This window comes from Stenotrophomonas sp. YJH_SMC_110, assembly GCF_059369255.1.
The window spans coordinates 57,312-104,993 of sequence record NZ_JCAFSM010000011.1 but is presented as its reverse complement, the minus strand read 5'-3'; the positions used below and the strand labels follow the sequence as shown (position 1 = coordinate 104,993).

At 67.2% G+C, this 47,682-nt stretch carries 40 protein-coding genes, 1 pseudogene and 1 riboswitch (1 of these 42 cut by a window edge); of the genes and pseudogenes, 21 read left to right on the top strand and 20 right to left on the bottom strand.

Annotation, left to right across the window (positions count from 1 at the left end):
* Positions 1–194: 194 nt before the first annotated feature.
* The 3 genes and pseudogenes from AC5P6H_RS18005 to bioA all read right to left on the bottom strand — a co-directional run.
* Positions 195–308 (bottom strand): annotated as a pseudogene (locus AC5P6H_RS18005) (16S rRNA (uracil(1498)-N(3))-methyltransferase); the annotation flags it as partial.
* A gap of 157 nt (positions 309–465) precedes the next feature.
* On the bottom strand, positions 466–1,203 hold the full coding sequence (locus tag AC5P6H_RS18000; RefSeq protein WP_014648088.1) for a 16S rRNA (uracil(1498)-N(3))-methyltransferase: 738 nt from the start codon (positions 1,201–1,203) through the stop codon (positions 466–468).
* Entirely contained in the window at positions 1,194–2,585 is a 1,392-nt protein-coding gene (gene bioA, locus AC5P6H_RS17995; RefSeq protein ID WP_049441317.1) for an adenosylmethionine--8-amino-7-oxononanoate transaminase, read from the bottom strand. The genes AC5P6H_RS18000 and bioA overlap by 10 nt, the downstream gene beginning before the upstream one ends.
* Positions 2,586–2,662: 77 nt before the next feature.
* Here bioA and nudE point away from each other — a divergent pair, with 77 nt between their 5' ends.
* The 8 genes from nudE (at position 2,663) to AC5P6H_RS17955 (ending at position 8,755) form a co-directional block, all read left to right on the top strand.
* Positions 2,663–3,226, top strand: a complete 564-nt coding sequence (gene nudE / locus AC5P6H_RS17990) for an ADP compounds hydrolase NudE (protein ID WP_005418435.1) — start codon at positions 2,663–2,665, stop codon at positions 3,224–3,226.
* A complete protein-coding gene (cysQ, locus tag AC5P6H_RS17985; protein ID WP_014038179.1) occupies positions 3,223–4,026 on the top strand; it encodes a 3'(2'),5'-bisphosphate nucleotidase CysQ in 804 nt (267 codons plus the stop codon). The genes nudE and cysQ overlap by 4 nt, the downstream gene beginning before the upstream one ends.
* Positions 4,027–4,039: 13 nt before the next feature.
* Complete coding sequence (gene mazG, locus AC5P6H_RS17980) at positions 4,040–4,879, top strand: nucleoside triphosphate pyrophosphohydrolase (RefSeq protein ID WP_495202941.1); 840 nt, start codon at positions 4,040–4,042, stop codon at positions 4,877–4,879.
* A complete protein-coding gene (locus tag AC5P6H_RS17975) occupies positions 4,876–5,205 on the top strand; it encodes a YnfA family protein (protein ID WP_014648085.1) in 330 nt (109 codons plus the stop codon). Before mazG ends, AC5P6H_RS17975 begins: the two co-directional genes overlap by 4 nt.
* A 218-nt stretch (positions 5,206–5,423) precedes the next feature.
* Complete coding sequence (locus AC5P6H_RS17970) at positions 5,424–5,726, top strand: Mpo1-like protein (protein ID WP_164077967.1); 303 nt, start codon at positions 5,424–5,426, stop codon at positions 5,724–5,726.
* A gap of 157 nt (positions 5,727–5,883) precedes the next feature.
* The gene (gcvT, locus tag AC5P6H_RS17965; protein ID WP_014648083.1) at positions 5,884–6,996 is read left to right on the top strand and encodes a glycine cleavage system aminomethyltransferase GcvT; all 1,113 of its coding nucleotides are present in this window, start codon (positions 5,884–5,886) and stop codon (positions 6,994–6,996) included.
* A gap of 93 nt (positions 6,997–7,089) precedes the next feature.
* Positions 7,090–7,485, top strand: a complete 396-nt coding sequence (gene gcvH / locus AC5P6H_RS17960) for a glycine cleavage system protein GcvH (protein ID WP_014648082.1) — start codon at positions 7,090–7,092, stop codon at positions 7,483–7,485.
* A 775-nt stretch (positions 7,486–8,260) separates the two neighbouring features.
* Positions 8,261–8,755 (top strand): hypothetical protein, encoded by a 495-nt coding sequence (locus AC5P6H_RS17955; RefSeq protein ID WP_014648081.1) that lies wholly within the window; start codon positions 8,261–8,263, stop codon positions 8,753–8,755.
* Positions 8,756–8,879: 124 nt separating this feature from the next.
* On the opposite strand, the gene AC5P6H_RS17950 is transcribed toward AC5P6H_RS17955, so the two are convergent.
* Positions 8,880–9,773, bottom strand: coding sequence for a LysR family transcriptional regulator (locus AC5P6H_RS17950; protein WP_495202940.1), 894 nt, complete (start codon positions 9,771–9,773; stop codon positions 8,880–8,882).
* Positions 9,774–9,887: 114 nt separating this feature from the next.
* Between AC5P6H_RS17950 and AC5P6H_RS17945 the strand changes: the two genes are divergently transcribed.
* Entirely contained in the window at positions 9,888–10,646 is a 759-nt protein-coding gene (locus AC5P6H_RS17945; protein WP_032960847.1) for an SDR family NAD(P)-dependent oxidoreductase, read from the top strand.
* 102 nt (positions 10,647–10,748) lie between these two features.
* Here the strand turns inward: AC5P6H_RS17945 and AC5P6H_RS17940 are convergent, their stop codons facing one another.
* On the bottom strand, positions 10,749–12,149 hold the full coding sequence (locus AC5P6H_RS17940; protein ID WP_032960851.1) for a serine hydrolase domain-containing protein: 1,401 nt from the start codon (positions 12,147–12,149) through the stop codon (positions 10,749–10,751).
* Between the two features lie 284 nt (positions 12,150–12,433).
* Here AC5P6H_RS17940 and AC5P6H_RS17935 point away from each other — a divergent pair, with 284 nt between their 5' ends.
* Together AC5P6H_RS17935 and AC5P6H_RS17930 are read left to right on the top strand one after the other, a co-directional pair.
* The gene (locus tag AC5P6H_RS17935) at positions 12,434–13,762 is read left to right on the top strand and encodes an NTP/NDP exchange transporter (RefSeq protein WP_014648077.1); all 1,329 of its coding nucleotides are present in this window, start codon (positions 12,434–12,436) and stop codon (positions 13,760–13,762) included.
* A gap of 76 nt (positions 13,763–13,838) precedes the next feature.
* Positions 13,839–14,189: a DUF1304 domain-containing protein gene (locus AC5P6H_RS17930; protein WP_032960857.1), complete on the top strand. Its 351-nt coding sequence runs from the start codon at positions 13,839–13,841 to the stop codon at positions 14,187–14,189.
* Positions 14,190–14,662: 473 nt separating this feature from the next.
* Here the strand turns inward: AC5P6H_RS17930 and AC5P6H_RS17925 are convergent, their stop codons facing one another.
* The 3 genes from AC5P6H_RS17925 to AC5P6H_RS17915 form a co-directional block, all read right to left on the bottom strand.
* On the bottom strand, positions 14,663–15,130 hold the full coding sequence (locus AC5P6H_RS17925; RefSeq protein ID WP_014648075.1) for a hotdog fold domain-containing protein: 468 nt from the start codon (positions 15,128–15,130) through the stop codon (positions 14,663–14,665).
* 75 nt (positions 15,131–15,205) lie between these two features.
* Positions 15,206–17,683, bottom strand: coding sequence for an acyl-CoA dehydrogenase (locus AC5P6H_RS17920; protein ID WP_495202939.1), 2,478 nt, complete (start codon positions 17,681–17,683; stop codon positions 15,206–15,208).
* Positions 17,680–18,597, bottom strand: a complete 918-nt coding sequence (locus AC5P6H_RS17915) for an alpha/beta fold hydrolase (RefSeq protein WP_014648073.1) — start codon at positions 18,595–18,597, stop codon at positions 17,680–17,682. Before AC5P6H_RS17915 ends, AC5P6H_RS17920 begins: the two co-directional genes overlap by 4 nt.
* Positions 18,598–18,750: 153 nt before the next feature.
* On the opposite strand from AC5P6H_RS17915, the gene AC5P6H_RS17910 reads away from it, so the two are divergent.
* Complete coding sequence (locus tag AC5P6H_RS17910; protein ID WP_005418411.1) at positions 18,751–19,353, top strand: TetR/AcrR family transcriptional regulator; 603 nt, start codon at positions 18,751–18,753, stop codon at positions 19,351–19,353.
* Between the two features lie 141 nt (positions 19,354–19,494).
* On the opposite strand, the gene AC5P6H_RS17905 is transcribed toward AC5P6H_RS17910, so the two are convergent.
* The 3 genes from AC5P6H_RS17905 to hslO all read right to left on the bottom strand — a co-directional run bounded on the left by AC5P6H_RS17905 (position 19,495) and on the right by hslO (position 24,614).
* Positions 19,495–22,371, bottom strand: a complete 2,877-nt coding sequence (locus AC5P6H_RS17905; protein ID WP_014648072.1) for a TonB-dependent receptor plug domain-containing protein — start codon at positions 22,369–22,371, stop codon at positions 19,495–19,497.
* A 384-nt stretch (positions 22,372–22,755) separates the two neighbouring features.
* Positions 22,756–23,604, bottom strand: coding sequence for an XOO1806 family protein (locus tag AC5P6H_RS17900; protein ID WP_014648071.1), 849 nt, complete (start codon positions 23,602–23,604; stop codon positions 22,756–22,758).
* Positions 23,605–23,720: 116 nt separating this feature from the next.
* Entirely contained in the window at positions 23,721–24,614 is an 894-nt protein-coding gene (hslO, locus tag AC5P6H_RS17895) for an Hsp33 family molecular chaperone HslO (RefSeq protein ID WP_014648070.1), read from the bottom strand.
* A gap of 77 nt (positions 24,615–24,691) precedes the next feature.
* On the opposite strand from hslO, the gene mtgA reads away from it, so the two are divergent.
* From mtgA to AC5P6H_RS17880, 3 genes are all read left to right on the top strand, one after another.
* Complete coding sequence (mtgA, locus tag AC5P6H_RS17890; protein WP_495202938.1) at positions 24,692–25,441, top strand: monofunctional biosynthetic peptidoglycan transglycosylase; 750 nt, start codon at positions 24,692–24,694, stop codon at positions 25,439–25,441.
* Between the two features lie 64 nt (positions 25,442–25,505).
* A complete protein-coding gene (locus AC5P6H_RS17885; RefSeq protein ID WP_495202937.1) occupies positions 25,506–26,525 on the top strand; it encodes a glycosyltransferase family 2 protein in 1,020 nt (339 codons plus the stop codon).
* Complete coding sequence (locus AC5P6H_RS17880; protein WP_012511858.1) at positions 26,485–26,916, top strand: CBS domain-containing protein; 432 nt, start codon at positions 26,485–26,487, stop codon at positions 26,914–26,916. Before AC5P6H_RS17885 ends, AC5P6H_RS17880 begins: the two co-directional genes overlap by 41 nt.
* 552 nt (positions 26,917–27,468) lie before the next feature.
* On the opposite strand, the gene AC5P6H_RS17875 is transcribed toward AC5P6H_RS17880, so the two are convergent.
* From AC5P6H_RS17875 to AC5P6H_RS17860, 4 genes are all read right to left on the bottom strand, one after another.
* On the bottom strand, positions 27,469–29,442 hold the full coding sequence (locus AC5P6H_RS17875) for an AsmA family protein (protein ID WP_075077174.1): 1,974 nt from the start codon (positions 29,440–29,442) through the stop codon (positions 27,469–27,471).
* A gap of 82 nt (positions 29,443–29,524) precedes the next feature.
* Positions 29,525–30,163, bottom strand: coding sequence for a PAQR family membrane homeostasis protein TrhA (gene trhA / locus AC5P6H_RS17870; RefSeq protein ID WP_495202936.1), 639 nt, complete (start codon positions 30,161–30,163; stop codon positions 29,525–29,527).
* 160 nt (positions 30,164–30,323) lie between these two features.
* Positions 30,324–31,928, bottom strand: a complete 1,605-nt coding sequence (locus AC5P6H_RS17865) for a peptide chain release factor 3 (RefSeq protein WP_014648065.1) — start codon at positions 31,926–31,928, stop codon at positions 30,324–30,326.
* Between the two features lie 66 nt (positions 31,929–31,994).
* Positions 31,995–32,879 carry a M23 family metallopeptidase gene (locus AC5P6H_RS17860; protein ID WP_495202935.1) on the bottom strand — a complete coding sequence of 295 codons (885 nt, stop codon included), beginning with the start codon at positions 32,877–32,879 and terminating at the stop codon, positions 31,995–31,997.
* A gap of 148 nt (positions 32,880–33,027) precedes the next feature.
* A riboswitch (SAM riboswitch) is annotated at positions 33,028–33,146 on the top strand.
* A 77-nt stretch (positions 33,147–33,223) separates the two neighbouring features.
* Here AC5P6H_RS17860 and metX point away from each other — a divergent pair.
* From metX to AC5P6H_RS17845, 3 genes are read left to right on the top strand one after another with little or no spacing between them, the layout of a single operon-like run.
* Positions 33,224–34,255 carry a homoserine O-succinyltransferase MetX gene (gene metX / locus AC5P6H_RS17855; protein ID WP_014648063.1) on the top strand — a complete coding sequence of 344 codons (1,032 nt, stop codon included), beginning with the start codon at positions 33,224–33,226 and terminating at the stop codon, positions 34,253–34,255.
* Positions 34,252–35,487 (top strand): O-succinylhomoserine (thiol)-lyase, encoded by a 1,236-nt coding sequence (locus AC5P6H_RS17850; RefSeq protein ID WP_046432019.1) that lies wholly within the window; start codon positions 34,252–34,254, stop codon positions 35,485–35,487. Before metX ends, AC5P6H_RS17850 begins: the two co-directional genes overlap by 4 nt.
* Complete coding sequence (locus AC5P6H_RS17845) at positions 35,484–36,551, top strand: homoserine dehydrogenase family protein (protein ID WP_495202934.1); 1,068 nt, start codon at positions 35,484–35,486, stop codon at positions 36,549–36,551. The genes AC5P6H_RS17850 and AC5P6H_RS17845 overlap by 4 nt, the downstream gene beginning before the upstream one ends.
* A 110-nt stretch (positions 36,552–36,661) precedes the next feature.
* Here AC5P6H_RS17845 and AC5P6H_RS17840 read toward each other — a convergent pair whose 3' ends face one another.
* Positions 36,662–37,657, bottom strand: coding sequence for an alpha/beta fold hydrolase (locus AC5P6H_RS17840; RefSeq protein WP_032957057.1), 996 nt, complete (start codon positions 37,655–37,657; stop codon positions 36,662–36,664).
* A gap of 203 nt (positions 37,658–37,860) precedes the next feature.
* Positions 37,861–39,243: an L-serine ammonia-lyase gene (locus AC5P6H_RS17835; RefSeq protein ID WP_006464040.1), complete on the bottom strand. Its 1,383-nt coding sequence runs from the start codon at positions 39,241–39,243 to the stop codon at positions 37,861–37,863.
* 99 nt (positions 39,244–39,342) lie between these two features.
* Here AC5P6H_RS17835 and AC5P6H_RS17830 point away from each other — a divergent pair, with 99 nt between their 5' ends.
* Positions 39,343–39,573, top strand: coding sequence for a glutaredoxin family protein (locus AC5P6H_RS17830; protein ID WP_014648059.1), 231 nt, complete (start codon positions 39,343–39,345; stop codon positions 39,571–39,573).
* A gap of 119 nt (positions 39,574–39,692) precedes the next feature.
* Here the strand turns inward: AC5P6H_RS17830 and AC5P6H_RS17825 are convergent, their stop codons facing one another.
* Genes AC5P6H_RS17825 through AC5P6H_RS17815 form a run of 3 tightly spaced genes read right to left on the bottom strand, consistent with a single transcriptional unit; the run spans position 39,693 to position 41,482 of the window.
* The gene (locus AC5P6H_RS17825; RefSeq protein WP_014648058.1) at positions 39,693–40,265 is read right to left on the bottom strand and encodes a YceI family protein; all 573 of its coding nucleotides are present in this window, start codon (positions 40,263–40,265) and stop codon (positions 39,693–39,695) included.
* Between the two features lie 3 nt (positions 40,266–40,268).
* A complete protein-coding gene (locus tag AC5P6H_RS17820) occupies positions 40,269–40,841 on the bottom strand; it encodes a cytochrome b (protein WP_134809180.1) in 573 nt (190 codons plus the stop codon).
* On the bottom strand, positions 40,838–41,482 hold the full coding sequence (locus tag AC5P6H_RS17815; protein WP_126411266.1) for a YceI family protein: 645 nt from the start codon (positions 41,480–41,482) through the stop codon (positions 40,838–40,840). The genes AC5P6H_RS17820 and AC5P6H_RS17815 overlap by 4 nt, the downstream gene beginning before the upstream one ends.
* Before the next feature lie 164 nt (positions 41,483–41,646).
* Between AC5P6H_RS17815 and AC5P6H_RS17810 the strand changes: the two genes are divergently transcribed.
* Both AC5P6H_RS17810 and AC5P6H_RS17805 read left to right on the top strand, forming a co-directional pair.
* Positions 41,647–45,189 (top strand): sensor histidine kinase, encoded by a 3,543-nt coding sequence (locus AC5P6H_RS17810; RefSeq protein WP_478425940.1) that lies wholly within the window; start codon positions 41,647–41,649, stop codon positions 45,187–45,189.
* 96 nt (positions 45,190–45,285) lie between these two features.
* Positions 45,286–47,682, top strand: partial view of a hybrid sensor histidine kinase/response regulator gene (locus AC5P6H_RS17805; protein WP_495202933.1) — the 5' portion only. 1,131 nt of this gene lie beyond the right edge of the window; 2,397 of the gene's 3,528 nt are visible here — the first part of the coding sequence; the start codon lies at positions 45,286–45,288; the stop codon falls past the right edge of the window.

Sequence of the window (47,682 nt, the reverse complement as noted above, 5' to 3'; positions counted from 1 at the left end):
GCCCCAGTTGCAGCCCCTGGAATCCCGCCGATTGCAATCACGATGCCGCCAGCGGGAGCGGCTTCCAGCGTCGACATCCGCTGGCGGCCTGATCGGCAATCCGCCGGTCGGGTTCCCGGTAGTGCCGGCCGCTGGCCGGCAACCCCATGATCCCGTGGATGCCGGCCAGCGGCCGGCACTGCCACGAATCAGCCTCACCCCAGATCGCCCAACTGCGCCTGCAACGCCGCGATCGCGGCCAGTCCGGCCGTTTCCGTGCGCAGGATCCGCAGCCCCAGTTGCAGCCCCTGGAATCCTGCCGCTTGCAATCACGATGCCGACAGCGGGAGCGGCTTCCAGCGTCGACATCCGCTGGCGGCCTGATCGGCAATCCGCCGGTCGGGTAGCTGGTAGTGCCGGCCGCTGGCCGGCAACCTCATGATCCCGTGGATGCCGGCCAGCGGCCGGCACTACCACGAATCAGCCTTACCCCAGATCGCCCAAGCGCGCTTGCAACGCCGCGATCGCGGCCAGTCCGGCCGTTTCCGTGCGCAGGATCCGCGGCCCCAGTTGCAGCCCCTGGAACCCTGCTGCGGCCAGTTGATCGCGGTCGCGTGGCGACCAGCCGCCTTCCGGGCCGATTGCAATCACGATGCCGCCAGCGGGAGCGGCTTCCAGCGTCGACAGGCGATGTGCTCCGTGCGGATCCAGGGTCAGCCGCAGCGAATCGGCTGGCAGCGCCGCCGCAGCCTGCGCCAGCGACAGCGGCGATCCTACCGGCGGAATGCGCGCGCGCCCGGACTGGCCGCAGGCCGAGGTCACCACGTTGTTCCAGTGCGCCACGCGCTTTTCCGCCCGTGCCGCGTCCAGCTTCACCTCGGTGCGCTCGGCGTTGACCGGAATGATCGCGACCACGCCCAGCTCGGTGGCCTTCTGCAGGATCAGGTCCATCTTCTCGCCACGGGCGATGCCCTGCAGCAGGGTGATCGCCAGCGGGGATTCATTGTCGATGGCCTGCACGGCGTCGATGCGGACCTGCACCTCGCGCTTGCCGGCCACGGTCAGCGTCGCGCTGTAGTCGTGGCCATCGCCGTTGAACAGCACGCAGGTATCGCCTTCGCGCAGGCGCATCACCCGCACCAGGTGATTGGCGGTCTCTTCCGGCAGGGTCACGGTCTGGCCGCTGTGCAGCGCCAGGTCGATGGGGCAGCGGGTCACGCGCATGCAATCGCCTCGTCGATGGCCGCCAGCGTGGTGTGCGCCAGCAGCTCCAGTTGTTCGTCGTCCACGCAGTAGGGTGGCATCCAGTACAGCACGTCGCCCAGCGGGCGCAGCACCACGCCGCGCTTGAGGGCGGCCTTGTAGGCCTGCAGGCCCAGCCGCAGGCCCGGGTCGAACGGCGTGCGCTTGTTGCCGTCGCGCGACAGCTCGAACGCCACCACCATGCCGGCCTGGCGCACGTCGGCCACGTGCGGGTGGTCGGCAAACGGTGCCGCCAGCGTGCCCATCACCGAGGCGATGCCCCGGTTGCGCGCGATCACATCGTCGTCGCGGAAGATGTCCAGCGTCGCCAGCGCCGCGGCGCAGGCCAGCGGGTTGCCGGTGTAACTGTGCGAATGCAGGAAGGCGCGCTCGCGCGAGTCGTCGAGGAAGGCGTCATACAGCGCCTGCGTCGCCAGTACGGCGGCCAGTGGCAGGAAGCCGCCGGTCAGGCCCTTGGACAGGCACATCAGGTCCGGCATCACCCCGGCCTGCTCGCAGGCGAACAGGGTGCCGGTGCGGCCGAAGCCGGTGGCGATCTCGTCGGCGATCATGAACGCGCCATGGGCATCGCACAGTTCGCGCACGCGCTGCAGGTAGACCGGGTCATGCATGCGCATGCCGCCGGCACACTGCAGGCGCGGTTCCAGGATCACCGCGCAGACCTCGCCCGGGTGCTGGTCGAACAGCGTGGCCAGGCCATCGGCCGCCTGCCGTGCGCGATCGGCCGCGCTCTGGCCCGGTTCGGCCAGGTAGGCATCGGGCGACGGCGCGAACAGGCCCTCGGCCAGCAGCGGCGCATAGACGCGGCGGTACAGCGGAATGTCACCCAGCGCCAGCGCGCCCAGGGTTTCGCCGTGGTAGCCGTTCTCGAGCGCGATGAAGCGCGTGCGCCGGGGCTCTCCGCGGTTCTGGAAGTACTGGAAGGCCATCTTCAGCGCCACTTCCACGCCGGCGGACCCGTTGTCGGCGTAGAACACCTTGGCCAGCGGTTCGCGGCCGGCCTGGCGTGGCGCCAGTGCCAGCAGGCGTTCGGCCAGGGTGATCGCCGGCTCGTGGCCGAAACCGGCGAGCATCACCTGTTCCAGCTGCCCGGCCTGGGCAGCGATGGCGCCCCCGATGCGCGGTTCGGCATGACCGAACAGATTGGTCCACCAGCTGCTGACCGCGTCCAGATAGCGGTTGCCGTCGTGGTCGATCAGCCATGCGCCTTCGCCACGGGAAATCGGTACCAGCGGCAGGGTGTCCGGATGCTCACGCATCTGCGTGCACGGGTGCCACAGCACCTGCAGGTCGCGCTGCCGCCAGTGGCGGGCCAGCGGGGAGGGGGTTGGGTCTGCTAGCATTTCGGGCTCATGAACATGTTGCTGCCTGCACATTCTATCGGCCCCGGCGCAGCCGCCGGTCGCCGCGGAGATTCCGCATGAACGATGACCGTGCCGGCCGTCGCTTGCCGATCATCCATCGGATCACCGATGAGGAGAACGGCCCCTTCCAGCGCCAGCACCTGGACCTGGAGTTCTCCAACGGCGAACGCCGCCGCTTCGAGCGCCTGGTCAGCCGTGGGCACGGTGCGGTGGTGGTGGTGCCGATGCTCGACGACGAAACCGTGCTGCTGGTACGTGAATACGCCGCTGGCATGCACCGTTACGAACTGGGGCTGGTGAAGGGCCGGATCGATGCCGGCGAGACGCCCGAGCAGGCGGCCGACCGCGAACTGAAGGAAGAGGCCGGTTATGGTGCGCGCCGGGTCGACGTGCTGCGCGCGATGACCCTGGCCCCGACCTACATGAGCCACCAGTCGTGGCTGGTGGTGGCGCGCGACCTGTACCCGGAAAAACTGGCCGGCGACGAGCCGGAGGAGCTGGAAGTGGTGCCGTGGAAGCTGGCCGAACTGGACCAGCTGATGCTGCGCGAGGACTTCTCAGAGGGACGCTCGCTGGCGGCGCTGTTCATTGCCCGCCAGTGGTTGCAGGGAACGCGATGATCAAGCTGACGACGGACCTGCGCGAGACCGCCATCGCCATCGCCCAGGAAGCCGGACAGGCCATCATGCAGGTGTATGCCGATGGCTTCGACGTGCAGATCAAGGACGACAACAGCCCGGTCACCGCAGCTGACCTGGCCGCCAACCAGGTCATTGAACTGGGCCTGCGCCAGCTGACCCCGGACCTGCCGATCCTGTCCGAGGAATCGGCGCAGGTGGGCTGGGAGCAGCGCCGCCACTGGGGCGCCTACTGGCTGGTGGACCCGCTCGACGGCACCCGCGAGTTCGTCAAGCGCAACGGTGAGTTCAGCGTCAACATTGCCTTGATCTACCAGGGCGCACCGGCATTCGGCGTGGTGCTGGCGCCGGTCACCGGTATTGTCTGGCATGCCATGCGCGGGGAATTGGCCTATCGGCGGCAGGGTCTGCACGACACCGTGCTGCGCACCCGCACGCCGGCCACTGCTCCGCTGCGCGTCGCCGCCAGCCGATCGCACCGTTCGCCGGAAACCGAGGCGCTGCTGGCGCGCATGGGCCGCATCGAGACCATCGCGCAGGGCTCGTCGCTGAAATTCTGCCGGATCGCCGAAGGCGGCCTGGATGTCTATCCGCGGCTCGGCCCGACCTCTGAATGGGATACCGCCGCCGGCCAGTGCGTGCTGCATGCGGCGGGTGGCGCGGTGCTGTCGGCCGCGACCGGCAAGCCGTTCCGTTACAACCGCCGCGAAACGCTGTTGAACGGCGATTTCATTGCCCTTGGTGATACCAGCCTGCCGTGGCGCGACTGGTTGTCCGACTGAACCTGGAGGCCGCATGAGCGCGCATGACACCCCTGCCACCGGCAGCGAGGCAAGCCATCAACTGGAACGCCTGCTGGTCATCATGGCGCGCCTGCGCGACCCGCAGGGAGGTTGCCCATGGGACCTGGAGCAGGACTTCTCGACCATTGCCCCGTACACCATCGAGGAAGCCTACGAGGTGGCCGATGCGATCGACCGCGGCGACCTCGACGATCTCTGCGACGAGCTCGGCGACCTGCTGCTGCAGGTGGTGTTCCACGCACGCATGGCCGAGGAGCAGGGGGCATTTGCCTTCGCCGATGTCGCACGTGCGATCAGCGACAAGATGCAGCGCCGTCACCCGCATGTGTTTGCCGATGTCAGCGTCGACGATGCCGACGGAGTGATGCGCAACTGGGACGCGATCAAGCGCGCCGAGCGTGCCGCCAAGGGCGAGCAGGACACCTCCGCACTGGCCGGTATCTCGCGTGGCCTGCCGGAATGGCAGCGCGCCGTGAAGCTCCAGTCGCGCGCGGCCAAGGTCGGTTTCGACTGGCCGGGCCCGCTGCCTGTGCTGGACAAGGCGACCGAGGAGCTGCAGGAGCTGCGAGAGGAATTCGAGCGCGGCGATATCGCGGGCAACAAGGCGCGCCTGCAGGAAGAACTGGGCGACCTGCTGTTCGTCTGCGCCAATCTGGCCCGGCACGCCGATATCGATCTGGGCGCCGCACTGCGCGGGGCCAACCACAAGTTCGAGCGGCGCTTCCGCGCGATGGAAGCGCAGGCCGAGGCGCAGGGGGAGGCGTTGGCGGCACTGGACCTGGATGCGCAGGAAGCGCTGTGGCAGCACGCCAAGGCAGCAGAAAAAGCGTGAAGACGCTTGGCCTGTTCCTGCTGACCGCGCTGGCCGAGATCGTCGGCTGTTACCTGCCATGGTTGTGGCTGCGCAAGGGAGGCAGCGTCTGGTTGCTGCTGCCGGCCGCGGCCAGCCTGGCCCTGTTCGCCTGGCTGCTGACTCTGCACCCGACTGCCAGTGGACGGGTCTATGCCGCCTACGGTGGCGTGTACATCGGCACCGCGCTGTTCTGGTTGTGGCTGGTCGACGGCATCCGCCCCAGCCGCTGGGACCTGTTCGGTGCAGCCCTGTGCCTGGCCGGCATGGCGGTGATCATGTTCGGTCCGCGCACGCCCCCGGTGTAGCGTCGAGCCAGGCTCGACCGCGCCCACCCTTTTGTAGAGCCGAGCCATGCTCGGCTGCTTCTCCGGGGAGCAGTCGAGCAAGCTTGGCGCTACAAAGGCCAAGGCAGCCGAGCATGGCTCGGCTCTACAACGGCCGCCGGGCCATGCCCCGCAAGCGCGCAGCGCTGCATCCCGGTAAGGCGCATGATGGCAGTGACCACGGCCCCCGGAGCACGCGCATGTCCCGCTTCGCCAGCTTCCGCGAGTTCTATCCGTTCTATCTCAGCGAGCACCGCCACCCGGTCTCGCGGCGCCTGCATTTCATCGGCAGCTGCGGGGTGCTGCTGCTGGCTGCGGCTGCCGTGTTGCGCGGCCAGCCGACGCTCCTGCTGGCCGCGTTGTTCTGCGGTTATGGATTCGCCTGGGTCGGCCACGTCTTCTTCGAGAAGAATCGCCCGGCCACCTTCCGGCATCCGCTGTATTCATTCATGGGTGACTGGGTGATGTTCGTCGACATCCTGCGTGGGCGGGTGCGCCTGTAACAGGCGGTTGCGGGGAGCGCAGCCATTGCCTTGCCCGAAAGGGAAAGGGCGCGGCGGGCCGCGCTTCCGCTTCCACGAACCGCTGCGCTGCGGCACGCCTGCGGGCGACCGATCTGGGATAATGGGAATTCCTGTTTCCTCTGCTGCCGGACCGGTCATGACCCAGAAGACGCTGCTCAACGATACCCACCGCGCCCTTGGCGCCAAGATGGTCGATTTCGGGGGTTGGGACATGCCCATCCACTACGGCTCGCAGCTGGACGAACACCACCTGGTGCGTCGCGAAGCCGGCGTGTTCGACGTCAGTCACATGACCGTGGTCGACCTGCGCGGTGACCAGGTCAAGCCGTTCCTGCGCCGCCTGCTGGCCAATTCGATCGACAAACTGAAGGTGACCGGCAAGGCCCTGTACTCGTGCATGCTGAATCCGCGCGGCGGCGTCATCGACGACCTGATCGTCTACTACCTGGGCGACGATTTCTTCCGCATGGTGGTCAATGCCTCCACCCGCGAAAAGGACCTGGCCTGGCTGCGTGAGCAGGCGGCACCGTTCGGTGTTTCCGTCGAGCAGCGCCCGGACCTGGCCATCCTCGCCGTGCAGGGCCCGCAGGCGCGCGACATCGTGATCGGCCTGGCCCGCGAAGCCGACCGTGCAGCACTGACCAAGCTGGGCCGCTTCGCCGCCCTGCAGGCGCAGTCCGACGACGGCGTCGAGTTGTTTGTCGCCCGCACCGGCTACACCGGTGAAGACGGTTTCGAGATCCTGCTGCCGCAGGATGCCGTGGTCGCCTTCTGGAACCGCCTGCTGGCGGCAGGCGTGAAGCCGGCCGGCCTCGGTGCGCGCGACACCCTGCGCCTGGAGGCCGGCATGAACCTGTACGGCCAGGACATGGACGAAGAGATCAGCCCGTATGAAGCGGCACTGGCCTGGACCGTGTCGCTGGACGAAGGCCGCGACTTCATCGGCCGCGACGTGCTGGAGGCGCAGAAGGCCGCCGGCACCGCGCGCCAGATGATCGGCCTGGTGATGGACGAGAAGGGCGTGCTGCGCCACGGCCAGGCGGTGACCACCGCTGGCGGCCAGGGCGAGATCCTGTCCGGCACCTTCTCGCCGACCCTGGCCAAGGGCATCGCCTTCGCCCGCGTGCCGGCCGGTGAACTCGGCGAGGTCACCGTCGACATCCGCGGCCGGCAGGTGCCGGTGCGCGTGGTCAAGTTCCCGTTCGTGCGCGAAGGCCAGGCCCAGCCCGGCGTGCTCGCCGACGCCTGATCCGAACGTGCCGGTCGTCACTGACAGCAGTGGCGGCCGGTTGGTTACACTAGCCCCGTTTTTTCCACCCCTGCATATCTCTGGAGCAGTCCCATGAGCGAGATCCCCGGCGACCTCAAGTTCCTCAAGTCCCATGAGTGGGCCCGTGTCGAAGGCAATGGCCGCGTCACCGTCGGTATTTCCGACCACGCCCAGGGCCTGCTGGGTGACCTGGTCTACGTCGAACTGCCGGAAGTCGGCGCCGACGCCAAGGCCGGCGAACAGATCGCCGTCGTCGAGTCGGTGAAGGCCGCCTCGGACGTCTACAGCCCGATCAGCGGCAAGGTCGTCGAGGTCAACTCGGCCCTGTCCGACAAGCCGGAAACCATCAACGAAGATGCCTACGGCGAAGGCTGGATGTTCGTGATCGAACTGACCAACGCCGAAGAGGTCAACGAGCTGCTGGACCCGGACGCGTACGCCGAAGCCCTGGAGAACGACGACCACTGAGTCGTCGTTTCCGGATTCTGGAACGGCCACCTTCGGGTGGCCGTTTTTGTTTTGGCGACCGCGTCGGACTCATGACGCGGGGTTCGCTGTGCACCCTCGGCGTGGCATCAGCCGACAGGCGAACGGTGCCGATGGGCGTGCGCAGTTTTGCGCAAATCCGCGTTTCAGCCCCGCGCCGAAGCGTTCGAATGTGAAAACTTTTCGCCCCCCGTTGCGGCGCCGTTGTGCTGGCGTTGGCGGCGGTGCCGGTGACCACCGACGATGCGCGTACGCCGTTGTGCCTTGCCTGCGCCTGTCTACGCGGAGTGCTTATTTCAAGTGTTTTTTGATCAACGCCTGCATTGGCATCGATGCAGGCAACGTGCGTGCGCGCCGCTTCCACCGTCGTTGCAGGCCGTGCAGAGTGGTGGCGCCGGCGTCGCCCGGGAAGGCGCGGATGTGAAAATTTTTCGCGGGGGTTGTTGACAGTAAAAAAAACCGTGATTAGGTTTCGCCTCAGCAGACCTTGCCTGCCCAACCGAGTGCGCAGAATCAATCGTCCGATGCGAAGCAGCCCCTTCAAGACCACCGCGACCCTGATGACGGTGGACATGGCCCCGCTTCCCCCGGAGAAATGCAAGGCAACTCCCGTTCCGATGCCCGCTCCGCCGATCGAGGCGGGCATTGCCGCATCCGTAACGGCGCGCCTGACGCGCCGGCGGTCCCCGCACGCAGCATCCGCGGGTTTGATCCAACTGGGCGTTTCAACTCCCTATCACTGACGAGGAGCCATCCCATGGCAACCAAGAAAGCTGCGAAGAAGAAGCCCGCCGCCAAGAAAGCGGTGAAGAAGGTCGCGAAGAAGGCCGCTGCCAAGAAGGCAGTGAAGAAGGTCGCGAAGAAGGCAACCGCCAAGAAGGCAGTGAAGAAGGCTGCGAAGAAGGTCGCCAAGAAGACCACTGCGAAGAAGGCAGTGAAGAAGGCGGCGAAGAAGGTAGCCAAGAAGTCCGCTGCCAAGAAGGCCACCAAGAAGGTAGCCAAGAAGGCCACCAAGAAGACTGCCAAGAAGGCGGCGGCGCGCAAGCCGGCCAAGAAGGTCGCGAAGAAGGCCACTGCCAAGAAGGCCGTCAAGAAGACCGCCAAGAAGGCAGTGAAGAAGACCGCGAAGAAGGCCACCAAGAAGGCTGCCCCGAAGAAGGCAGCGAAGAAGGTTGCCAAGCGCAAGCCGGCCGCCCGCAAGAAGAAGGCCGCTCCGGTCGCTCTGCCGGCAACCCCGGCGCCGCTGATCTAAGTACTTCCCGATAGCCGCATCCTGAAACCCCCTTCCCTGGCTGCCCAGCGGGGAGGGGGTTTTTTTATGGGCCACTTGTAGCGTCGAGTCGAGCCAGGCTCGACCGCTTTGCTGACGGTCGGCGCTAGCCGTGCGGCGCCGCTGGAAAGCGCTCCATCAGGAAGTCGAGGAAGCTGCGCAGGCGGGTGGAGTGGTATCGGTCGTGCGCATAGACCACGTGCATCGGCCGACCGGCCTGACCGTATTCCGGGAACAGCTGCACCAGACGCCCCGCCTCGACATCGGCGGCCAGCAGCAGCGTCGATTGCAGGACGATGCCGAGGCCGTGCAGCGCCGCCGAACGCAGCGCTTCGCCATTGTTGATCTGCAGTCGGCCGTCGGGCACGTGGTCGAGCTCGCCAGCGTCGTCCTGCAGCCACTGGGCAAGCGCACTCGGTTCGAACGACAGGCATTGATGGCCGGCAAGTGCGTGCACGCTGCGTGGCGTGCCGTGCCTGGCCAGATACGCCGGCGAGGCGCACATCATCAAGCGATAGGGGGCCAGTGCTCGTGCCACCAGCACGCTGCTGTCGGCCAGCGTGCCGATGCGCAGTGCCGCCTCGAAGCCCTCTTCGGCCAGGTCGACCACACGATCGGTCAGCGTGGCTTCGACCCGGACATCCGGATGACGGGCCATGTACTCGGCCAGCGCCGGTACCAGCGCGTGTGTACCGAAGATCACCGGTGCGCTGATGCGCAGCGTGCCCGCCGGTGAGAGCTGCTGGTGCTGCGCCTGCGCGTCGGTTTCCTCCACCAGGCGCAGGATCTCCTTGCAGCGCGCGTAGTAGTCCTCGCCGAACGGTGTCATGTGCTGGCGCCGGGTGGTACGGCTCAACAGCTGCATGCCCAGCCGGGCTTCCAATGCGCGCAGGTGCTTGCCGGCCATCGTTGCCGAGATATCCATCGCCGCGGCTGCCGCACTGAGGCTGCCCTGGTCCACGATCAGCACGTAGACCTGCATGCTCTCCAGCAGGTTCATCTGACACCCCGGGTGTTGAATGCTGAAACCTGCGTGGAGTTTATCAATCAGGGGTGATCAAACAGCATGTCGTGCACGGACCGGATTCGCCGGCCACGCTGACAGGAGAACACCATGGACTTGAATCTTGCTGGCCGTACCGCGTTGGTGACGGGCGCGGCCAGCGGCATCGGTGCCGCCGTCGCCAGGCAGCTGGCGGCCCAGGGCGTGCGCATTGCCATCACGTCGCGGCAGCGGGCACCGCTGCAGGCGCTGGCGGCGCGGATCGAAGCCGAAGGCGGCGCTGCACCGGTCATCGTGGCCGGCGATGTCACGGTTGCCGGCGACCTCCGGTACATCGCGGACGCATCCCGTGAGGCATTGCAGCGTGTCGACATCCTGGTCAATGCCGCAGGCGGTTCCCGGCCGACCACGGTCGATGCCGATGACGATATCTGGGAGGAAGCGATCGCCCTGAACTTCTCCGCCGCACGACGGCTGACCCAGGCGCTGTTGCCCGGCATGCAGGCGCAGGCATGGGGACGGGTGATCAATTTCAGCGGTTCGATGGAACCGCGCGCGGTGAACGCGGCCACCGCGGCGAAGGCGGCATTGCACCTGTGGAGCAAGGGCCTGTCGTCGGAGGTGGCGGGGCAGGGCATCACGGTGAACGCGATTGCACCGGGGCGCATCAACAGCGCGCAGATCCTGGACCGCCTGCACCCCACCGAGGAAAGCAGACGCGCGTTCATTGCCCGCAACATCCCGATCGGACGCTTTGGTGAACCGGAGGAAGTGGCGCCGCTGGTGGCGTTCCTGGCCTCGCCGCTGGCGGGTTACATCACCGGTGCGGTGATTCCAGTGGACGGCGGCATGCACTACTTCGCGCACTAGCGCTGCGGAACTGCAGAGCCGAGCATGGGCTCGACGCTGCAACGGCCAACAAAAAGGGCGACCGATGGGCCGCCCTTCGCACACACGGTCGAGCCCGCCTGGTCAGCGCGGCGAAGCCACCGCGCGGTTGCCCGAGGCGCCCTTGCCCTTGCGCTTGTCCTGCTGCGCCGGGCTTGCGCCCTCGGCCATCAGGTTGTCGCTGCCGAAGTCGGTGTCCACGTCCAGCCAGCGCTGCGCCGGCAGGCCGAGCGCCGAGTCGAGCACGGTCGGCAGCAGGCCGCTGGGCAGGCCGCTTTCGCCATTCCAGAGGATGGCGATGCCGAGGTCACGTTCCGGCACCAGCGCGACCAGGCCGCGATAGCCCTGCACGGCACCTGCATGGAACACCACGTCGTGGCCGGCGTAGTCGAAGGTACGCCAACCCAATGCGTAGCCCGCCGAGTGCAGGCGCTCACGGCGCCAGCCCGAACGCATCTCGCCCGGCGTGTTGATCAGGCTTGAATGCAGGGTGGCCAGCAGCGGTGCCGGCAGCACGTCGGGGCGATGGCCGGTGTGGGCCAGCAGCCACTGCGCCATGTCGCTGGCGCTGGCGTTGACGCCAGCCGCCGGAGCGACGCGGTAATAGGTGGGCTTGGGCGTCAGCGAGACCCAGCCGTTGCGGCTGCGCACGTGCGGACGCGCCCAGCGCGAGCTGGCCTGGATGCCGGCCAGACCGAGGCTGGCATCATTCATGCCCAGCGGCTTGAAGATGCGGCGCTCGACCGACTGCTCGTAGAAGCTGCCCGAGGCCGCATAGACAACGTCGCCGATCAGGCTGAAGGCCACATTCTGGTAGGCGTAGCAGTCGCCCGGCAGGCATTTCAGGCTGGTGTTGGCCAGCTTCTGGGTCAGCGCGTAGTACTCGGCGTTGCCTTCGATGTCGCGGTCGTAGGCGTTGTACGGCAGGCCGACGCGATGGCTGAGCACGTCGGCCACGGTCAGGCGGTCGGTGGCTTCGGGCGAATTGAGGCGGAAGCCCGGCACGTAGTCGGTGACCTTGCTGTCCCAGCGCAGCGTGCCGTCGTTGACCAGCAGGCCGGCCATGGTGCCGGCGAAGGCCTTGGACAGCGAGGCCAGGCGGAACACGGTGTGCGCATCGACCGGCAGCGGGTTGTTGACGTCGGTGACGCCATAGCCACGCGCGCTGAGAATGCGGCCGCCCTGCACGATCGCCACCGCCATGCCTGGCACGCGCTCGCCATAGGTCAGCTGCTGCGCCATCGATTCGATGTTGGCGACGTTGAAGCCAGCCGCCGGCGCCTGGACGCGCGGCACCAGACCGGTGCGGTAGGCCGCAGGCTGGGTGTGGGCGACGGTGGCAGCCGTCGCGGATTCGATGTTGGTCGGCATCGGCGGCAACGCCGGCGGTGTCTGCGCGGTGGTGGACAAGGCAACGGGCATCAACATGCCCAGCAAACCGGTGGCCGCCGAACGGATCGGACGACGCAGGCTGTTCTTTTTCATCGGTTGGACCCGTGCGCGACTGCTGATGGCGATTCTAGCGCCGCTTTTCCCCTGTGCACAAACAGAGCGAAGATGAATGCGCATCTTGTTGAAAAAGTTGGAATTTTGACGCCCCGAAAGTGTGTATCGGAACGTGTCGTCCAGGCCGGTCGTCGCGTCCGTCCGCAGGCGCGAGGGCGCGTCACGCTGGCGATGTTTCAGTGCATTGGCTAACGTACGCGCTTCACCGCCCCGGAGCCTGCCATGCTGCTGTCCAACCGCCGTCTGTGGGCGAGGGGCGCTGCATGAGCGCTGCATCGGGCAAGGGGCCGCTGCAGGGCCTGGCGGCGGCGCTGCGCGAGTCGCCGGCGCTGTGGTGGTCGTTCCTGTACTTCTTCTGCCTGCTCAGCGGCTACTACGTGCTGCGCCCGGTGCGTGAGGCCATGGCCGCCTCGGCGGACCTGGAAACGGTGTTCCCGCCCGTGCTGATCACCTGGTTCGCCAGCCATGGCATCGCGTTGAAGGACTTCGTCCTGCAGTTCCTGTTCTCCTGCGTGTTCGTGATCATGCTGGTGCTGCAGCCGGTGTACGGCTGGCTGGTCAGCCGCTTCCCGCGCCGTGTGTTCCTTCCCGTGGTGTACGGCTTCTTCATCGTCACCCTGCTGGGGTTCTACGCACTGTTCGACAGTCACGTGCCAGGGCGGGGCATGGCCTTCTTCCTCTGGGTGATGGTCTTCAACCTGTTCGCGGTGGCGGTGTTCTGGAGCTTCATGGCCGACGTGTTCTCCAACGCACAGGCGCGTGCCTACTACGGCTACATCGGTGCGGCCGGCACCGTTGGCGCGTTCCTCGGCCCGTTGATCACCAGCGCGCTGGCGCAGCGCGTGGGCATCGCCAACCTGATGCTGGTCTCGGCAGCATTCCTGGTCGTGTGCCTGTTGTGCATCTGGCGGCTGCGGCATTGGGCGGTGCTGCGCGAACGCGAGCAGCAACTGGTGTCCGGCGAGCAACCGATGGGCGGCAGCGTGCTGGACGGCCTGAAACTGATCGTGCGCGAGCCGCTGCTGCGCTGGTTGGCGGTGATGGTGGTGTTCGGCGTGGGCGTCGGCACGCTGCTGTACAACCAGCAGGCCAGCATCGTGCGCGCGGCGTTTACCGACCCGGCGGCCAGTACCGCGTTCTTCTCGCGCATCGACCTGGCGGTGAACGCGCTGGCGCTGCTGATGCAGGTGGGCCTGACCCGCTGGCTGCTGTCGCGCCACGGCATCGCGCCGGCGCTGCTGATTCCCGGTTTCGCGATCCTGATCGGCTTCTCGGTGCTGGCAGCCTCGCCGATGCCGTTGATGGTCGCGGTGGTGCAGGTGATGACCCGCGCCAGCGAATTCGCACTGGCCAAGCCGGCGCGCGAGACCATCTACACGCGCGTGGACCGGCAGTGGCGCTACAAGGCCGGCGCGGCGATCGACACCGTGGTGTACCGCGGCGCGGACCTGGGGTTCACCTGGATCCACAAGGCACTGACCCTGTTCGGTTCGCACGTGGTGTTCATCGGCGGCGTACTGGTGGCCGGCTTCATGACCCTGGCTGCGTTCGGCGTGCTGCGCGAAGAAAAGAAGCTGCCGCGCGACCGTTGATTTGCCGGGGTCAGAGCCCTTTCCCGCGGGGATAGGGCGCTGACCCCATTCTCCTTCCCTGTCCAAGGAACCGCACATGTACTGGATCGCACTCGCCCTGACCTTGCTGGTCGCACTGCTGCACGTCTATTTCCTGGTCCTGGAGATGTTCCTGTGGACCCGCCCGCTGGGCCTGAAGACCTTCCGCAACACGCCGGAGAAGGCCGGGGCCACGCGCGTGCTGGCGGCCAACCAGGGCCTGTACAACGGCTTCCTGGCGGCAGGCATCGTGGTGGGGCTGGTGATCGATCAGCCGGTGCTGGTGACGTTCTCGCTGGCCTGCGTGGTGGTGGCGGGGTGCTATGGCGCGTACAGCGTGAGCCGCCGTATTTTCATGATCCAGGCGATGCCGGCGATCCTGGCGTTGGTGTTTCGCGCGCTGGCGTAGTTTCCAGCCAACGGCGCAGCCCCTCGTGGGTTGGTCGCGTGGAGCGGGTCATGTGTCGGGTGTGGCGGGTGGGCCGTGCAAGGGGACGCTGCAAGTACGTCCATGTAAGCTCGATGGCGCCATCCATGGCGCCAACGCCCCTGAACGGCCCACCCGCCACACCCCTGACAGTTTCAGGGCGCGGCCAGCCCACGGAGAAGAAAAAGAAGTTCAAGAGCAACAGCAAAAAGCGGCCGGTGGGCCGCTTTTGCTTTTGCTTCTGCCCTTCTTTTTTCTCTTGCGTGGTGGACGCCGCAGAGATGCGTCCGAGGCTGGGGGCGGTGGGTTCGCGGGGGTGTCCGCGGCATGGATGCCGCGGCCAAGTCCCCAGGGATGGGTTCACGGCGTCCCCCGCGAACCCACCGTCCCCAGCCTAACCAGGGCTTTCCGCGATCAACCGTCCACCCACGAGGGGCTGCGCCGTTCGCGGGAACCTACTTCGCCGGCGACAACCACATGTCGATCACCGCGCTGAACACCTCCGTGCCCGCACGGTCGCGCACGCTCACCGTCACCGGCAGCGCATAGCCCTCGGCCGCGACGACAATCGGCTGTGCTGGCAACGCCACCGCCTGCAGCGTGCCACGTGCCTTGGCCAGGTACTGCACCTGCATCCCCTTCGGGATCCAGCGCATGCCCTTCGGCAGCGATGCATCGACCATCAACCCGGCGGTCAGTTCGGCCAGGTTGCACATCGCGATCGCGTGCACCGTGCCGATGTGGTTGCGCACCCTGCGGCGGTCGGCCAGCGTGCCTTCGCAGCGGCCGTGTTCCAGGCGGGTGATGCGTGGCGCGATGCTGGCGAAGTAGGGCGCCTTGAAGCACACCGCGCGCGAGAACAGCCAGGTGCCGGCGGGCCAGCGCTGCAGCCGGTGGTAAAGCGAGAGCAGGGGCGTGGACATGGTGGGTATTCCGGTCGGCGGATAAAGCGACGGCGGGCCGAGGCCCGCCGTCGAAGCAACGCGTGTCGCGGGCGATCAGGCTGCCTGCGAATGCGGGTCCTTGTGCTGGCGGTCGTAGTAGCTGGCCGCGCGCAGTTCGTGGGTGTCGAAGTCGTCCACGGTGATGGTGTCCAGGGTCAGCGTGCGCAGCTCTTCCAGCAGGCTGCGCTCATCCTGGGTGATCACGCCCTCGGCCACGGCTTCGTCCAGCTGCGCCTTGAAGTCCAGCGCCTCGATGCCCTTGCTCTTCAGCGCCTTCAGGAACTTGCGCTCCACCGGCTCGGCCATGATCGCCTTGCTCAGGTAGCTGTTGATACGGCCGCCCGGGTTGTTCTCGCACGGGGTCAGGAACACGCCACTGGCCAGACGGTCGCGGGCTTCATTCGGCGCCATCAGCAGGGCGGCGACACGACGGCTCAGGCGATCGCCCGGAGCCTCGGCACGACGGCCCAGCGGGAAGATCAGTGCCCACATCAGCCAGCCGATCGGACGGATCGGGAAGTTGCGCAGTGCGGCCGACAGCGACTCTTCGATCTTGTGCACGCTGTCATGGAAGGCCCAGGCCAGCAGCGGCTGGTCGGCCTGCGGTGCGCCTTCGTCGTGGTAGCGCTTGAGCATGGCGCTGGTCATGTAGACGTGGCTCAGCACATCGCCCAGGCGGCCGGACAGCGATTCCTTGAACTTCAGCTTGCCGCCGAGGGTCATCATCGAGATGTCGGCCATCAGCGCCAGGTTGGCCGAGTAGCGGTCCAGCTTGCGGAAGTAGCGGCGGGTATAGGCGTCGCCCGGGGCGGCACCGAAGCGCGCGCCGGTCAGGCCGAACCAGAACGAACGCACGGCATTGGAGATGCCGAAGCGGATGTGGCCGAACAGGCTGCGGTCGAAGTCCTGCAGGCCGGCGCGGGTATCCGGATCCTGCGCGGCCTTCATTTCCTTCAGCACCCACGGGTGGCACAGGATCGCACCCTGGCCGAAGATCAGCAGGCTGCGGGTCATGATGTTGGCGCCCTCCACGGTGATCGCGATCGGCGCGGCCTGCCAGCTGCGGCCAGCGAAGTTGCGCGGCCCCAGGATGATGCCCTTGCCGCCGATCACGTCCATCATGTCCGAGATCACTTCGCGACTCATGGTGGTGCAGTGGTACTTGGCGATCGCCGACGGCACCGACGGCACGTCGCCACGGTCAACCGCGGCGGCGGTGGCCTGCGACAGCGCACTGATCTTGTACGCCTTGCCGCCGATGCGGGCCAGCGCTTCTTCCACGCCCTCGAAGCGGCCGACCGACAGGCCGAACTGCTTGCGGATGCGCGCATAGGCGCCGGTCACCGCGGCACCGGCCTTGGCACCACCACTGGCGGTGGACGGCAGGGTGATCGAGCGGCCCACGGCCAGGCACTCGTTGAGCATGTTCCAGCCCTTGCCGGCCATGGCCGCGCCACCGATCAGCTGGGTCAGCGGAATGAACACGTTCTTGCCGCGGATCGGGCCGTTCTGGAACGTCGAGTTCAGCGGGAAGTGGCGACGGCCGATTTCAACGCCGGCGGTGTCGCGTGGCAGCAGGCCCAGGGTGATGCCGATGTCGCGGGTATCGCCGATCAGGCCATCCGGGTCGTACATGCGGAACGCCAGGCCGATCAGCGAAGCGACCGGGGCCAGGGTGATGTAGCGCTTGTCGAAGGTGAGCTTGACGCCGAGCACCTGCTCGCCGTTCCACTCGCCCTTGCAGACGATGCCGTAGTCCGGGATCGAGGTGGCGTCGGAGCCGGCGAACGGACCGGTCAGGCCGAAGCAGGGCACTTCGCGGCCATCGGCCAGGCGCGGCAGGTACTGGTCCTTCTGTTCCTGGGTGCCGTAATGCACCAGCAGTTCACCCGGGCCCAGCGAGTTGGGCACGCCGACGGTGGAGCTGACCACCGAAGACACCGACGCCAGCTTCTGGATCACCTTGTGGTGGGCCAGTGCGGAGAAGCCCAGCCCGCCATATTCCTTCGGGATGATCATGCCGAAGAACTTGTTCTTCTTGATGAAGGCCCACAGTTCCGGCGGCAGGTCCGCATGGACATGGGTGATTTCCCAGTCGTTGACCATCGCGCACAGCTCTTCCACCGGGCCATCGAGGAAGGCCTGTTCCTCGGCGGTCAGCTGCGGCTTGGGATAGTTGAGCAGGATGTTCCAGTCCGGATCACCGGTGAACAGTTCGCCCTCGAAACCGACCGAACCGGTTTCCAGTGCGATGCGCTCGGTCTGCGACAGCGGCGGCAGCACCTTGCGGAACACCTTCATCATCGGGCCGGTCAGCAGCGGCTTGCGGATGAACGGCAGCAGCAGCGGCACGGCGATGACGGCCAACACGGCGGCCGCGACGATCGTGGCGGTCTGGTTGACGTAGGGAATGAACCAGCAGGCGGCCAGCAGGGCCACGCTGATCAGCGTCCAGGTAACCAGCCGCATGCGGTGGTAGGCGACGAACGCGCCTGCCAGCAGCAGGGCGAGGAAGGGAAGAACGATGCTCATGAGCGTGCTCCGGTGACGTGCTCGTTTGTGGCGGACGAAGCCGCAGCGTCCGCTGCGGGCAACACGTCCAGATAGTCCAACACAGTAGCGGTAAAGGCGTCGTTGTCATCGCCGGCGACCATATGGGTGGCCTGCGGCAGCTGCACATGGCGCGCATGCGGCGCCAACGCCAGGAACTCGGCCACGGTCTGCGGCGTGACCAGGTCGCTGCGTCCGCCGCTGACCAGCAGCAGCGGGCACTTCACCTGGCGCGCGGCCTCGGCCAGTGCGTCCTGGTGCTGTTCGCTGTCGCGGGCCAGTTCGGCCACCAGGCGCGGATCCCAGTGCCAGCGCCAGCGGCCGCGGCCGTCCTCGCGCAGCAGCGCACGCAGCGACTGCTCGGATTTGCGCGGACGGTGCGGCATGTACGCCGAGATCACGTCGGCGGCCTGGGCCAGCGAAGCGAAGCCGTCGGGATGGGCGGTCATGAAGGCGAGGATGCGCTCGACGCCGGCGGTATCCCAGCGCGGGGTGATGTCGACCAGCACCATCGCCGAGAACAGGCCGGGCCAGCGCGACTCGGCCAGCAGGCCGAACAGCCCGCCCATCGATGCGGCAACCAGTACCGGCGGGCGCGGCTGCTCGCCGGCCAGCACGATCAGGTCATCGGCGAACTGTTCGCCGTGATAGGGCAGGTTGGCGGCATTCCAGTCCGAATCGCCGTGGCCGCGGGCGTCGTAGGCCAGCGTCTGCAGGCCGGCGGCATTCAGTGCGCGGGCAGTGGCATTCCAGGCGTGGCGGGTCTGGCCGAAGCCATGCGCGAACAGCACCCGGCCGCGCCGGCCATGGTCGCTGGCGGTGGCTGCCAGGCGGGCGCCATGGGCGGCGTCCAGGCGCAGGTCATGGAACGCAGCGGGAGGTGGGGACGTAACCATACTTGCTAGTATGGATCGGTTCGGGGGGAAGTCAATACTGCACGGTATGGTGCGCTGCGGAAGTCCCCTGAATGGACCTCGCCTGGGAGGCTGCGACGGTTTCGACCGCAACCGCGTACTGCAACGAACCCCGGCGTATGGTTAAATCAGCCCATGAATCAACCTGACGCTTCCGCCGGCGAACCGCGCGCCGGCCGCAACAGCCGCCTGAGTGCCGAAGACTGGGCCCAGGCGGCCCTCGATCTGATTGCTGAACAAGGTGTCGGCGCCGTCGCGGTGGAGCCGCTGGCACGGCGGCTCGGCGTCACCAAGGGCAGTTTCTACTGGCATTTCCCTTCGCGCGATGCATTGCTGCAAGCGGCGCTGGAGCGCTGGGAACTGTTCGAACAGGAACAGGTGTTCGGCAGCCTGGAAGACGTGCCGGATCCGCGCGTGCGCCTGCGCCAGCTGTTCCAGATGGTGGCGCATGAAGTGCAGCCGCACATCATCTACAGCGAGCTGCTGAAGGCACTGGATCATCCGATGGTGCGGCCGGTGATCGACCGCGTCTCGCAGCGCCGCCTCGATTATCTGGTCGCGTCGTTCCGCCAGGCCGGCCTCAGCTCGACCGATGCACGCCATCGCGCGCGCTTGGCCTATGCCGCCTATGTCGGCTTCCTGCAGTTGTCGCTGCAGCTGCAGCAGCCCAAGCAGGCACGCGAGGATTTCGAAGCGTACGTCGAGCATCTGATCGAGACGCTGATTCCGAACGGATGAGCGCCCGGGAATGATGTCGAAGGAAGGCCGCGGCGACACCGCGGCCTTTTTTGTTGCGCGCCGGCCAGCCTCCGTCCATGGCGCACAAAGAACAACGGCCCCTTGCGGGGCCGTTGCTGCATCAGCTGATCAGAGTGCCGATCAGAACTTCTGCTTGTACTGCATGTACATGAAGCGACCGATGTCGTAGCCACCGTAGTAGGAGAACTGCGAGTTCGGTGCCGAGTACATCTGCGGGCCGTAGTGGTCGAACACGTTACGTGCGCCGACGGCGATGGTCGCATTCCACGGTGCGTTCCAGGAAACCTGGACGTCGTGGAACATGGTCGAACCACGCTTGTTCATCGGCTGGTCGCGCACCGGATCCGGCGAACCGAAGTCCGGCAGGCTGCACTCGTCGCTGTAGTAGCAACGCTCCTTGACGCTGGAGAAGTAACGGGTGCCCCAGGTCACGCCCCAGTCGCCACGCTCCCAGCCCAGCACCAGGTTCGAACGCAGGCGGAAGTTGCTGCCGAAGCCATTGAGGATCGACACAGGCACCTGCTGCGCATTGGTGGTCTTCAGCACGTTCTTGGTGACGTAGCTGTTCTGCAGGTTGGCGTTGAAGGTACCCCAGCTGTCGGTCTCGAAGCGGTACGCCACGTCGAAGTCGAAGCCTTCGGTTTCCTGGTAACCGGCGTTACGCGGTGCGTAGGTCAGGTTGATCACGTTGTGACGGTTCGGATCACGGGTGAACGAGTTGCAGCGCTCGGCGATGCCAAGCACGTAGCAGTCATTCAGCTGGTCATCCGGGCTGTCGGTGACGATCGTGTTGGTGATCTTGATGTTCCACCAGTCCAGGCTCATGTTCAGGCCCTGGGCGAAGGTCGGGCTCCATACCAGGCCAACGGTCTTGGACTTGGACTTTTCCGGAGTCAGGTTCGGGTTGGAGACGGCGTTGAACGGGTCCGGCGTCTGCTCATCCGGACCGCTGGCCGGCACGTAGCCCTGGCGCAGCTGGCGGAAGGTGCTGGCGGTCGGGCCGATGGCCGCGGCGCAACGGGCAGCGACGCCCGGCTGGCCGGTCGAACCGAAGTCGGTATCGCACGGATCGGTGAAGTACGCGAAGGTCTGCGAGCTGCCACCGTACAGATTGTCGATGGTCGGCGCACGGAAGCCTTCGGCGTAGGTCGCACGCACCAGCAGCTGGTCGATCGGCTTCCACTTCAGGCCGAACTTGTTGTTGGTGGTGTTGCCGAAGGTGCTGTACTTCGAGTAGCGCGTCGCGGCGTTGAAGCTCAGTTCCTTGGCACCCGGCAGGTCGGCCAGGATCGGAACATTCAGCTCCAGATAGACTTCGTTGACGTCGTAACCACCACCGGTCGGGCCGGCGGCCAGGTCGGTCGAGTAGCCGGTCTGCGACAGGGCGTCCGGATTGTACGAACCCTTGTCCTCGCGGTACTCGTAACCCAGCGCGAAGCCCAGGTCGCCGGCGGGCAGGGTGAACAGGCTGCCGGCGATGTTCGCGTAGTAGGTCTTGGTGGTGACTTCACCGGTGTTCTTGGTGGTCGGGAACAGGAACTGCTGCAGATCCGGGTTGCCGGTCAGGCCACCGTCACCGGTACGGCCGTACGGAATGGCCGGGTTCCACGGCAGGCAGCCGCCGGCGCCCGGGCCATAGATCGGGTTGGAGCCATCGACCAGGCCTGCTGCCGTGCCGCACTCGACGCGGCCGGTGGCCGGGTTGTAGAACGACGGGCCGGTGGCGGCATTGACCGCCAGCACGTTGTAGTTGCCGGTCTGGCTCTGCTGGTTCTCCGAGTTCTGGTAGATGTAGCCGGCTTCCCAGTCGAAGTACTTGTCATTGAACTGGAAGCTGCCCTGCAGGGCGCCGGTGAAGCGGAAGGTGGTCAGCTTGTTGGTCGACAGGCGCGGCACTTCCCAGCCACGGCGCATGAAGCCCATGTCCTTGCCGAAGGGGTTGTAGTAGCTGTCGGCATCCCACTTGGCACCCAGGCGCTCATACGACGCAGACTGCAACGGATAGCCTGCGACCTGGGCCTGCGACTCACGACGGGTGTACAGCAGGTCGGAGACGAAGCGGATGTTGTCGGTCAGGTCGTACTGGACGTTGGCGAACACCGAGCGACGCTTGGTCGGCGTCAGCAGGTGCATCTGCGTATTGGAGTTGCTGGTGTCACCGGTGATGCCGGCGAAGTCCTGGTCGTGGTACTGGTTGACGTCGCGGTAGTCGCCACCGCGGTTCAGCACCAGCCAGTCATCGGTATCCGGATCGATGATGGTGCCCCACTGGCTGACCGGGCTCCAGTTCTGGGCCGGGTGGAAGGTGGTGCGCGGATAACGGCTGAACCAGCGATCCTTGGCCCACACTTCCTTTTCTTCGGCGTACTCGGCGCCGATGGTGATCGAACCGCGGTCACCGGTGAAGCCGGCCACGAAGTCGTAGCTGGTCTTCTGGCCGTCGCCTTCGCCGTACTGGCCGACGTAGGCGTTGGCTTCCAGGCCCTGGAAGTTCTTGCGGGTGATGATGTTGATCACACCGGCGATCGCGTCGGAGCCGTAGATCGACGACGCGCCGTCCTTCAACACGTCGATGCGCTCGACGATGGCCGACGGAATCTGGGACACGTCCTGCAGGCCGCTGACGCTGGCGCCGAGGCGCTTGCCGTCGACCAGCACCAGGGTGCGTTCGGCGCCGAGGTTGCGCAGGTCGATGTAGAAGCCACCGACGGCTTCACCGGAGGACAGCGGCTCGGAACGGCTGATGGCCGGGCTGCCGGCTGCGGCGATGTTCTGCAGGACGTCGGCGACCGTCTTGAAACCGCTCTTCTCGATCGAAGCGCGGCTGATGCTCAGAACGGGCTGGGCGGTTTCGGTATCGACCTGACGGATGCGCGAACCGGTGACCTCGATGCGGTCGAGGTTGGTGGCTTCCTGGGCGTGCGCCGTCGCGGTGGTGGCACCGGCGACAAGCGCGATCACAACTGCGTCACGCAGCTGGCTGGACTTGAGTTTCATTGGCTCTCTCTCTCCAAGAAATCTTGGCTGGGGTTAATGCCCGGCGGGGGAGCGAAAAAGCGCTCCCAAATCGCGAGGCTGACCCGATAGTAACGGGCGTTCGCCAAGAATTAAAGCTGTGTTAATCAAGCCTGTGATTTTGATAAAGATGCGCTTTTTCCATGCCAATCAATAGTTTACCGGCATGGTCAGGGCGCTCTGCCTCGTTTGTTAACGCAGAATGATGAAAAAAGTTTCGATTGAAATGTATCTCACTATGTCGGTGCGCAGCGTTTCATCGCCCAGCGGCGATTACCGGTTACGCAAGTGCGCGGCAGGCTTGCACATGCAAAAGGCGCCTTTCGGCGCCTTTGGGAATATCGTTGCTGAGCCTGTTTACCGGGATCAGAGATCCTGTTCGTAACGCACATACGGCACGGTGCCGTCGTCGTTGCTTTCGTTGCGCGGGGAGAACGGATTCTTGCCGCGGCTGATCACATTCTCGGCGCCGACGGTGAGCTGGCCGGACCACGGGGTACGCCAGGTCAGGCCGATGCCCAGGCCTTCCCACTTGCCGGGCTTGCCCGGGACGTCGACCACGCGGCCGATGATGCTGCCGGTGAAGTTGCCGTAACCGGCGCCGATGCTCAGGCTCTTGCTGTCCCAGCGATCGACGATGGCCGGCGAGGCGTCGGCCAGCGGAACCAGGCGCGCCTTGGCGTAGGTACCGGCAATGGAGACGAAGCCTTCGCGACCGATGTTCTTCTGCGCGAACACGGTCAGATCGTTCTGCTCGGCACGCAGCGAGGGCGTCTTGTTCGGGCCCGACAACCAGGCGGGCAGGGTTTCACGGCCAGTGCCGGCGGTGATGCCCAGGCGGCTGTTGCCGCGGTTCAGCGCGGCGGTACCGCTGAAACGACGGCTGTTCAGATCATCCTCGTCGCCCAGGCTGGCCAGCATGCAATGGCTGGCCAGACCGCTGATGCTGGTGCCGCTGCTGCTGTTGCAGAGCAGGCCCAGCGAATCGCCGGAGGACAGGCCAAAGGCCGCGTCCAGCGAGTTGCGGCCGAAATGCCAGCGGGCGCCGGCCGCCTGTTCGCCGGTCGGCTCAAGGTACAGCAGCGCCTCGACCTTGCCGCTGCCCTTGTTCCAGACCGGCAGCACGGTGCGGGTGTCCTTGCTCTGCGCATGCACGCCCGTGATCGCGCCAAGGGCGATCAGCAGGGCCAGCGGTAGACGCAGGAAGGTACGCATCGGACCAGTTCAGACAGGGACAGACAACGGAAGTTCCCGTGGGGACGGGAACTCGATCCTAGGGTGTTTATGAATTCTTAACAAGCCTTGATCCTCCCCAGGTACAAGACTGCCGTTCACTGAAGTCGTTCAGGCGCCGGTACAGCCCCCTGGGCGCCGTGGAACAGTATGCCGAACTCCGTCAATGGAAAGTGATACTCGCGTCCGCAGAATTCGCAACGCACCTCGACGGCGCCAGTGTCCTCGGCGGCCGCACGGGCCTCCTCTTCCCCCAGCGACTGCAGCATGCCGGCCACCCGCTCGCGCGAGCAGGAGCAGGCGAAAGAGAGCGGCTTTTCACCCAGCAGCTCCGGCCGCTCCTCGTGGAACAGGCGGTGCAGCAGCTGCTCGGCCGGGGTCGCCAGCAGTTCGGCCTTGCCCAGGGTCTCGAACAGGGCGCTGGCGCGCGCCCAGCCATCTTCGTCGCCTTCGTCGCCCGGCAGTTTCTGCAGCAGCAGGCCGGCGGCACCGTTGCGGTCGGCCGCCAGCAGCAGGCGGGTGGGCAGCTGCTCCGACTGGCGGAAGTAGTCCTCGAAGGCCTCGTCCAGTTCCGGCGCGGTCAGCGCGACCAGGCTCTGGTAGCGCTGCGGCTCGCGCGGGTCCAGGCCGGGGTTCTCGATGGTGATGGCGAGGATGGCGTCATCGCCGAGGCTGGACAGGTCACGCGGCGCGTCGGCGCCTTCGCTGAGCTGGGCGATGCCACGCAGGGTGCCGCCCGCGGTGCATTCGGCGAACAGGGTGCGCAGGGCAGTGCTGCTGCGCAGCTGCACTGACAGGCGGCCGTCGATCTTGGTGTGGCCGGTGAACAGGGCCGAGGCGACACAGGCCTCGCCGAGCAGCTCGGCAGCGGCGTCCGGGTACACGGCGTGGGACAGGATTTCCTGCCAGGTGGCCTGCAGGTGCACATGCACGCCGCGGACGCCGGCGTCGGGGAGCAGGAAACGGATCAGGGAATCGGAGTTGGCGGTCATCGGCTCACATCGCGCGTAAACGGGGGCGGTTGCCGGATAATGCGCCGACAACCAGACAGAAGAAGGATGCACCAGTAATGGGGGCAGCGGGAGAGCAGCACAAGGTAGTGGCGGAGGTGGCCGCACCGCGCCGGCGACGCTGGCGCTGGAAGCCGCTGCTGTGGCTGCCGGTGCTGCTGGCCGCCTTCAGCTGCCTGCAGGTGCTGGTGCTGCGGTTCATCGACCCGCCGGTGTCCACGGTGATGCTGTGGCGTTATGGCGAGGCGCTGGGCGAGGCCGACTGGTCCTATCGGCTGCATTACCAATGGCGCGACCTCGACCAGATGGCACCGAGCCTGCCGATCTCGCTGGTGGCGGCCGAGGACCAGCGCTTCCCCGACCACAATGGCTTCGATCTGCAGGCCATCGAAAAGGCCCGCGACCATAACGCCAGGGGAGGGCGCCTGCGTGGCGCCAGCACGATCAGCCAGCAGGTGGCCAAGAACCTGTTCCTGTGGCAGGGCCGCAGCTGGATCCGCAAGGGCCTGGAAGTCTGGTACACGGTGCTGATCGAGGCGCTGTGGCCGAAGGAGCGCATCCTGGAGATGTACGCCAACATCGCCGAGTTCGGTGATGGTGTGTACGGTGCGCAGGCGGCAGCCCAGAAATACTGGGGCAAGGACGCGGCCCGGTTGAGCCCGGCCGAGAGTGCGCGACTGGCGGCGGTACTGCCGGCACCGCGACGCTACAACGCGGCCGCACCGGGGCCGTATGTGCAGCGGCGCGCCGCATGGATCCAGCGCCAGGCGCGCCAGCTGGGAGGCGCGTCATACTTGTCGGAGGACTGAGGCAGGCGTGGCGTGAGCGGCGGGCGACGGGTCGTGCGCCTGGCCGGCAATGTACAATCCGGGCATGACCCGCGAACGGCTCACTTTTGTCATCGCCGCCTACAACGAGGCCCTGGCATTACCGCTGCTGCATCCACGGCTGTGCGCAGTGCTGGACGGCATGCCCGACATCGACGGCCACATCCTCTATGTGGATGACGGCAGTCATGACCGCACATGGGAGGTGATCGCGGAGTTGGCCAAGGCTGATGCGCGCGTCTCGGCGCTGAAGCTGTCGCGCAACTTCGGCAAGGAGGCGGCGCTGACCGCGGGCCTGGATCTGGTGCACGAGGGGGCAGCGATGATCCTCGATGCCGACGGCCAGGACCCGCCGGAGCTGGTGCCGCAATTCGTCGCGCGCTGGCGCGAGGGCCATGACAACGTCTACGGCACGCGCATGGCCCGCGATGGCGAGTCCTGGATCAAGCGCGCCACGGCAGCGATGTTCTACCGGGTGATGGGTCGCCTGTCGCGTACGCCGATCCCGGCCGATACCGGAGATTTCCGCCTGCTGTCCCCGCGCGCGCTGAACGCCCTGCGCGGGATGCGTGAGCGCCACCGTTTCATGAAGGGGCTTTTCAGCTGGGTAGGCTTCAAGCGGATTGCCGTGCCCTATCACCGCCACGCGCGCGTGGCCGGCGCCAGCAAATTCAGCCTGTGGCGGCTGTGGAATTTCGCTCTCGAAGGCATCACCGGCTTCTCGACTGTGCCGCTGCGGGCGGCCACCTACCTGGGACTGGCAACCGCCGCAGTCGCGTTCGTGTTCGGCCTGTGGGTGATCGTGAAGGCGGCGCTGTATGGCGACCGGGTGGCGGGTTGGCCGACGATGATGGCGGTGATCCTGTTCCTGGGGGGAGTGCAGTTGATCGCGCTGGGGCTGGTGGGAGAGTACCTGGGGCGGCTGTACGAAGAGTCCAAGCAGCGGCCGTTGTACCTGGTTGACGCGTGGCTAGCATCCGTCGTGGCAGACTCGGCCCTGCAACCCACCCTCGGAGGGCAGGCAGATGACGACGGTACGGCAGCTGTTGGATGGCAAGTCTCCTGAAGTACATGCGGTCGCGCCGGACGCGGCGGTGATCGATGCGATCCGGTTGATGGCGGAAAAGGGCATCGGTGCGGTACTGGTGATGGACGGGCCGCGGCTGGTCGGGATCCTGTCCGAGCGTGACTACGCGCGCAAGATCGTGCTGCGTGATCGTTCATCGCGCGATACCGCGGTGGCGGAGATCATGACGGCGCAGGTGGTGACGGTGTCGCCCGGTGAGCAGGTGGAGCATTGCCTGCAACTGGTGACCGACTACCGCATCCGCCATCTGCCGGTGGTGGAGGGCGCGCAGGTGCTGGGGGTGATCTCCATCGGTGACCTGGTGAAGTCGGTGATTGATGCGCAGCGGCGCGAGCTGGACCAGCTGCAGCAGTACATCGTGGCGGGGTGAGGTGTTCACCGGCGGGCCTGCGGCCCGCCGGCCCGCTTTTCGAAGCTCAAAGCCAAAGCCAAAGCCAAAGCAGCGCCTTCCTGATGCGGGGGAGGCGGAGGGCATGGCCATGCAGGACACGCCGTAAACCCCGCTCCGCGGTCCGGACCAGCCGCTGGCGGCTGTGCGTTCGGGCGCTTGCGAAGCAGTGCTTCGCAAGCAAAGCGCCCTCACCCATGGGGGCTCGATGGCGCCTTGCTCGTGTGCGCTGTCCTGCGCACACGGCAAGACCGGGGTTGGGCGTCCTGCCCAACCCGCCCGAGGCATGCCTCGGGCCCATGGCGCCAACGGTCCTGCACGGCCATGCACTCCGCCTCAGGACTCGTCCCGCGAGTGCGGTGGGTTGCCGCGTCGGTTGACTGCCTTTGGTAGCTGCCAACCTTGGTTGGCAACAGCTTTTGACTTTGCTTTTTTCTTTTGACTTTGAATTTCCGCTCTCGTTCCGCGCGCGCAGGAAACTGTCACTCGTCCCCCTCAAACCACGACCAATCCAGGCGCCACGAACGAACGCTCCTACTTCGCATACTGCCCCCCGCAGTCGGCATCCTTGCCCGGCCCCAGTTCGATGGTTGCCAGCAATGCCGCCGGCGGGGCGATGCTGCCCAGTGCCAGGGCCACCGCGCCGCGGATGCCCAGCGCCTTGAAGTCCGGGCGGAACGACGGGTCCTTGAAAGTGCCGGCGATGTGCAGTGGCGAGCGCAGCACCAGGATGCTCTTGTCCTTCGGGCGTGGCTTCAACAGCAGGTCCAGGCTCTCGTCGCGCAGGCTGACCGTGCCTTCGCCGATGAGGATCGTGTCGGTGGTATCCACCGCCAGCGCCTGGCTGGTCATCAGGCCGTCGCGCACGCCGAAGTCGGCGAAGGCGCAACGCAGGGGAATCTGCTTGTCGCCGGTCACCAGGAATTTCAGCGACTCGGTGATGTCCAGGCCGGCCAGTTCCATCACCAGGTTGCCGACATGGCCACGGCCCATTGCCAGGCCGACCTTGCCGCTGCTGCTGCCGAGCATCGCGGCGATCGAATTGCCGCGGCCACTCAGGTCCACCTCGCCGCCGATGCCGCCCTTGGCCTGTTCGGCCAGCTTGGCGTCGGGGAACAACTGGCCAAGCTGCACGCCGCGCACACTGGCCTTCAGCGCGGTACTGATCTGCGGCTGGCGCGCGTCCATGCGGATCGTGCTGCGGATGTCGCCGCCGGCGACGCCGAAGTTCAGTGGGTCCAGCCGCAGCACACCGTCATCCAGCAACAGGTGTGCATCCATGTCGTCCAATGGCAATGACGGCGCGTTGATGCGGTGGGCTTTCCAACGCACGTCGGCATCCATCGCACGCAGCTTGCCGAGGTTGTAGGGCGTGTCCGGCAACACACGCGCACGCGCGGCGACCCGTGCGGCCTCGGCCTTCTGCTCTGCATTGGCGGTTTCGCCGCCGCCGGTCTTCGGTGGCGCACCGACGAAGCCGGCCAGGTCATCGAAGTCCAGGCGTCTGGATTCCAGCGTGGCGGTCAGTCGCGGGCGCGCGCCTCCCACTTCGAACTGCAGGTTGCCACCGAGGTCGCTGTCGCCGACCTTGCCGGTGAACTGCTCGTAACGCCAGAGGTCGTGGTCACGCTTGAGCCGACCATTCAACGCGTAGGGCGGGGACGGCGGAATGGCGATGCCGAGCAAGGGGTAGAGGTCGGCCAGGTCCTGGCCGCTGAGCGCGAACTGCAGGTCGAACACGCGCAGCTGGAAGGGATTGGTCAATGTGCCGCTGGCGACGGCGTGGGTGGCGCCAGCGCGACCGTCGAGGTGGATGCGGAACGGGTGGCCGCTGTCGGTCAGCTCCAGCGGTGATTCAGTACCACCGCGCAGGGTGAACGGATTGCCCTGCCAGCGTCCCTTGCCCTGCACCAGCAGCGGTGGCGCCGCGTCGGCCTGTTTCGGCTGGCCGCTGCGCACGTCCACGCGGATATCGGTGCGGCCGAGCGCATCGAGGAACTGCAGGCGACCGTCATCGACGCGCAGCCGTTTGAGCTGGGGGCTGGTCCCGCCGGCGCTGTCACCGAGGAAATCCCAGTTGCCCGGTTCGCCTTTGCGCGGGGCGGTTTCCAGCAGCACGTCCGGCCGGGTCAGGCGCACTTCGGGCAGCTGCACGCTGCCGCGCAGCAGGGGCCAGACCCGTACGTCGATCTCGACGCGGTCGGCACTGGCCATATCGGGTTGTTTCGCCCAGCTGGCATTGGCGAAGGTGACCGCATCGGCGCGGATCGTGCTGGTGCGGCCGAGGTCGACATCAAGGTTCCCGATGTGCAGCACGCGGCCGGTGCGTGCCTGCACCGCGCGCTCCACCGGCCCCTTGAACCAGTTCCAGTCCCACAACGCGATCAGTACCAGGATCGCCGCCAGCAGGAAGATCAGGATCGTGAGCCAGCGCCGGCCTCGTGGGCCGGGGCGGCGGAGGCGCCAGCGGGGCGTGCGCTTTGCGGCAGGGGAGGCGGCAGCATTCACGCTGCCATGGTTGCCCCCTCTTCGTGGACAGGGCGCGAAGCGACCATGTGCATGGTGTGCACGCGCTGCCGTCGAGCGGCCGTTACAGCACCTGCATGGTGACCGCGACGAAGTGGCAGACGCTGCCGCCGATCACGAACAGGTGCCAGATGGCATGCGAGTACGGGATCGATTCACGGTGGTAGAAATAGGTCCCCAGCGTGTACGACAGGCCGCCGGCGAACAGCCAGGTGAGGGTGCCGCCATCGATCGAGGCCCACATCGGCTTGATCGCCACGACCACCAGCCAGCCCATGGCGATGTAGATCACCGTTGAGAGCACCTTGAAGCGGCCGGTGTAGAACAGCTTGAACACCACGCCGCCCAGCGCCAGCGCCCAGATCGCGGTGAACAGGCCCCAGCCCCACGGACCGCGCAGGCCGATCAGGGTGAACGGGGTATAGGTGCCCGCGATCAGCACATAGATCGCGCAATGGTCGAACACCTTCAACCGGCCCTTGGCGACCGGATGCTGGATGGCGTGGTACAGCGTGGAGGCGGTGTACAGCAGCAACAGCGCGATACCGAATATGATCGCGCTGGCCAGCTGCCAGCCGTCGCCGTAGATCGCCGCCAGGGTGATCAACACCGCGCTGGCTGCCAGGGCGAATACCGCGCCCAGGCCATGGGTCAGGGCGCTGGCGATTTCTTCACGGATCGAAGCAATGGACGTCGTGGACATGGCGTAGGCATTGTTCGCGGGGAGGGGGACCCGCACCCCCTTATCATCGCCGCGATGGGCGATGCGTGCACGCCTGTCACCGTATGGTGGGTGAATGCCTGCCTTGCGTTGGCTGGGGTCAGAGCACTTTCCTGCCGGAAAGGGATCCGACCCCGTGGCATCAGCCTGCCGAAACGGTATGCGCCGCTTCGCGGGTGGCCGAGAAGCGCACGTCCGGCGAGCGTTCCTGGGCCAGCTGCAGGTTGACCCGGGTCGGCGCCAGGTAGACCAGGTGCCCGGCGGCATCCAGCGCCAGGTTCAGCGCGTTCTTCTCGCGGAACTCTTCCAGCTTCTTCTCGTTGCTGCAGTGGACCCAGCGCGCAGTGGTCACGCTCACCGGCTCGAAGGTGGCTTCCACGCCGTACTCGTCCTTCAGGCGGTAGGCGGCCACGTCGAACTGCAGCACGCCGACCGCACCCAGGATCAGGTCGTTGCTGGTGAGCGGGCGGAAGAACTGGGTCGCGCCTTCCTCGGACAGCTGGGCCAGGCCCTTCTGCAGCTGCTTGAGCTTGAGCGGATCGCGCAGGCGGGCGCGGCGGAACAGTTCCGGGGCGAAGTTGGGGATCCCGGTGAAGGTGACCGCTTCGCCTTCGGTGAAGGTGTCGCCGATGGAGATGGTGCCGTGGTTGTGGATGCCGATCACATCGCCCGGCCAGGCTTCGGCGGCGATCTCACGGTCGCTGGCCATGAAGGTCAGCGCGTTGGCCAGCTTCATTTCCTTGCCGGTACGCACGTGGAAGGTCTTCATGCCGGCGCTGAAGCGGCCCGAGCAGACCCGCATGAAGGCCACGCGGTCGCGGTGCTGCGGGTCCATGTTGGCCTGGATCTTGAACACGAAGCCGGTCAGCTTGTTTTCTTCCGGGGCAATCTCGCGGCCGGTGGTGGAGCGCGCCTGCGGTGCGGGTGCGTGTTCGACGAAGAAGTCCAGCAGCGGCTGCACGCCGAAGTTGTTGACGCCCGAGCCGAAGAACACCGGCGTCTGCTTGCCCTCGCGGTAGGCCTGCAGGTCGAACGGGTGGCTGGCGCCCTGCACCAGTTCCAGCTCGTCGCGCAGGTCGGCCAGCATCTGTGCACCGATCTTCTCGGCCAGGCCGGGAGCATCGATGGACGGGAAAATGGTCGAGTCCTGGCGGGTGAAGTTGCGGCCCGGTTCGTACAGGTGCACTTCGCCGGTCAGCAGGTGGACCACGCCCTTCAGGCGCTGGCCCATGCCGATCGGCCAGGTGACCGGCGCGCACTGGATGCCGAGCACGGTTTCCACTTCATCCAGCAGCTCGATCGGGTCCTTGCCCTCGCGGTCGAGCTTGTTGATGAAGGTCATGATCGGGGTGTCGCGCAGGCGGCACACTTCCATCAGCTTGATGGTGCGCTCTTCCACGCCCTTGGCCACGTCGATCACCATCAGCGCCGAGTCCACCGCGGTCAGCACGCGGTAGGTGTCTTCGCCGAAGTCGGCGTGGCCGGGGGTGTCGAGCAGGTTGACGATCTTGCCTTCATACGGGAACTGCATCACCGAGGAGGTGACGGAGATGCCGCGCTCCTTTTCCAGCGCCATCCAGTCGGAGGTGGCGTGGCGGGCAGCCTTGCGGCCCTTGACCGAACCGGCCATCTGGATCGCGCCCCCGAACAGCAGCAGCTTTTCGGTCAGCGTGGTCTTGCCGGCGTCAGGGTGGGAAATGATGGCGAAGGTGCGGCGACGCGACGCTTCGTTGGCGACTTCGGACATGGCAGTGGCGCCCGCCCGGGGCGCTTTTCAAAGAGATAAGCGCCCGATTATACCGGCCGGGGGCGGTCAGCGCCCGGTACCGCCTTCGGCCTCGCCCTGGCGGGCGAACTGCAGCTGGCCCTGCTCGGCGAAGATGCGCACCGGCACCGAGCGCAGGCCCATGCCGCGATTGACCTGCACCACGAAGTGCAGGTGCGGGGCACTGCTATAGCCGCTGTTGCCAGACAGGCCGATCGGCTGTCCGGCCCCTATCGCCTGGCCACGACGCACGCGCATGCCGCCGGCCTGCAGGTGGCCGTACAGCGCCATGCTGCCGTCGCTGTGCAGCACGCGGATGAAGTTGGCGCGGGCACCATCGCGTTCGCGGTCCTGGCCGTTGCCACGGAAGCCATCCTGGATCTGCATCACCGTACCCTCGCGCGCGGCCAGCACCAGGGTGCCCTCCGGCAGTGCGAAGTCGACCGCGTCGCGGTTCTCCTCGTCGTCATGGCTGAATCGTCCCTGCGGCGCCTGGTCCACGCGCAGGCGCGCCGCATCGAATGGCAGGCGGTAGGCGACATCTTCGGCCTGTGCGGCCGGGTTGCCCGGCACCGACTGCAGGCGCAGATCCAGCATGCGGCCATCGATCGGGGCGGGCAGGTGGCCGACTACCAGGCTGCTGTCGCCCTGGATCAGCGACTCGACCGGGAGGCCTTCGACCGGGTGCCCGGGGGCGGCGCGCAGCTGGATCTGCAGCGGCCCTGCCAGCCCGTTGTCGATCCGGGCCTGCCATTGCGTACCGACCGGCTGCAGGCGCAATTGGGCCATGAGGGCGGCGTCCTCGGCACTGCCTGCGCGGGTGGCCGGGGCGGAAGGGGGAGCCAGTCCCCAGCCCTGGCGCCAGTCGCCGGCGTGTGCGGTCGCGCTCGCCAGCAGAGGCAGCAGCAGGCAGGACAGGGGCAGGCGCGACATCGGCGTTTCCAGCGGAATGGACCGCCCGGACTGTACCCGATCCTGAACAGGGCGACCGGGACGGCCTTCGCATAGCTGTCCCAAGAATATTCATCGCTTTATCCGCATGAAGGGATTGACAGTGCCGGAAAGGGCTGGCATCGTGGCCCCACCATCGAGACCGGCAGAGGGACAGGCCCTTTGAAGCCGGGGCAGCCCGCAGGCGCGCAAGCGCCTGCGTAGGTGCCAAATCCTGCGGGGACCGTGGCGTCCACCGAAAGATGGTTCGAACCATGCACCACACGTGCATCTCGAACGCGGGCCCCGCGAAGGCTCGATGGCCGATTCCCCAACCGGATCCCGCCATGAGCTTCGCCGCCAGTACCGCCATTCGCCCCGAACCCTTTGTCCCCGTCAGCGTGCCGGTCGAAGACCGCGTGCATGCCGAGCGCGGTGAGTTCGCCGCGGTGCTGTCGATGCGCCACGCCGGCCCCAGCCCGGTGCGCCTGCGCTATGAGTGGGTCGGTCCGGCCAATGCACCGGTGGTGGTGCTGGCCGGCGGCATTTCCGCCCATCGCCACGTGGCGTCCAACACGCAGTTCCGCGAGAAGGGCTGGGCCGAAGACCTGGTGGGCAGCGGCCGCGCGCTGGATCCGCAGCAGCTGCGCGTGCTGGCCTTCGACTTCATCGGCGCCGACGGTGCACTGGATGTGCCGATCGATACCGCCGACCAGGCCGATGCCTTGGCGCTGCTGCTGGACCATCTCGGCATCCGCACGCTGAAGGCCTTCGTTGGCTATTCGTATGGCGCGCTGGTCGGCCAGCAGTTCGCGATCCGTCATCGTGCCCGCGTGCGCCAGCTGGTGCTGGCCAGCGGTGCGCACCGACCGCATCCGTATGCCGCCGCCTGGCGCGCATTGCAGCGCCGCGCGGTCGCGCTGGGCCAGCTGCAGTGCGGCGAAGACCACGGCCTGGCCCTGGCCCGGCAGTTCGCCATGCTCAGCTACCGCACCCCGGAAGAGTTCGGCGAGCGCTTTGATGCTGCGCCGGAGGTCATCAATGGCCGCGTGCGCGTGGCTGCCGAAGACTATCTCGACGCGGCCGGTGCGCAGTATGTCGCGCGCACGCCGGTGACCGCTTACCTGCGCCTGTCCGAATCAATCGACCTGCACCGCGTCGATCCCACCGCGATCCTGCCGCCGACCGTGGTGGTGGCCGTGGAGGGCGACCGCCTGGTGCCGCTGGCCGACCTGGTCGGCCTGGTCGAAGGGCTGGGCCCGCGCGGCAGCCTGCGCGTGCTGCGCTCGCCCTATGGCCACGATGCCTTCCTCAAAGAAACCGATCGCATCGATGCGATCCTCGCCACCGCCTTCCGCACTTCTGGAGAGTCCGCATGAGCCTGCACGCCAACGAGCCGTCCTGTAGTCGTACCACTGCCGCCGTCCGTGCCGGCATCGATCGGGATACCGCGCATGGCGCGGTCACGCCGCCGATCGTGCTGTCGTCGAACTTCAGTTTTGAAGGCTTCGGCAACAAGCGCCAGTACGATTACACGCGCAGTGGCAACCCGACCCGCGACCTGCTGGGTGAAGCGCTGGCCGAACTGGAAGGCGGCGCCGGCGGCGTCATCACCGCGACCGGCATGGGCGCGATCAACCTGGTGCTGAACGCGCTGCTGCAGCCGGGCGACACCCTGGTGGTGCCGCACGATGCCTACGGCGGCAGCTGGCGGCTGTTCAACGCGTTGGCAAAGAAGGGGCACTTCGAACTGGTCACCGCCGACCTGACCGATCCGCGAGCGCTGGCGCAGGCGCTGGCCACGCAGCCAAAGCTGGTGCTGGTGGAAACCCCGTCCAACCCGCTGCTGCGCATCACCGACCTGCGCTTCGTCATTGATGCCGCGCACAAGGCCGGTGCCCTCGTGGTGGTCGACAACACCTTCCTGTCACCGGCGCTGCAGCAGCCGCTGTCGTTTGGTGCGGACCTGGTGCTGCATTCCACCACCAAGTACATCAATGGCCACAGCGATGTGGTGGGTGGGGCGGTGGTCGCGCGCGATCCGGCGCTGCACGAGCAGCTGGTGTGGTGGGGCAACGCGCTGGGCCTGACCGGTTCGCCGTTCGATGCCTTCCTGACCCTGCGCGGCCTGCGCACGCTGGATGCGCGCCTGCGCGTGCACCAGGAAAACACGGCGTCGATCGTTGCCCTGCTGGACCAGCATCCGGCGGTCGGCGCGGTGTACTACCCGGGCCTGGCCGATCACCCGGGCCACGCCATCGCCGCGCGCCAGCAGAATGGCTTCGGCGCGATGCTGTCATTCGAACTGGCGCACTGCGCCGGTGATGATCCGCATGCGGCGGTGCGTGCATTTGTGGACGGGCTACGCTGTTTCACCCTGGCCGAATCGCTGGGCGGCGTCGAAAGCCTGATCGCACATCCGGCCACGATGACTCATGCGGCGATGACCGCCGAAGCGCGTGCAGCCGCCGGCATCAGCGAAGGGCTGCTGCGCCTGTCGGTCGGCATCGAGGCCGAGCGTGACCTGCTGGCCGATCTCGGCGCCGCGCTGCAGCGCGCCGAAGCGGTGATCGATGCGGCCGCCCGCCGCAAACAGGTGGTGGACGCATGAGCGCACTCGCCGCTGACATTCCTGCGCTGGGGGCGGGACGCCTGGCGCTGCTCGGTACGGGCACGGTCGGTTCGGCCTTCGTACAGCGCTACCAGGCGCTGCAGGCACGCGGGTTGGAACTGCCCAGCGTGCAATGGCTGGCCAACTCGCGCACCGCGCTGGAGATCGATCGCGACCTGGCGCTGCCCTTGGAACTGGCACGTCGAGCCCCCCGCGATGGCCACAGTTCGCCACCATGGGCGAGCGCCGAAGGGCTGGAGCGTGGCGACGTGGTGGTCGATGCCACGGCCAGTGAAGACGTGGCCGCCCGTCACGTGCAATGGCTGGCGCGCGGCGTGCATGTGGTGACCGCCAACAAGCTGGGCCGGGGCGCGCAGCTCGCCCGCGCGCAGGCCATTGCCGAAAGCTGTGCCGACAGTGGCGCGCGTTATGGCGACAGCGCCACCGTTGGTGCCGGGCTGCCGCTGTTGAGCAGCCTGCGCGCGCTGGTGGCCGGTGGCGATCACATCCATGCCATCGAGGGCGTGCTGTCCGGCTCGCTGGCGTGGCTGTTCCATCGCTATGACGGCCAGTCGCCGTTCTCGGCGGCGGTGCGCGAGGCGCTGGCGGCCGGTTATACCGAGCCAGACCCGCGTGTGGACCTGTCCGGCGAGGACGTGCGCCGCAAGCTGCTGATCCTGGCGCGCAGCAGCGGGCTGGCGCTGGATGCGTCGCACGTACAGGTGGATTCACTGGTGCCTGAAGCGCTGGCAGCGTTGCCGCTGGAGGATGCCGTGGCTGCCTTGGAGCAGCTGGATGCGCCGCTGCAGGCGCGTTGGCAGCAGGCACGTGACAACGGCCGCGTGCTGCGTTTCGTTGGCCGTGTTGACAGCGAAGGTGCGCAGGTGGGCCTGCGCGAACTGCCGGCCGATCATCCGCTGGCGCAGGGTGCCGGCACCGACAACCGCGTGGCCATCCACAGCGATCGCTACCGCCACCAACCCTTGTTGATCCAAGGACCGGGTGCCGGCGCGGAAGTCACTGCGGCTGCGTTGCTGGATGACGTGCTGCGGATCGTGGGTTGATCGCATTGTTCCTGTAGCGCCGAGCCCACGCTCGGCTGCTCCTGACAGAACCCCGGTCCTGCCGCATGAGCCGAGCGTGGGCTCGGCTCTACAGAGGGCACGCCTGCCGGTCAGCGGGACTTCAGGGCCTTCAACAACGCGCTGTTGAACTGCTTGGGGTCCTGCACCTGCGGCGAATGGCCCAGTTCGGCGAACTCGACCAGCGTTGCGCCGGGAATCGCTGCGGCCGCTGCTTTGCCCAGCACCGGATAATTGCCCAGCGTCGCCTTCACCGCAGGCGGCGCCAGGTCGCGCCCGATCGCGGTGCGGTCCTTCTGGCCGATGAACAGCGTGGTCGGCACCTGCAGGTGCTTCAGTTCGTAGACCACCGGCTGGTTGAACACCATGTCCGAGGCCAGCGCCTGGCTCCATGCAACGGCCTGCTTGCCCGGGCCTTCGTACATGCCAGACTGCATCCGCGCCCACGGTTCGTAGGCCGGTTTCCATTTGCCGTCGTAGTACACCTCCAGCTGGTAGCGGCGGATGCTGTCATAGCTGATGTTCATTTCGCCGGCGTACCACGCGTCGACGCTGCGCCAGGGGACGCCCAGCGCCTTCCAGTCCTCCAGCCCGATCGGATTGACCAGCGACAGGCTGCGCAGGTCCTGCGGGAACATCAGCGCGTAGCGCACCGCCAGCATGCCGCCCATCGAATGACCGACCAGGTGCACCGGGACGTCACCCAGTTGCAGCTGTTGCAGCAGGGCATGGGTGTTGGCGGCCAGCTGCGCGAACGAATACTGGTAACGCTCGGGCTTGCTGGATTTGCAGAAGCCCACCTGGTCCGGGGCGATCACCCGATAGCCGGCGGCGACCAGTGGCTTGATCGATTCCTTCCAGGTGGCGGCACAGAAGTTCTTGCCGTGCAGCAGCACCACCACGCCGATGGGTGCCTTCTTCGGCGCGATGTCCAGGTAGGCCATCTCCAGCGGCTGCCGCTGCGATTCCAGCGCGAAGGTCTTCACCGGATAGCCGTAGTCGAAACCCTCCAGCCGAGGCCCGTAGGTGGGGGCGGCCAGGGCGGCCAGCGGAAGGCAGGCAAGCAGGGCGGCAGCGATCACGCGCATGGGGCAATCCGGGGTGGGGAAGCCCCGAGCCTAACCGGAACGCGGTGACGGTGTCGCCCGTACGGGCAAGGGTGACCGGGTAGAGTCGACTGTTGGTCGACTGCTCTTCCCTCAGGCCGCGGAAATCCCGCGCTGCGCGCGATGGTCGACTGACAGTCGACTCTACCTGTGGCCCGTCGCCATCGCGCCGGAGCCGGTCGCCCTCAGCACTCGATGACGTTCACCGCCAAGCCACCGCGGCTGGTTTCCTTGTACTTGTCCTGCATGTCGCGGCCGGTATCGCGCATGGTCTTGATGACCTTGTCCAGCGACACCTTGTGCTTGCCGTCGCCACGCATCGCCATGCGCGAGGCATTGATCGCCTTCACCGCGCCCATTGCATTGCGCTCGATGCAGGGAATCTGCACCAGGCCGCCGATCGGGTCGCAGGTCAGGCCCAGGTTGTGTTCCATGCCGATTTCCGCGGCGTTCTCGATCTGGCTCGGGTTGCCCCCCAGCGCCGCGACCAGGCCACCGGCCGCCATCGAGCAGGCCACGCCCACTTCGCCCTGGCAGCCCACTTCGGCACCGGAAATCGAAGCGTTTTCCTTGTACAGGATGCCGATCGCCGCCGAGGTCAGCAGGAAATCGAACACGCGCTGTTCGTTGGCGCCGGGGCAGAAGCGGTCGAAATAATGCAGCACCGCCGGCAGTACGCCGGCCGCACCGTTGGTCGGTGCGGTCACCACGCGGCCACCGGCAGCGTTCTCTTCGTTCACTGCCAGTGCGTACAGGTTGACCCAGTCCAGCGTCGTCAGCGGATCGCGCATCGCCGCTTCCGGCTTCGACGACAGCTCGCGGTACAGCGCCGGTGCACGACGGCCGACCTTCAGGCCACCCGGCAGCACGCCCTCCTCGCGGATGCCGCGGGTGACGCACGACTGCATCGCGCTCCAGATCTCGCGCAGCTGGGCGCGGATCTCGTCTTCGCTGCGCCAGCACTTTTCGTTCTCGAACATCAGCTGGGCGATGCTCAGGCCGCTGCGTGCGGTCTGTGCCAGCAGCTCGTCGCCGCTCTTGAACGGGTAGGGCAGCGGGGTTTCATCGGGCACGATGCGGTCATCGGCCGCGTCGTCCTGGTTGACCACGAAGCCACCACCGACCGAGTAGTAATCGCGGGTGGCGATCACTTCGTCGTCGGCGTTGTACGCGGTGAAGCGCATGCCGTTGGTGTGGTAGGGCAGCTTCTGGCGCTTGTTCATGCCGAGATCGCGCTTCTCGTCGAAGGCGATCTCGTGCTGGCCCATCAGCTGGATGCGCTTGCTGCTGCGGATGCGCTCCAGGGTGGCCGGAATGATGTCCGGGTCGATCAGGTTAGGCCGTTGGCCTTCCAGGCCCAGCAGGATCGCCTTGTCGGTGCCATGGCCGCGGCCGGTCAAGGCCAGCGAGCCGTAGACATCGGCGCGGATGCGCGCGACCTCGTGCAGGCGACCCGGGTCGAGCAGCCAGCGATGGATGAATCGCTCGGCGGCCTTCATCGGTCCGACGGTGTGCGAGGAGCTCGGGCCAATGCCGATCTTGAAAACGTCGAACGTGCTGACAGCCATGGATGCCAAACTGCGGGTACCGGACAAGCGGCTATTCTAGCGGCTTGCCGGGCCATCCGATGGCTGCGGCGCAGCATTTCCGCCACGGGAGCCTGACTGGTGCTGACCCTGATCCAGCGTGACGATTGCCACCTGTGCGACCTGGCCCTGGCCGAGCTGGCCAAGGCGCGGGCGCCGGAGTTCGAATCGGTGTTCCTGGATGACCAGCCGGCGCTGGAAGCGCGCTATGGCACGCGCGTGCCGGTGCTGCGCGACGAGCGCGGCGAGCGCGAGCTGGACTGGCCGTTCGATGCGGCCACGGTGCAGGCCTGGTTGGCCGTCGATCAGTAGTGCCGGCCGCTGGCCGGCAACCCCTCTGTTCCCGGTGATGCCGGCCAGCGGCCGGCACTACCGGATGCGTTGCGATGCCCGGTGATGCCGGCCACGGGCACGGCATCACCGGATGCGTCTTATTTCGCGTCGAACTTCACGATCGTGCTGATCGCGGTGTCGTCCGGAATGGTCTTGGTATCGGCCCAGTCACCGCCGCCGACGCCGAAGTCCAGGCGCTTGACCGTGGCCTTGCCGGTCAGCACCGGCTGGGTGCCCGGCTTCCAGGTGAAGGTCAGGGTGACCGGCTTGCTGACGCCGCGCAGTTCCAGGGTGCCATCGGCGGCGAACTGGTCGTTGCCCACGGCGCGGAAGCCCTTGGCGGTGTAACGCGCGGTGGCGAACTTGCCGACATTGAAGAAGTCGGCGCCCTGCAGGGTCGAGTCACGGTCGCTGTTGCCGCTCCTGGCGCCTGCCAGCGGAATCACCACATCCAGCGAACCGGCGGCCGGGTTGGCCGGGTCGAAGCTGAGCTTGGTGGCGAAGCCCGGGAAGCTGCCGGTGAACACTTCGCCGTCGTACTTGCTGGCGAACACCAGGATCGAGCCGGCACCGGGGGCCTGCGCATACTCCGCAGCGAGCGCCGGGGCGGTGGCCAGCATGCCGGCCAGGGCGGCAGCCACGGCGGCCGGAGTGGTCAGTTTCAGGTTCATCGGTCAGTCCTTCTGAGGGGAGGCGAGCCAGCCGCGCGGCAACATGCGGGACAGCGTTGCATCGCGCTGGAACAGGTGGTGGTAGAAGGCAGCGCCGGCATGGGCCAGCACTACCGCGATCAACAGCCAGAAGCCGTATTCGTGGAGGGCATGGGACACCGCGACGACCTGCGGGTCGGGGCCGCTCAGCTTGGGCACGTCGACCAGGCCGAACCAACGGAACGGGCGCAGGCCACTGGCCGAATCGTACAGCCAGCCCGACAGCGGAATGGCAAACATCAGCACGTACAGCAGCACGTGGGTGGCATTGGCGATGCGTTCCTGCCAGCTGGGCACGCCCGGCACCGGCTTCGGCGCACCGGCATACAGGCGCCAGCCGAGACGGAACAGCACCAGCGCCAGCACGGTGATGCCGATCGACTTGTGCGCGGTGTAGACCCAGAAGTACTTGGGCGTCTTGGGCAGTTCGCCCATGGTCAGGCCGACCACGCCCAGGGCGAGGATCAGCAGTGCGATCAACCAGTGCAGGAGCTGGCTGACACTTCCCCACGCGGCGGGGGTGTTCTTGGCGGTCATGAAGGGTCCTTGGGGGCCGTCGTGTGGTCGGAGTGTGGAACGGGAGCGGGAGTTCCCGGGGCGTCGCTGCGGTCGAGGGTGGCTTCGGCCTCGATCCGCACCTGTACCGCATCACCGATGACCCCCGGCCAGGCGGTGATGCCGAACGCGCGCCGGCTCAGCGTCGTGCTGGCGGAAAACCCGGCGGTGCGTCGGAATGGAGGGAGCGGGTAGCGCTTGAGCGCGTTGAGGGTCACGTCCAGGGTGACTTCCTGGCTGACCCCGCGAAGGGTCAGCGTGCCGATCACATGCGCACGCTTGGCGTCGATCGGTTCGACCCGGCTGGAGACGAAGCGTGCGCTGGGGAATCGCTCGCCATCGAGCAGGCTGCGGGCCAGCGTGGCCTGGTTCCACTTGGCGTCGCCAAGGTCCAGACGCGACACCGGAATGTCCACTTCCAGGGTGGCGTCGCGCCAGTTGTCGGGATCGAACAGCACGCGGCCCTCGCTGCCGGACACGGTGCCCATGGCCTGCGAGTAGCCCGCGTGATCGATGGAGAACAGCACCCGCGTGTGCACCGGATCGAGGCGATAGGTGTCGGTGGCCGCCCAGGCAGGGGCGGTGGCGAGCAGCATCGGCAGCAGGGCCAGGCAGGGACGCATCGATGGCGGGCTCCGGAAGGTGACGCTGTGATCATACGCACAGCCCCCTGCCAACGTTGCGTGCATGGCTGCAACAGTTCGTGGTGGTGCCGCCGCTGGAAACAGCCTGTTGCAGCCATGAACCCGGCCCTGTGTGACAATCGGCCCAGGACAGGGGGTTCAGGATGACGAGCGGCTGGCGCCGGTGGTGCCGTGGCATCGCAGGTATGGGACTGCTGCTGATGGCTTTGGCCACGGCGGCTGCGACCCTGGACATGGCAGAAACACCGCGCCTGCGCCGCTTCGGTGCCGCCGAAGGCTTGCCGTCACGCATGGTGGTGGCGCTGGCCGAGGATCGCCAGGGCCACATCTGGGCCGCCACCGATGGTGGACTCGCCCGTTATGACGGCAACAGCCTGCGGGTCTGGGAGCACGATCCGGAACAGCCGGGCTCGCTGCCCGGCAACGAGATCGAGACCCTGCTGATCGATCCGCTGGACCGGGTCTGGGTGGGCATCAACGGCAAGGGCGTGGCCCGCCTGGATGCCGACCGCGAGCGCTTCCGGACCTTCGACACGGTCAATTCCACCTGCCAGGGGCAGTTCTGGGCGCTGGCCTATGTCGACGACGCCTTGTGGATCGGGACCAACAACCATGGCGTCTGCCGGCTTGGCGAGGACGGCAGCGTGCGCCTCTACACCCATGACCCGGCGCAGCCGGGGGGCCTGCCCAGCAACAGCATCTTCACCAGCCTGGTCGATGCGCAGGGCCGCCTGTGGCTGGGCACCGAAGCGGGCGTGGCGCGTTGGAACGGCAGCGGATTCGAGCCGGTGGCCGCGCGGGAACTGGGCACGCTGAGCGTGCTCCGGTTGAGCCGGGATGCGGAGGGTTCGATCTGGGTCGGCAGCCAGAACGATGGCCTGTACCGCATCGATGGGCAGGACCGGGTCAGTCGTCCGCGATGGGCCGACAGCGCCCAGCTGCGCTCGGCCCTGGTCCTGGCCGATCGCCAGGGGGGCTACTGGGCTGGCACCTCCGATGGCCTGTTGCGGGGGGATGCGGCGGCGCTGCGCCGGCTGGAGGGCGACCGCGGCAGCGGCTTCCTGACCGCGCACAGCGGTGTGCTCGATCTGCTGCAGGACCACGAGGGCGGATTGTGGGTGGCGCTGCTGACCCAGGGCCTGGCCTATCTGCCACCGGACTGGCGGCGCTTCTCGATCTGGAACCAGCTCGACGGCAAGCCGCTGGACAGCCAGTACCTGTTGAGCGCGGCCAGCGATGGGAAGAACTACTACGTCGGCTCGGCGCGAGGGGTGTACCAGCTCGATGCGCAGGGCACCCTGCGCCTGCTGGCCAGCGACCGGCAGCTCGGCAGCGGCGTGGTGTGGTCGGTGCTGCCGCGCCCGGATGGGCGCCTGTGGCTGGGACGCGGCGGCCGCATCACCGTCTACGATCCGGCTACCGGCGCGCTGCGCGATCTGCGGATCGATGGCAGTGCCGACCTGCGCCAGCGCATCGACCTGATGCGGCAGGCGCCTGATGGCACGGTGTGGGTGTCGGTGATGGGCCTGGACCTGCAGCAGCGCGATGCAGAGGGCCGGCTGCTGCACCGCTATCCGCTGGAGCATTTCCGCGGGACCGCCGATGCGCCGATCGAGCAGATCCGCTTCGACGCCCATGGCCGGCCCTGGGTGATGGGTGACATGGGCATCTGGCGCGAGCAGGCTGGACGCTTCGAGGCAGTACCGGGCGTTTCGCGCGGGCCCATCTACGACCTGGTGTGGATCGATCCGCAACAGTTGTGGCTGGCGCGCCAAGGCGCGTTCGAGCGCTACCAGTGGGATGGCATGAGCCTGCGCCTGATCCAGCGCATCGATGGCAGTGCAGGCGTGCCGCCGGTCACCATGGGCGGGCTGGCGCTGGCCGGCAACGGCCAGCTGTGGGCGACGACGCCGCGCGGCCTGCTGCGTTGGGACCCGAAAACGCGGCGCCTGCAGCAGTTCAACGAGCGCGATGGACTGTCCGATGCGGAGTTCACCGGCCGGCCACCGGCAGTGAATGCAGATGGTCGCGTGCTGGCCGTCACCCAGACCGGGTTGGTTGCCTTCGATGTGAATGCCGACGACACGGTGCTGCCTTCTTCATCGCTGGTGATCGCCGAAGTGCGCGTACGCCGCGACGACGCGCGCGGCTGGCAACCGTTGCCGCTCACCGGCACCCTGTTGCTGGGACCGGATGACCGCGATCTGCAGATCGATGCGCGGCTGCTGTCCTATGCCAGCCCGCAGGGCAACCGTTACCGCTTCCGCGTGCAGGGCTATGACCAGGACTGGGTGGAGCAGGGGGGCGATGGCCAGCGCACCCTGTCGCGGCTGCCGACCGGCAGCTACGTCATCGAGGTGCAGGCAGCGACCGCCCGGGGCGCGTGGACGCCTTCGCAGCAGTTGCAGGTGAAGGTGCTGCCGCCGTGGTGGCGCAGCGGCATGGCGATCTTCGGCTACATCCTGCTGGGGTCGCTGCTGCTGGTGGTCCTGGTCTGGTCGGTCCGCGCGCGGCTGCGCCGTCGCCAGCAATGGCAGCTGACGGTGCACAAGCAGCAGCTGGCCGAGCAGGCCTCGCAGGCCAAGAGCCGTTTCCTGGCCACGCTGGGCCACGAAGTACGCACGCCGATGACCGGCGTGCTGGGCATGAGCGAACTGCTGCTGGCGACTCCGCTGGATCCGGTGCAGCGTGGCTACGCGGGGTCGATCCAGCAGGCCGGCAGCCATCTGCTGCGGCTGGTCAACGATGCGCTGGACCTGGCCCGCATCGAAGCCGGGCGGCTTGAGCTGGATCTGCGTCCGTTCGACCTGGAGGAACTGCTCGACCAGGTGCAGGGCCTGATGCAGCCGATGGCGCAGCAGCGCCAGCTGGAATTCCGGCGCGGTGAAAACCCGGCAGGGCCGGTCAGTGTCAGCGGCGACGAGATGCGCGTGCGCCAGATCCTGCTGAACCTGCTCGGCAACGCCATCAAGTTCACCGAGCGCGGCCACGTCGGCCTGGCCGTGCGCCTGGAAGAGAAGGGCGGCCTGTGTTTCGAAGTGCATGACAGTGGCCCGGGCATCAATGCCGAGCAGCAGCAGCGCCTGTTCCATCGTTTTGAACAGGCCGACGGTCCGCGCACCGCGTCGCGCTACGGCGGCAGTGGCCTGGGACTGGCGATCTGCCAGGAACTGGCGGTGGCGATGGGGGGGCGTATCGAAGTGGACAGCCAGCCTGGCAAGGGTGCGCGGTTCCGCGTGCGCCTGCCCCTGCCCTGGACGCGCCAGGCCGCCGGCACCGCGGGCGAGGTGGCGGCCCTGCCGGAACTGCCGCCGCTGCGCATCCTGCTGGTCGAGGACGACGCCACGGTGGCCGAGGTCATCGCCGGCCTGCTGCGGGTGCGCGGGCATGAGGTGGTCCACGTGCTGCATGGCCTGGGCGCGCTGTCGGAGATCGCCACCGATGGTTTCGACGTCGGCCTGCTCGATCTCGATCTGCCCGCGCTGGACGGTACGGCCATCGCCCGCCAGCTGCGCACCATGGGCTATGAACTGCCGCTGGTGGCAGTGACCGCCCGTTCCGATGCCTACGCCGAAACCCAGGTGCTGGCCGCCGGCTTCGATGGCTTCCTGCGCAAGCCGGTGACCGGCGACCTGCTGGTGGCGGCCATCGCCCAGGCGCGTGCGAAACGGCAGGCAACTGCGTGACTGTGCCGGCGCCGGGCGTGAACGGCGCGACTTTCGGTTTACCATGCCGACGCCCGCAGCGCGGGAATCATCAGGACCAGCGTGAGGAGGCAATCGGTGGTGTATCTGCGGGCGGCGATGCTGCTGCTGGTCCTCCTGTGCGGCGCGTTGCCCGCTGCGGCACAGCCGGTGCCTCCGAGCCCGCGGCAGGTGACGGTGTTCGATGGCCTGCCGTCCAATACCGTCAACCGCATGGCCGAGGACCGGTACGGCTACCTGTGGATCGCGACCAACGATGGCCTGGCCCGCTATGACGGCCGCACTTACCGCGTGTGGCGTTCCGAGGATGGACTGCGTGACAACCGCATCTGGACGGTGCTGGTCGATGCCCGCAACCAGTTGTGGATAGGCACCGAGAACGCTGGCCTGGTGCGCATGTCGGCCGACCGCCGGCAGCTGCACTTCTACGACCGCAGCAGCCAGCCGTTGATGGGCACCAACACGGTCTGGAGCCTGGCCAGCACGCCTGATGGCTCGATCTGGTTCGGTACCCACGAAGGCGGCCTGTACCGCCTGGACAGCCAGGACCGCCTGCAGCGCTTCCTGCCCGAGCCGAACAATCCGCGCAGCCTGCCTTCGTCGTCGGTGCCCTACCTGGCCACGCTGGCCGATGGCAGCCTGTGGATCGGCACCAAGCATGGCGTGGCACGCTGGACCGGGACCGACTTCGAGCGTGTCGGTACGGACATCATTCCCAGCCTGCTGATCAACGGGTTGACCGCCGAGCCCGATGGCAGCCTGTGGATCAGCACGATGGCCGGGGCCACCGTGCGCCGCCCGGATGGCCGCTTCGAGGCACCACCGTGGAAGCTGCCGCCAGGCGAGCAGGTGCTGGGCATGATGCTGCGCGACGAGCAGGGCGGACATTGGCTGGATACGCGCACCGGGCTGGGACGTGCGGTCGACGGCCAGTACCAGACCGTGCCGCTGTACAGCGCGATCGCACGCGGTCCGGTGCGGCCGAACTGGACCGGTGCCTATGAGGACCGCGAAGGTGGCATCTGGCTGGCCAGCACCAATGCCGGGTTGTGGCACCTCCTGCCACGCTGGTGGCAGTTCTCGGTGCTGTCGCGGCTGGAGGACGACCCCAGCTCGCTGCGCAATGCGCTCGTGCTGGGCACCAGCCCGTCCAGCAATGGCGGTGTCTGGACCGTGGGCAGCCATGGCGCGCTGGACCGCTTCGATCCGAAGACCGGCAGGATCGAGCAGCACCGCACCTGGGTCAACGGCATGCACTGGCTGACCTCGGTGCGCGAGGACCGGCGTGGCCAGGTCTGGATCGGATCGACCGATGCACTGGTGCGCTACGACCCGCAACGGCGCGAACTGCGTCGTTGGGGCCGTGATGCCGGTACCGATGCGGCGATGGAAGGGGTCATCGAAGCGATGATGACCTGCGACGGCGACAGCCTCTGGTTGATGCTTCCCGCGGGCCTGCAGCAACGTGATCTCGACGGACGCCTGCGGCGCCAGCTGGACAATGGCCAGCGCGGCCTGCAGCAGGGCCAGCTCAACCTCGATGTGGAATGCGGTCCGCAGGACCATATCTGGCTGGCCAGCAGCCGTGGCCTGCTGCAGTGGCTGCCGGAAAGCGAACGCTTCCAGCCGGTGCCGGGTGCGCCGGCAACGGCCATCCATGCGTTGCATGTGGGCCGTGACGGCCAGGTCTGGTTGTCCGAGGACGGGCGCCTGTCGCGATACCGCTGGAGCCAGGGGCGGCTGGAACGGCAGGCGGTGGTCGGTGCCGAACAGGGCTATCCGGCGATCTCCGCCTCTGGCCTGGTGGTGGATGCGCAGGGCGTGGCCTGGGCGACCAGCGCACGCGGCCTGGTACGTGTCAGTGCCGATGGGCAGAGCGTGCGCCTGTACGGCGTGCACGACGGCCTGCCAAGCCAGGAATTCCGCGAGCACACCTTGATCGCAGCGGCCGATGGCCACCTGGTGGCCGGAACGGCAGCGGGCGCGGTGGTGTTCGACCCGGAGCAGGTACGGCCTTCGGTACGTCGCGCGCCACTGGTGATCGAGCGGGTGGAAGTGCGCCGCAACGAACAGGTGCTGGACATGACCCACGATGCGCCGTTGCAGATCGCCGATGGCGATCGCGACCTGCGCATCGTCGCGCGATTGCTGTCCTTCGCCGACTCGGCGTCCAATACCTACCGTTACCGCCTGGCCGGCTACGACCCGGATTGGGTTGAAGTCGGTCCGGCGGGCGAGCGCCTGTTCTCGCGCCTGGCGCCGGGCAGCTACCGGCTGGAAGTGCAGGCACGCTCGGCCGACCATGTGTGGTCGCGGGTGCAGAGCCTGGAGTTCCGCGTGCAGCCGCCGTGGTGGCGCAGCCTGTCCGGCCTGCTGGTACTGGCGTCGGTCGGGTTGCTGCTGACCAGCTGGTTCGCCTGGTTGTACCGACGCCGCCTGCAGCGGCGCCACGCCTACCAGCTGGCGCTGCACAAG

Excerpts from the sequence above, each read along its gene's own strand:
- AC5P6H_RS17810 (WP_478425940.1), top strand. The coding sequence starts at position 41,647 with ATGACGAGCGGCTGGCGCCGGTGGTGCCGTGGCATCGCAGGTATGGGA.
- AC5P6H_RS17850 (WP_046432019.1), top strand. The coding sequence starts at position 34,252 with ATGAGCCTGCACGCCAACGAGCCGTCCTGTAGTCGTACCACTGCCGCC.
- AC5P6H_RS17880 (WP_012511858.1), top strand. The coding sequence starts at position 26,485 with ATGACGACGGTACGGCAGCTGTTGGATGGCAAGTCTCCTGAAGTACAT.
- AC5P6H_RS18000 (WP_014648088.1), bottom strand. The coding sequence starts at position 1,203 with ATGCGCGTGACCCGCTGCCCCATCGACCTGGCGCTGCACAGCGGCCAG.
- AC5P6H_RS17815 (WP_126411266.1), bottom strand. The coding sequence starts at position 41,482 with ATGCGTCCCTGCCTGGCCCTGCTGCCGATGCTGCTCGCCACCGCCCCT.
- AC5P6H_RS17935 (WP_014648077.1), top strand. The coding sequence starts at position 12,434 with ATGAGCGCTGCATCGGGCAAGGGGCCGCTGCAGGGCCTGGCGGCGGCG.
- metX (WP_014648063.1), top strand. The coding sequence starts at position 33,224 with ATGAGCTTCGCCGCCAGTACCGCCATTCGCCCCGAACCCTTTGTCCCC.
- AC5P6H_RS17940 (WP_032960851.1), bottom strand. The coding sequence starts at position 12,149 with ATGAAAAAGAACAGCCTGCGTCGTCCGATCCGTTCGGCGGCCACCGGT.
- AC5P6H_RS17910 (WP_005418411.1), top strand. The coding sequence starts at position 18,751 with ATGAATCAACCTGACGCTTCCGCCGGCGAACCGCGCGCCGGCCGCAAC.
- AC5P6H_RS17865 (WP_014648065.1), bottom strand. The coding sequence starts at position 31,928 with ATGTCCGAAGTCGCCAACGAAGCGTCGCGTCGCCGCACCTTCGCCATC.
- AC5P6H_RS17905 (WP_014648072.1), bottom strand. The coding sequence starts at position 22,371 with ATGAAACTCAAGTCCAGCCAGCTGCGTGACGCAGTTGTGATCGCGCTT.
- AC5P6H_RS17835 (WP_006464040.1), bottom strand. The coding sequence starts at position 39,243 with ATGGCTGTCAGCACGTTCGACGTTTTCAAGATCGGCATTGGCCCGAGC.
- AC5P6H_RS17930 (WP_032960857.1), top strand. The coding sequence starts at position 13,839 with ATGTACTGGATCGCACTCGCCCTGACCTTGCTGGTCGCACTGCTGCAC.
- AC5P6H_RS17925 (WP_014648075.1), bottom strand. The coding sequence starts at position 15,130 with ATGTCCACGCCCCTGCTCTCGCTTTACCACCGGCTGCAGCGCTGGCCC.
- AC5P6H_RS17915 (WP_014648073.1), bottom strand. The coding sequence starts at position 18,597 with ATGGTTACGTCCCCACCTCCCGCTGCGTTCCATGACCTGCGCCTGGAC.
- AC5P6H_RS17825 (WP_014648058.1), bottom strand. The coding sequence starts at position 40,265 with ATGAACCTGAAACTGACCACTCCGGCCGCCGTGGCTGCCGCCCTGGCC.
- AC5P6H_RS17970 (WP_164077967.1), top strand. The coding sequence starts at position 5,424 with ATGTCCCGCTTCGCCAGCTTCCGCGAGTTCTATCCGTTCTATCTCAGC.
- AC5P6H_RS17920 (WP_495202939.1), bottom strand. The coding sequence starts at position 17,683 with ATGAGCATCGTTCTTCCCTTCCTCGCCCTGCTGCTGGCAGGCGCGTTC.
- hslO (WP_014648070.1), bottom strand. The coding sequence starts at position 24,614 with ATGACCGCCAACTCCGATTCCCTGATCCGTTTCCTGCTCCCCGACGCC.
- cysQ (WP_014038179.1), top strand. The coding sequence starts at position 3,223 with ATGATCAAGCTGACGACGGACCTGCGCGAGACCGCCATCGCCATCGCC.
- mtgA (WP_495202938.1), top strand. The coding sequence starts at position 24,692 with ATGGGGGCAGCGGGAGAGCAGCACAAGGTAGTGGCGGAGGTGGCCGCA.
- AC5P6H_RS17860 (WP_495202935.1), bottom strand. The coding sequence starts at position 32,879 with ATGTCGCGCCTGCCCCTGTCCTGCCTGCTGCTGCCTCTGCTGGCGAGC.
- AC5P6H_RS17885 (WP_495202937.1), top strand. The coding sequence starts at position 25,506 with ATGACCCGCGAACGGCTCACTTTTGTCATCGCCGCCTACAACGAGGCC.
- AC5P6H_RS17945 (WP_032960847.1), top strand. The coding sequence starts at position 9,888 with ATGGACTTGAATCTTGCTGGCCGTACCGCGTTGGTGACGGGCGCGGCC.
- AC5P6H_RS17900 (WP_014648071.1), bottom strand. The coding sequence starts at position 23,604 with ATGCGTACCTTCCTGCGTCTACCGCTGGCCCTGCTGATCGCCCTTGGC.
- gcvH (WP_014648082.1), top strand. The coding sequence starts at position 7,090 with ATGAGCGAGATCCCCGGCGACCTCAAGTTCCTCAAGTCCCATGAGTGG.
- trhA (WP_495202936.1), bottom strand. The coding sequence starts at position 30,163 with ATGTCCACGACGTCCATTGCTTCGATCCGTGAAGAAATCGCCAGCGCC.
- mazG (WP_495202941.1), top strand. The coding sequence starts at position 4,040 with ATGAGCGCGCATGACACCCCTGCCACCGGCAGCGAGGCAAGCCATCAA.
- AC5P6H_RS17955 (WP_014648081.1), top strand. The coding sequence starts at position 8,261 with ATGGCAACCAAGAAAGCTGCGAAGAAGAAGCCCGCCGCCAAGAAAGCG.
- AC5P6H_RS17950 (WP_495202940.1), bottom strand. The coding sequence starts at position 9,773 with ATGAACCTGCTGGAGAGCATGCAGGTCTACGTGCTGATCGTGGACCAG.
- AC5P6H_RS17845 (WP_495202934.1), top strand. The coding sequence starts at position 35,484 with ATGAGCGCACTCGCCGCTGACATTCCTGCGCTGGGGGCGGGACGCCTG.
- AC5P6H_RS17820 (WP_134809180.1), bottom strand. The coding sequence starts at position 40,841 with ATGACCGCCAAGAACACCCCCGCCGCGTGGGGAAGTGTCAGCCAGCTC.
- bioA (WP_049441317.1), bottom strand. The coding sequence starts at position 2,585 with ATGCTAGCAGACCCAACCCCCTCCCCGCTGGCCCGCCACTGGCGGCAG.
- gcvT (WP_014648083.1), top strand. The coding sequence starts at position 5,884 with ATGACCCAGAAGACGCTGCTCAACGATACCCACCGCGCCCTTGGCGCC.
- AC5P6H_RS17840 (WP_032957057.1), bottom strand. The coding sequence starts at position 37,657 with ATGCGCGTGATCGCTGCCGCCCTGCTTGCCTGCCTTCCGCTGGCCGCC.
- nudE (WP_005418435.1), top strand. The coding sequence starts at position 2,663 with ATGAACGATGACCGTGCCGGCCGTCGCTTGCCGATCATCCATCGGATC.